Below are 55,814 nucleotides of genomic sequence, written 5' to 3' on the forward strand. Positions count from 1 at the left end.
CGTCAGGCCCTGTTTCACAAGATCGATCTTGCCGGAGGCGCCGCGTTCGTCGGTGTTGCCGGTGGTGAGGGTCGCGCCGAGCGCGGCTTCGCCCTCCCAGCCGTTGGTGAAACCCTGGGTCGCGAGCAGGCGCCTCCGCTGCTTTTCGGCTTCCTGCGCGGCGCGGATTTCCGAAACCATCGCGTCGATTTCAGCCATCGCCTGCGGCTGCGTGCGGCGTGCGAGCGCCGCGATCGTATCGAGCTGGCCGGGCTCCGCGGCGCGGATCATCTCCGCGACGGGCGCAGGCAGGACGCCTTCAGCTGGTTTTTCTTCTGCCGGCGCCTCGGCGGGCACGGGCGTCTGCGCGGCTGCTGCGGCCGCGGCAATGGATAAGGGAGCGGCGAGCGCGATACGCCACACGTGTCGATCTCCTTGTCTTTCGCCCCCCGGCGGAGAGCGCCTAACAAAAGTCGCCGCGTCAGGCAAAGCCGAGCTGATGCTTTATCGCCTGTGGAGAGACGCCGCGTGCGCGAAGCTCGGCGAGTGTCTCGGCGCGGTCGCGTTTGGCGAGGCGTTTGCCGTCCGGCCCCATGAGCAGCGCGTGGTGGTGGTAGTGCGGGGTCGGCAGGCCGAGCAGCGCCTGCAGCAGCCTGTGGACGTGTGTCGCAGAAAACAGGTCCTCGCCGCGCACGACGTCGGTTACGCCTTGCAGCGCATCGTCGACCGTGACCGAGAGGTGATAGCTTGTGCCTGCGTCCTTGCGCGCAAGCACGACATCGCCCTCGGCCTCGGGCGTCGCCGCGATCTCGCCCTGCGTCGCGTCATGCCACGAAAGCGGGCCGGCGAGGGCGGTGGCGCGGATGACGTCAATGCGCCAGGCGTGCGGCTCCGCCATGCGCCGCGCGCGGGTTTCCACATCCAGCGCGCGGCAGGTGCCGGGATAAAGCGGCTGCACGCCGTGCGGGGCGGTGGCCGCCGCGGCGATGTCGGCGCGCGTGCAGAAGCAGGGGTACACGACCTCCAACGCCTGCAAGCGCGCGAGCGCTGCGGCATAGTCGGCCATGTGTTCGGACTGGCGGCGCACCGGCGTTTCCCATGCGAGGCCGAGCCAGGCGAGATCCTCGAAGATGCCGTCGGTGAATTCCGCGCGGCAGCGGCCGGTGTCGATATCTTCGATGCGCAGCAGGAAGCGTCCGCCGTGCGCCTCCGCGAAACGGAACGCCGTCAGCGCCGAGAAGGCGTGGCCCAGATGCAGCCGCCCCGTGGGGCTCGGCGCGAAGCGCGTGACGACCGTTATGATGGACTCCCCGAATTTCTTGGCGCAGTCTGCACAAAGCGCATTGACCTCACCCCAGATCAAGTGGTGTCATAGCGGCGACACACAATACGCTGTATGGTGCGTACAGTAAGGTTACGGACGGCCGGTGCGGCCGCCTTGCGTGCGACAGGGTACGGGTAGCGCCCCGGCAGTCCGCGAAAAAGCGGACTGGGGCTCAATGTATACGACCGAACTTCTCGATACGCGTGCGGTTTCGCCGGAAAGCTGCCCGGCGCTCGTTCTCAACGCGGATTACACGCCGCTCTCTTATTATCCGCTCAGCCTGTGGTCGTGGCAGACCGCGATCAAGGCGGCGTTCCTCGACCGGGTATCGGTGGTCGCCGAATACGATCGCGTCGTGCACAGCCCGCGCTTCGCGATGCGGCTGCCCTCGGTGATCGCGCTTCGGGACTATGTGAAGCCGTCGTCGCACCCGGCGTTCACGCGCTTCAACCTGTTCCTGCGCGATCGGTTCAGCTGCCAGTATTGCGGCGGGCGGCACGATCTCACATTCGATCATGTCGTGCCGCGCGCATACGGCGGGCGCACGACGTGGGCGAACGTCACCACCGCCTGCGCACCCTGCAACCTGCGCAAGGGCGGGCGCACGCCGGCGGAGGCGCACATGGCGCTGCGCACCGCGCCGCGACAGCCGACCGCGCACGAGCTGCAGGTGAACGGCCGGGCCTTCCCGCCGCACCATCTCCACGAAACGTGGCGCGATTATCTCTATTGGGACAGCGAGCTCGAGGCATAGAATCTCTCCTTCTCCTCGCCGGGGAGAGGGGAAAACAAACATCACGAACGCCTGTTGCAGCGCAGCATGGGTGGGCCTAGCTTGGCGGACATGAGTGCCGCACCCCTCCGTCAGTCCCGCGCGTCCAGCCTCTCCGATCGCGACGAGGTGCGCTACCTCGGCCGCCTGCTGGGTGACGTCATTCGCGATTTCGATGGCAAGGCGGCCTTCGACACGATCGAGGAACTGAGGCAGGCTTCGGTCGCGGTGCACCGCGACGACGCGCCGGAGCGGCGTGCGGAATTGGCGCGGCTGCTTGCGGGGCTGAGCCTTGATGATGCGGTGCGCTTCATCCGCGGCTTCCTCAATTTCTCGCTGCTCGCCAACATCGCCGAGGACCGCCAGGCGGGCATCGTGCCGAGTGGATCGGAAACCCGGCCGGAGCGGCTGGAAGGCGCGCTCGCGGAGCTTGCACGCCACGGCGTCGCGCCCGAAGACGTCGCCGCGACGCTTGCCGGCGCGCTGATCTCGCCGGTGCTCACCGCGCACCCCACGGAGGTGCGTCGCAAGAGCGTCATCGACCGCGAAAGCGCCATCGCCGCGCTCGTCGCCGGCCGCGCCGACACGTCCGATCCTGCCGATCCCGATGCCGTCGATGCCGCGCTCTACCGGCAGATCGCGCTGCTCTGGCAAACCCGCCCGCTGCGCGCCGTGCGTCTGCTCGTCGTCGACGAGATCGCGAATGCGCTCAGCGTCATGCGCGAAAGCCTGATGCCGGTGCTACCGGCGCTGCACCGGCGCGTGGAAACGCTGCTTGGCGGCGCGTCCGTCGGCAGCTTCCTGAAGCCGGGGAGCTGGATCGGCGGCGATCGCGACGGCAATCCGTTCGTCACCGCCGAAACGCTGCGCATGGCGCTTGCCGGGCAGGCCCGCGTCGCGCTTCAGCATTATCTGGACGAGGTGCACGCGCTCGGCGCAGAGCTGTCGATCAGTGCCTCGATCGCGTCGGTCACCCCCGCGCTCGCCGCGCTCGCCGAGGCGAGCGGCGACGAATCCCCGCACCGGCAGGACGAGCCCTACCGCCGCGCGCTGTCCGGCATCTACGCGCGGCTCGCCGAAACCCATGTCGAGCTCACCGGCGTCCGTCCGCCGCGCGCCGCGAAGCTTCTCGCCGACGCCTATGCGGCGCCGGAGGCGCTGATCGCGGACCTCAGCGTGGTGCGCGACAGCCTCATCACGCACGGGGGCATCCGTTTCGCCGGCACCCGCCTCGACGATCTCATCCGCGCCGCCTCGATCTTCGGCTTCCATCTCGCCGCGCTCGACATGCGCCAGAACAGCGGCATCCACCGCGCCGTCGTCGCGGAGCTGCTGCGCGAAGCGGGCGTCTGCGCCGACTATGAGGCGCTTTCCGTGCCGGAGCGCACGGCACTTCTCCGCCGCGAACTCGCGCACCGCCGCCTGCTCGTCAGCCCTTTCGCCTCTTATTCGGAAGAGACGCGCGGCGAACTCGACATCCTGCGCGCGGCGGCGGAAGCGCACCGGCGCTACGGCCCGGCGTCGATCCGCAACTATCTCATCTCGCATTCCACCTGCGTCGCCGATCTGTTCGAGGTCTATCTGCTGCTCAAGGAGGCTGGCCTCTACCACCCGGGTGACGTGCCCGCCTGCGCGGTGATGGTGTCGCCGCTGTTCGAAACCATCGAGGATCTTGAAGCCGCGCCCGCTGTCATGCGCGAATTCCTCACGCTCCCCGAAGCCCGCGCGCTCGCCGAGGCGCGCGGCGGCGTTCAGGAAGTCATGATCGGCTATTCGGACAGCAACAAGGACGGCGGCTACCTCACCTCGAACTGGGCACTGTTCGAAGCCTCGCTGGCGCTCGCCGATGTGTTCGCGGACAGCGGCATCCGGCTCCAGCTCTTCCACGGCCGCGGCGGCACCGTCGGGCGCGGCGGCGGCTCCGCCTTTGCCGGCATCCGCGCGCAGCCGCCGGGCACGGTGGGCGGCCGCATCCGCATCACCGAACAAGGCGAAGTCATCGCCTCCAAATACGGCACGCCCGCGCTCGCCGCGCTCAATCTTGAAACCATGACGTCAGCGACACTGCTCGCGACGCTCGCCCCGCCCGAAACCGATCCCGCCGATCTCGCGCGCTTCAGTACGGCGATGGAGACTTTGAGCGCCGCCGCGCGCGCCGCCTATCGCGGGCTCGTTTACGAGACGCCCGGCTTCAACACCTATTTCCGCGCAGCAACGCCCGTCGGCGAGATCGCCGAGCTCAAGATCGGCTCGCGCCCCTCGTCGCGTACCAAGTCCGACCGCATCGAGGACCTGCGCGCGATACCGTGGGTGTTCAGCTGGTCGCAGTCGCGCGTCATGCTGCCCGGCTGGTTCGGCGTCGGCGCCGCGCTTTCCGCCTTCCCGGACAAGGCGCTGTTGAAGGCGATGAACGCCGAATGGCCGTTCTTCGCCGCCACCCTCTCGAACATGTCGATGGTGCTCGCGAAGTCCGACATCGACATCGCCGCGCTCTACAGCGACCTCGTCGAGGACGAGGGACTGCGCGGCACGGTGTTCGGCGAGATCAGCGCCGGCTGGCACCGCACCCGCGATCAGCTTCTCGAAATCACCGGCCACACCGAATTTCTCGGCGACGACCCGGCGCTCGCGCGCCGTGTCCGTATGCGTCTGCCTTATATCGAGCCGCTGAACGCGCTGCAGGTGGAACTCATCCGACGCTACCGGCGCGGCGAGACGGATGCCCGTGTGCGCGAAGGCATCCACCTCACGATCAACGGCATCGCGGCGGGTCTCAGGAACAGCGGTTAGGCGAAATACGTGCGGAGAATGCGCCCGTAGATGCGGGTGAGCGTGTGGAGATCGTCCACCGCGACATGCTCGTCGGTCTTGTGCATCGATTGGCCGGGCAGGCCGAACTCGACAACCGGGCACAGCCGCCGGATGAAGCGCGCGTCGGAGGTACCGCCGCTTGTCGAGAATTCGGTTTCAGCGCCTGTCTCAGCGCGGATCGCATCGGCGAGAAGCGCGCTGAAATCGCCGGGTTCGGTGAGGAACGCCTCGCCCGAAATCTTCGCCTCGACGCTGGCACCCGCCGTTTCCCGCGCGGCGACCTTTTCGATCCACTGGACCAGCTCCGCGCCGGTGTGCTCGTCGTTGAAACGGATGTTGAGCCGCGCTTCCGCCATCGCGGGGATCACGTTCGTCGCCGGGTTGCCGACGGTCATGTCGGTGATTTCGAGGTTCGACGGATCGAACCACGCATTGCCGGTATCGAGTTCGCGCGCCTGCAGGGCGTGGAGGATGTTGACGAGGTGGCGGACGGGATTGTCGGCCATGTGCGGATAGGCGACGTGCCCCTGCGCGCCAGCCACACGAATCCACACGTTCACTGAACCGCGCCGCCCGATCTTCACCATGTCGCCGAGCCGGTGGCGGCTGGTGGGTTCGCCAACGAGGCAGTGATCGGGGACGTTGCCGGTCGCCTCCATCCAGTCGAGCAGCGGCTTGGTGCCGAACGTCGCCGGGCCTTCCTCGTCGCCGGTGATGATGAAGCTGAGCGAGCCCTGCGCGGGAATATTCTCGGCCGCCGCCGAGACGAACGCAGCGATGGCGCCCTTCATGTCGGCAGCGCCACGCCCGACAAGCTGGCCGTTTCGCACCTCGGCGGCGAACGGCTCCACGGACCAGCCGTCGCGATTGCCCACCGGCACGACATCGGTGTGCCCGGCGAAGGCGAAATGCGGGCCGCCGCCGCCGATGCGCGCGAAGAGATTGTGCACGGGGCCGTCGGGCGCCTCGCCCCACACGTGACGCCACACCTTGAAGCCGATCGCCTCCAGCGCTTCGGCGAGCACGGCCTGCGCGCCCTCGTCGCGCGGCGTGATGCTGGGGCAGTGGATGAGCGCGCGGGCAAGCGCGAGCGGATCGATGGCAGCAGACATGAGAGGTGCTTATAGTGGCGCCGCTGGGTTAAGGAAGCGCCATGCCGAAACTCGATCTTGAAGCCATCCCCGAAGTCTGCCGCACCGGCTATCCCGCGCCCCATAGTGCCGCTGTCGCAGGCCGGCATTATCGGCGCCTTGCGGGGCCGGGCGGTCTTACCGATTTCGGCGTCAACATGTGCAGGCTCGAACCCGGCGCGTGGTCCAGCCAGCGCCATTGGCACAGCAAGGAAGACGAATTCGCCATGCTGATTTCGGGTGAGGCCGTGCTCGTGACGAACGCGGGCGAAACGGTGATGCGCCCCGGCGACTGCGCGGCCTTTCCCAAGGACGACGGCGACGCGCATCATTTCGTGAATCGATCGAACGCGGACGCGGTGCTGCTCGTCGTCGGCAGCAATTTCGCCGACGATACCTGCACCTATCCCGATATCGACATGCACCTGCCGCGCAGCGACGGTCCGTTCACGCGCAAGGACGGCAGCGCATTTTGATCACGGACGCACGCGATGCCGAAGCGGCAGGTGGGATCATCGCGCGTGCGTTTCACGACGATCCGGTCAACCGCTGGGTGTTTGGCGCGCGGCCCATGGCGCCGACATTCACGGCGCTGGCCCGCCATCTCTATCTGACACGGGGCTTCGGGCACGTGGCGGACGCCGACGGCGCGGCGCTCTGGCTGATGGATGCGCGCGACAAGGATGCGGGACTCGTCGCCACACTCAAGGTCGCGGCCGCGCTCGGCTTTAGTGCGGGCATCGGTGCGATGCGGCGCGGGCTCGCGCTCGATGCCGTGTTCAGCAAGGCGCATCCGCCGGAGCCGCACGCCTTCCTGTTCGCGGTCGGCGTCGTGCCGGAGGCGCAGGGCAAGGGGCTCGGCGGCGCGCTGATCCGTGCGGGCCTTGAGCGCGTCGATGCCGCGCGTCTGCCGTGCTATCTCGAAAGCACGAAGGAACAGAACCTGCCGCTCTACCGCCACTTCGGCTTCCAGGAATTGCCGCTGCTTGCTGCGCCGCGTGGGTGCCCGCCGGTCTGGCCGATGTGGCGGTCTGCTAAAGCTGTCTGAGAAAGCCGTCCATTTCCGTCGCGACCTTTTCGCGGACGGGATCATGGAACAGCCAATGCCCGGCGCCCATGATCTCGCGATAGTCGGTGTGGCCGGTGAGCGCGCGTGCCGTCGCACGGGCGACGGCGATGGGGGTGATGCGGTCGCGGTCTCCGACGACCACCAGCGCGGGCATTGAAAGCCTGCCGTAATCGACCCGGGTCGCGCGCGACTTGTCCGCCCACGGCATCGACATCTGGAAGAGCACGCGGCCCGAATCCCAAACCAGATTCGCGATTTCCGCGCTGGCGACATCGTAGGGCACTTCGTTGAAGATGCCCCAGCGCGCACGCTCTGCATCGATCTTCGTCGGCTGCTTCCACCACTGCCGCTTCACGGCGATGCCGAACACGGTGCGCAGGGGGGCGAGCGAAATGCTCTGCGTTTCCGCTGTCGGCCCAGGCGACAGCAGGACGAGGCCGCGCGCGCCGGTGGCCTCCGCGACCTTCTGTGCAAGCATGCCGCCCATCGAATGGCCGATGATCACCGGGCTTTCGGGCAGCGTGCGCACCACGGCAGCGACGGCATCGACATAGTCCTGCACGCCGATGGTGGCGAGGATGGCCGGCGGCGGCTCGGCGGGATCGAGGTCGTGATAGGGCAGCGCAGGCACATGCACGTCATGCCCGGCGGCGCGATAGCGATCCGCGAACCAGTCCCACACATGCGGCGTCGACCACATGCCGTGGATGAAGAGAAGCGGCGGCTTGCTCATGGACGGGCCCTCCGGTTCGCCAAACAGGGGCAGGTTAGTCGACAACGCCGCTTGCCGCCAGCACCGACATTGTCACGAGATCGCTCGTCGTCGAGGTCATCGGCACGATCTGCACCGGCTTCGACATGCCCATCAGCAGTGGCCCGAACACGCGGCCGCCGCCCAGTTCCTTCAGAAGCTTCGCCGAAATGTTCGCCGAATGCAGCCCCGGCATGATGAGCACATTGGCGGGGCCGGTGAGGCGGCTGAACGGATAGAGCTTGGCCATGTCGCGGTTGAGTGCCACGTCCGCCGACATCTCGCCTTCATATTCGAAACCGACGCGGCGGTCGTCGAGCACCGCGACGGCTTCGCGCAGTACGTTGGTGATGTCGCCCGGCGGATTGCCGAAGTTCGAATAGGATAGGAAGGCGACGCGCGGGGTCTTGCCCATGCGGCGGGCGACGCTCGCGGTCTGTTCGGCGATGTCGGCAAGCTGCTCGGCGGTCGGGCGTTCGTTCACCGTGGTGTCGGCGATGAGGAAGCTGTCGGAGCGGCCGACGATGAGGTGGATGCCGAAGGGCACGTGGCGCGGGGCGGGATCGATCACCTGCTGCACCTGGCTCAGCGTCTGGCTGAAATGGCGCGTCACGCCGGTGACGAGCACATCGCCGTGGCCGAGCGCGACGAGGAGCGCGCCGAAGATGTTGCGATCCTGGTTCACCATGCGCTGCGCGTCGCGGTAGAGCACGCCCTTGCGCTGCAGCCGGCGATAGAGATGCTCGGCCATGCCGGGCACCAGCGGGCTGATGCGGCTGTTGTGGATCTCGAAGGTGGCGGCGTCCTCGATGCCGAGTTTGCGCAGCCCCTCCTTCACGCGGTCATCGCGGCCGACGAGCACGGGGATGCCGTAGCCGGCGTTCTTGATGGTGATCGCGGCGCGCAGAACGGTCTCTTCCTCGCCCTCGGCGAAGACGATGCGCTTCGGATTCGCCTTGGCGGCGTCATAGCTGTTCGAAAGCACGGCGGTCGTCGGGTTCAGCCGGGCGCGAAGCTCGGTGCGGTAGGCCTCCTCGTCGATGATCGGGCGCTGCGCGACGCCCGTGCGCATTGCCGCGCGGGCGACGGCGAGCGGGATCGCCTCGATAAGGCGCGGATCGAACGGGGCGGGGATGATGTATTCGGGGCCGAACACCGGCTGCTTGCCGTAGGCGACGGCGACCTCGTCGGGCACCGTTTCGCGCGCGAGATCGGCGAGCGCCTCAGCGGCGGCGATCTTCATCTCCTCGTTGATCGTCGTCGCGCGCACGTCGAGCGCACCGCGGAAGATGTAGGGGAAGCCGAGGACGTTGTTGACCTGGTTCGGATAGTCGGAGCGGCCCGTGGCGATGATCGCGTCCGAACGCACGGCGTGCGCGTCTTCGGGCAGGATTTCGGGCACCGGGTTCGCCATCGCGAAGATGATCGGATTGGGCGCCATCGCCTTCACCATCTCGGGGGAGAGCGCGCCCGCCGCAGAGAGGCCGAGGAACACGTCGGCGCCCTGCATGGCATCCATCAGCGTGCGCTCGTCGGTCTCGATCGCGTAGGCGGACTTCCACTGGTTGAGATTGGTGCGATCCTTGTGGATCACGCCTTCGCGGTCGCACATGCGGACATGGTTGCGCGGCATCCCCATCGCGATGATGAGCTCGGCGCAGGCGATGGCGGCGGCGCCGGCGCCGTTCACGACCATCTTCACGTCCTTGATCGACTTGCCGGTGATCCGAAGCGCGTTGATGAGACCCGCGGCGGAAATGATCGCGGTGCCGTGCTGGTCGTCGTGGAACACGGGGATGTTCATCATCTCGCGCAGGCGACTTTCGATGATGAAGCAGTCGGGGGAGGCGATGTCCTCCAGGTTGATGCCGCCGAAGCTCGGCTCCATCAGCGATATGGCGCTCACCAGCCGGTCGACGTCCTCGCTCGCAAGCTCGATATCGATCGCGTCGACGTCGGCGAAGCGCTTGAAGAGGACGGCCTTGCCTTCCATCACCGGCTTCGAGGCAAGCGCGCCGAGGTTGCCGAGGCCGAGAATGGCGGTACCGTTGGAGATGACGGCGACGAGATTGCCCTTGGCGGTGTAATCATAGGCGAGCACGGGGTCGGCGGCGATCGCCTCGACGGGCACGGCGACGCCGGGGGAATAAGCGAGGCTGAGGTCGCGCTGCGTGGCCATCGGCTTCGACGAGATGATCTCGATCTTGCCCGGGCGGCCTTGCGAATGGAATTGCAGGGCCTCCTGATCGCTGAACTTGATCGAACTGCCTTTTGACAAATGTTTTCTCCACCAAGGCGCCTGAGATCGCTATTAGCGTCCGCATGTGCGCCGACGCCAGTCCTCAATCCGTGAAATCTGTAAAAGCGGGTTCCCCCTCGCCCATGATGGAGCAATACCTCGCGCTGAAAGCAGAGGCCGGGGACAGCCTGCTGTTCTTCCGCATGGGCGATTTCTACGAGATGTTCTTTCAGGATGCTGTCGCGGCGGCCGGTGCGCTCGATATCGCGCTCACCAAGCGCGGCCAGCACCTGGGCGAGGACATCCCGATGTGCGGCGTCCCCGCACACAGCCACGAGACGTATCTTTCGCGACTCATTTCCAAGGGCTTCCGAGTCGCCATCGCCGAGCAGGTGGAAGACCCGGCTGAGGCGAAGAAGCGCGGTTCGAAATCGGTGGTGCGCCGCGCGGTGATCCGCGTCGTGACGCCCGGTACTCTCACCGAGGAAAACCTGCTCGACGCGCGAAGCGCGAACCGGCTCGCGGCGGTGGGCGAAGCGGAGGGGCGCATGGGCCTCGCGTGGTGCGACCTGTCGTCGGGCGAGTTCATGACCGCGCCGGTCGATGCCGCGCTCGTCGGCGCGGAGCTGGCGCGGCTGCGCCCGGCCGAGCTTCTGGTCGCGGACGGCAAAGAGGCGCCCGCCGGGCACCTCGTTGCCGTGCGGCCGCGCAGCGACTTCGACAGCACGGCGGGCGAGCGCAAGCTGTGCCGTCGCTTCGACGTCGGCACACTCGACGGGTTTGGTGCGTTCACGCGCGCCGAGCTGGCGGCGGCGGGTGCGCTTATGGCGTTCGTCGAGGCGACGCAGAAAGACGCTGCCGTGCGGCTGCGCCCACCCGCGCGGCACCTTCCCGAGAGCGCCATGCTGATCGACGCGGCGACGCGCGCCAGCCTGGAGCTTGCCGAAACCATGGCGGGCAGCCGCAAGGGCTCGCTCCTCGATTGCATCGACCTCACCGTCACCGGCGCGGGCGCGCGGCGCCTCTCCGCCGATCTCGCCGCGCCGCTTACCGATCCGGACGCCATCGCGCAGCGCCTCGATCTCGTCGGCTGGTTCGTCGGCGCGCCGACCATCCGTGAACGCGTCCGCGCCGCGCTGAAACGCATTGCCGACATCGAGCGCGCGCTTGGCCGGCTTTCCGCCGGGCGCGGCAGTCCGCGCGACCTCGGCTTGCTCCGCGATGCGCTGCAGGGCGCGCTCGATCTCAAACGCCTGCTCTCGGAAAGCCAGCTCGGCGTACCGGCGATGCTCGCGGATTGTCTGGAACGCATCGGGCCGCACGGCGCGCTTGTCGAAGGCCTTGCCGCCGCGCTGGTGCCTGAGCCGGGCTTTTCAGTGTCCGACGGCGGCTTCGTCGCCGAAGGCTTCGACCCGGCGCTCGACGAGCTGCGCGGGCTCGCGCAGGACGGGCGCCGCCACATCGCCGCGCTGGAGGCGCGCTACCGCGATGCGACCGGGATCGCCGCGCTCAAGATCCGCCACAACAACGTGCTCGGCTATCATGTCGAGGTTTCGGCGCGCCATGCCGACCCGCTGATGGCAGCGGACAGCGGCTTCACGCACCGGCAGACGCTTGCGGGCGTGGTGCGCTTCAACAGCGTCGATCTCGCCGATCTCGCCGCGCGCATCGCCGAGGCGTCGACGAAGGCACTGGCGGTTGAAACCGCGCACTTCGCTGCGCTCCGCGAAACCGTGCTCGAAGAGGCGGAAGCTGCCGGCGAAACCGCCGGGGCGCTCGCGCGCATCGATGTTGCGGCGGCGCTCGCCGAGCTTGCCGCACGCGGTGGCTGGGCGCGCCCTGAGGTCGATGCGAGCACCGCTTTCGATATTCGCGGCGGTCGGCATCCGGTCGTCGAGGCAGCACTCGGCACGAAGCGCGAGGCGTTCGTCGCGAACGATTGCGACCTCGGGCCGGAACGCCGCCTGTGGCTGCTGACCGGCCCAAACATGGCGGGCAAATCGACCTTCCTGCGCCAGAACGCGCTGCTCGCCGTGCTCGCGCAGACGGGCAGTTTCGTGCCCGCGCAGTCGGCGCACATCGGCGTTGTCGACCGGCTGTTCAGCCGTGTCGGCGCATCGGACAATCTCGCCGAGGGCCGCTCCACCTTCATGGTCGAGATGGTCGAGACGGCGGCGATCCTGCGGCAGGCGACGGTGCGCTCGCTCGTGATCCTCGACGAGGTCGGGCGCGGAACCTCCACCTACGACGGGCTCGCGATCGCGTGGGCCGTGGTGGAGGCCGTGCACGACAGCCTTGCCAGCCGATGCCTGTTCGCGACGCACTATCACGAGCTGACCGTGCTCGCCGATCGCCTCTCCGCCGTGCATCTCGCTACGGTGAAGGTGCGCGAATGGAAGGGCGATCTCGTGTTCCTGCACGAGGTGATTGCAGGCGCGGCCGATCGCAGCTACGGCCTCGCCGTCGCGCGCCTCGCGGGGCTGCCCGAACTCGTGACGCACCGCGCGTCCGAAGTGCTGGCGCGACTGGAGCAGGGCAAGGCGAAGACCGGCGGCATCGCCGCGGGCCTCGGCGATTTGCCGCTGTTCAGCGCCGCGGCGCCGGCCACACCCGCCCGCGATGCGCTGCGCGATGCACTCGCCGCGCTCCGGCCGGACGAGATGAGCCCGCGCGCCGCGCTCGATGCGCTCTACGACCTCAAGCGCTTGGCAGACGGCGGTGGAGGGGCGATATCATGAGCATGACCGACCGTTTCCACCGCGTCACCGACCGCCGCGCGATTATCGATCGCCGTGAGATTGCCGAGGCTTTGGCCGCGATTCCCGCCGATCGCGCCGCCGCCGTCGACGTGCTGCGCGTCGCGCTGACGGACGGGCGGGGCGAACTCAAACGGCGGTTGGAAGCGGCGCCCTACAAGGGGCTGGAGCTTGCGAACGGCTACGCGTTCCTCACCGACCAGCTCGTGCGGCTCGTCTTCGATTTCGCGACGCAGCGCCTCTATCCCGCAAGCAACCCCAGCGCCGCAGAACGCATCGCCGTGTGCGCCGTCGGCGGTTACGGCCGCGCCGAGATGGCGCCGTTCTCGGACGTCGACATCCTGTTCCTCACCGCGCAGAAATCCACGGGCTGGATCGAGCAGGTGGTCGAGACGATGCTCTACACGCTGTGGGATCTCGGCCTGAAGGTCGGTCATGCCACGCGCTCGATCGCCGATGTCGTGCGCCTGTCTCGCGAGGATGTGACGATCCGCACCGCGATGCTGGAGGCGCGCTACGTGTGGGGCGACGAGGCGCTTTACGACGAGTCGAACGCGCGGTTCCTGAAGGATGTCGTCTCCGGCACGGAGCGCGACTTCACGCAGGCCAAGCTCGCCGAGCGCGAAGCGCGCCACACGCGCATGGGCGACAGCCGCTACGTCGTCGAGCCCAATATCAAGGAGGGCAAGGGCGGGCTTCGCGATCTCCACACCTTGTTCTGGATCGGCAAATACGTGTTTCGCGTCGAACGCGCGGCGGAGCTTGTCGACAAGGGGCTGCTGACCCCGCGCGAATACCGCCAGTTCAACAAGGCCGAGAATTTCCTGTGGGCGGTGCGTATCAACCTGCACGACATCGCGAAGCGCGGAGAGGAACGGCTGACGTTCGACATGCAGCGCGAGCTTGCCGCACGGCTTCATTATCAGGACCGCGCGGGCATGTCGGCGGTCGAGCGCTTCATGCGCCATTATTTCCTGATCGCGCGGCAGGTGGGCGATCTCACCGGGCTGTTTCTCTCGCATCTCGAAGAGACGTATGCGGAGAGCCGCATCCGCCTGCCGAGTATGCGGCGCGCGCCCCGCAAGCTGAATGGCTTCACCGTGCAGCGCGGCCGCCTCGGCGTGCCGACCGACGATTTCTTCGCAAAGGATCCGGTGCGGCTCCTCGAGATGTTCGCGCTCGCCGAGAAGCACGAACTTGAAATCCACCCGCAGGCGATGCGGCAGGCGGGGCGCGATGCGAAGCTGATAGACGCGCGGATCCGCCGCGATCCGCGCGCGAACGCGCTGTTCATGGATGTGCTGACCAGCCGGCGTGCGCCCGACACGGTGCTGCGCTGGATGAACGAGGCGGGCGTATTCGGCCGTTTCGTGCCCGATTTCGGCCGCGTCGTCGCGCGGATGCAATACGACATGTACCACCATTATACGGTGGACGAGCACACGATCCGCGCCATCGGCCTGCTCGCGCGTATCGAGAGCGGCGAATTGACGGCGGAGCATCCGACAAGCGCGGTCGTCATCCACCAGATCGCCTCGCGACGGGTGATCTACATGGCGGTGCTGCTGCACGATATCGCCAAGGGACGCGGCGGGGACCACAGCATACTCGGTGCCGATGTCGCGCTCGCGCTCTGCCCGCGTCTCGGCCTGACGCCTGCCGAGACGGAAACCGTCTCGTGGCTGGTGCGCTATCACCTGCTGATGTCGGAAACCGCGACGCGCCGCGACCTTTCGGATTTCAAGACGATCCAGGATTTCGTCGCGGTCGTGCAGGACGTGGAGCGGCTGCGGCTGCTGATGATCCTCACCGTCGTCGATATCCGCGCGGTCGGCCCCGGCCGCTGGACGGAATGGAAGGCGCAGCTTCTGCGCGACCTTTATGTCGCCGCCGAGGAGATGCTGCGCCTTGGCCACCAGCAGCGCGGACGCGCCGAGCGCATCGCAGCGAAGAAGGATGAGCTGAAGGCCGCGCTCGGCTGGAGCGACCGGGTCTTCAATGCTCATGCGAAGCGGTTTTTCGACAGCTATTGGGTCGCCGAGCCCGCCGGCTCGCTGCTCGCGAACGCGCGGCAGATCGCGGAGGCGAAGGACGAGATTTCGGTTTCGATGACCAGCGACGACGCGCTCGGCGCCACCCAGGTTTCGGTTTTTGCGCCCGATCATCCGGGCCTCTTCTACCGGATCGCGGGCGGCATCACGCTTTGCGGCGCGAATATCGTCGACGCGCGCATCCATACGACGCGCGACGGCATGGCGATCGACAACCTCGTCGTGCAGACGCCCGCGGGTCGCGCGCTCGAGGACGCGCACGCGCTTGAACGGCTGAAGACGACGATCATCGAAGCAGCGTCGGGGCAGGTGAAGCTCGCAGAGCGGCTGGCTGCGCGGCCGCTTGCCCGGCATCGCGCCGACGTGTTCAAGGTGGAGCCGAATGTGCTCGCCGACAACAAGGCATCGAACCGATACACCGTGATCGAGGTGCACGCGCTTGATCGGCCGGCGCTGCTCTATGGAATTACGCGCAGGTTGTTCGACGCGCGGCTTTCGATCAGCTCGGCGCATATCGCGACCTATGGCGAGCGCGCGGTCGACGTTTTCTATGTGACCGATCTTACCGGCGACAAGATCGAGAATGCGCAGCGCCTGAAAGGCATCACCCGCAAGCTGCTCGCGGTGGCTTCGGGCGAAATCGAAGCGAAGGTCGCAGCTTGAAAAAGGACCCGCGCCCCTCGGGGCACGGGTCCAACTCCCCGGGTCAGCGTGGAGTGTCTCCGAATATCCCCGTCCAGACTGCGATAATCGGAACTGCAGCCGGACGCACAAGTGGAACCTGCCGACAGCTTCCCCTCGCGTAAAGGCCTAAGTTGGGGCGAACCGAGCAAACCTGCAACAACTACGCATGGTGAGACAGTGTTGTTGCCATGCATCGCTGTCGGGTGTTGCCGGAACGCCACGGTTTTTTATCACGCCGCCCGCTGGAACCTGCAGGCCGGCCCGTCGCTTGAACCTTCGGGGGCACCCGAAAGGAGCGCTCTGTGCTGGAAATCGTAAAGTGGACCGCGTCGATCAGCGGCATGGTTGCGGCGCTCGCGGTCGCAGCCGATCTTGGCCGGCGTATCACCGGCTGGGGTTTCGTGCTGTTTCTCCTGTCGAGCGCGGCCTGGATCACGGCAGGGCTGCTGGACGAGGAGGCGGCGCTCTCCACGCAGAACGCCGTGCTCTTCGTCATCAATGCTGTCGGTGTCTACCGCTACCTGATCCGTAAGGTCAGTGTGACAGCACCAGCGGCAACGACGCGTCCGCCAGCAGCGAGCGCGTGACGCCGCCCAAGATGAACTCGGCGAACCGCGAACGGCCGTATGCGCCCATCACCAGATATCCGGCGCTCACTTCGGCGGCGATGCTGCTCAGCGTGTCCGCCACCGTGCCGCTCTTCGCGCGGGCATGAACCTCGACCTTGATGCCGTAGCGGGAGAGGTACGAGGCCGCCTCGCGCGCCGGAATGTGGGTGTCGAAATCTTCTTCGATACAGGCGATGTGAACGCCTTTCGAGGTGGTCAGCAGGCTCATCGTGTTGCGCACGGCCTGCGCGGCTTCGGGTGATCCGTTCCACGCGATGAGCGCCGCGCCCGACGGGTCGAACCCCACGTGGTCGTCACGGACGGCGAGCACAGGGGCGCGCACCTTGGTGGCGATCTCGCCAACGATCGGGAGTGCCGCATCGGGATCGGTGAGCTTGCCGGTGGGGCTCAGCACGATGAGGTCGGTGAGCTGGCTGTGCATCATCACCGCGACCGAACCGCTGCCGCGCGAATCGATCCAGTCCCACGGCACGCCTTCGTTCTGAAGCTGCGCTTCGATCCGCGTGCGCGTCGCTTCCATCGTTTCGGCGTAGGCCTCGTAGGCGATCATCGCGCCCGTGAAGGGTTCGCCCGCATAGGCCGCGAACGGCATCGCCTGAAGGCAGGTCAGATGCCCGCTGTAATAGCGCGCCGTGTCGAGCGCCGCCTGAAGGCGCGCGTTCTGTCCCGCATCCTCATGGATATGGACGAGAATCGATTTCATCTTCCGCTCTCCCGCTGTTCACCCGAATGAGTGATACCACTGCCGAAGCAAGCAAACTTGCGGCAGATCAAGAAGGAGCGCGCGCCGCCTAAACGTCCAGATTCGCGACGTTGAGCGCGTTCTCCTGAATGAATTCGCGGCGGGGTTCCACCACGTCGCCCATCAGCCGCGTGAAAATGTCGTCGGCAAGGTCGGCCTGCGCGATCTCCACCTTCAACATTGATCGCACGGAAGGATCAAGCGTCGTTTCCCAGAGCTGCTCGGCGTTCATCTCGCCAAGGCCCTTGTAGCGCTGGATGGCAAGCCCCTTGCGGCCGATCTCGAAAATCGCCTCCAGCAGCGCCGAGGGGCGCGTGATCTGCCGGTCGCCGAGCAGGATCGGCGTGCGGTAGGCGGCAGCTTCGCCGGCGAGCAGCTGGTTGATCTTGCGCGCCTCCGCCGAAACGATGAACGCACGGTCGATCGCGTAGTGATCGGTCACGCCGCGGTAGGTGCGGGCGAGTTTGTAGCCGTCGTCGACATGCTCTGCGCTCCAATGGGCATCGTCGTGGCCATTCAGCCACGCGGCGACGTCTGCCGCGGCATCGCGTTCCGGATTGAGCCCGCCGGAGATCGCCAGTGCCTCGACGATGCGGGAATCGTAGCGTCCCGGCACATAGGCCATCAGCGCGCGGAGCTTGCGCGCCTGCTCGACGAGGCCGCGAAGGTCCTCGCCCGTGCGCGGGCCGTCGGCCGTCTCGGCGACGAGCCCGTCGAGGCCGGTGCGGATCAGATAGTCGTCCAGCGCCGCCTGGTCCTTCAGGTACACCTCGGAGCGGCCGCGGCTCACCTTGTAGAGCGGCGGCTGCGCGATATAGACGTGGCCGGCCTCGATGAGCTCGCGCATCTGCCGATAGAGGAAGGTGAGGAGCAGCGTACGGATGTGCGCGCCGTCCACGTCGGCGTCGGTCATGATGACGATCTTGTGGTAGCGTAGCTTCGAAATATCGAAGTCGTCCCGTCCGATGCCGGTGCCGAACGCCTGGATGAGCGTGCCGATCTCGCGCGATGCGAGCATCCGGTCGAAGCGCGCGCGCTCGACGTTCAGGATTTTGCCCCGAAGCGGCAGGATCGCCTGGAAATGCCGGTCGCGGCCCTGCTTGGCGGAGCCGCCGGCCGAATCGCCCTCGACGAGGAACAGCTCCGACTTCGCGGGGTCCTTCTCCTGGCAGTCGGCGAGCTTGCCGGGCAGCGAGGAGATCTGCAGCACGTTCTTGCGGCTCGCTTCGCGTGCCTTGCGGGCAGCCTCGCGTGCCACGGCGGCGGAAACGATCTTCTCGACGACGACGCGCGCCGGGCCGGGGTTTTCCTCCAGCCACTCGGCGAGCTTCTCGCCCATCAGCGATTCGATCGGCTGCCGCACCTCGGAGGAGACGAGCTTGTCCTTGGTCTGCGACGAGAACTTGGGGTCGGGCACCTTCACCGAAACGATCGCCGTCAATCCCTCGCGCATGTCCTCGCCCGTCGGCGAGACCTTCTCCTTTTTCAGGATGCCCGAGCTTTCGGCGTAGTTGTTGAGCGTGCGCGTGAGCGCGCTGCGGAATGCGGCAAGATGCGTGCCGCCGTCGCGCTGCGGGATGTTGTTGGTGAAGGGCAGGACCTGTTCGTAATAGCTGTCGTTCCATTCGAGCGCGACATCGATGGAGATGCCGTCGCGTTCGCCCTGCATGAGGATCGGGTCGGGGATCAGCGGCGTCTTGGTGCGGTCGAGGTACTTCACGAAGGCCGCGACGCCGCCTTCGTAGAACATCTCGATCGTTTTCGGCTCGGTGTGGCGGGCGTCGGTCAGCACCACCTTCACGCCGGAATTGAGGAACGCCAGCTCGCGGTAGCGGTGCTCCAGCTTCTCGAAATCGAATTCGATGACCTTGAACGTCTCTTCCGAGGCGAAGAACGTGACGTGCGTACCCTTGCGGCCGTTCGCATCGCCGACGACCTTCAATGGCGCGACGGCATCGCCGCGCTCGAAGCGCATGTAGTGCTCCTTGCCGTCGCGGAAGATGCGGAGGTCGAGCCAGTCCGAAAGCGCGTTCACGACCGAAACGCCGACGCCGTGGAGGCCGCCTGAAACCTTGTAGCTGTTCTGGTCGAACTTTCCGCCCGCGTGCAGCTGGGTCATGATGACCTCGGCGGCGGAAACGCCTTCACCCTCGTGGATGCCGGTCGGGATGCCGCGCCCATTGTCCGTCACCGTCACGGAGCCGTCGGCATTGAGCGTGACCGTCACCGTGTCGCAGTAGCCCGCGAGCGCCTCGTCGATCGCGTTGTCGGAGACCTCGAACACCATGTGGTGCAGGCCCGAACCGTCCTCGGTGTCGCCGATGTACATGCCCGGCCGCTTGCGCACGGCGTCGAGCCCCTTCAGGACCTTGATCGAATCGGCGCCGTATTCGCCGGAAGACGCGTTGCTGCTCATGTTTTCCTTAAAGTCTGCTCAGGCGACCGTTTGACACGTCTATATAGATAGCGTCGGCGCCGATTGCACGGAAAAGTGACACGTCCGTGCCCGTCATCCACACCTGCATCGCGTCCGCCTCCAGCATCGCGAAAAGCGCCGCGCGCCGCGTTTCATCGAGGTGCGCGGCGACCTCGTCGAGCAGCAGCACGGGGCGCCGCCCGGTGCGCGCGGCGACGACGCGGGCGTGGGCGAGGACGAGGCCCAGGAGAAGCGCCTTCTGCTCGCCCGTGGAGGCGCGCGCGGCGGGCTGATCCTTGGCGAGGTGCGTGACGGCAAGGTCGCTGCGGTGCGGCCCCACGGTGGTGCGTCCCGCCGCCGTGTCGGCGCGGCGCGAGGCCGCGAGCGCTTCCGCCAGCGCCCCGGCCTGCCACGCCTCGCCTTCCAGCAGCAATGCGCCCTTGGGAAACGGCCCCGTATCCGATGCCGCGATTTCCTCGCCGAGCGCATCGATCGCCATGCGCCGCGCGGCATCCACGGCGGCCCCATGCTCGGCCATCTGCTTTTCGAGTGAGGCCAGCCAGTCCGTATCGGGCGCGCGCTCGCCGCCGAGCAGCTTGTTGCGCGATTGCATGGCGGCATCGTAGCGCTGCGTGTGCCCGGCGTGCTGCGGCACCAGCGCCAGCGTCAACCGGTCGAGGAAACGCCGCCGCCCGCCCGCGCTTTCCAGGAACAGCCGGTCCATCGCCGGGGTCAGCCACAGCACGGAAAGCCATTCGGACAGCGCGTTCGCCGCCGCGCCCGCGCCGTTCACGCGCACCAGCCGCCGCCCCGGCGTCTCGGCCTGCGTGCCCGTGCCGATCTCGACGGGCGCCTCGGCGCCGCAGCCGAGCGTCGCGGAGACGGCGAAGCCGCCGCTGCCGCCGATGCGCGCCATTTCAGGAAGCCCCGCGCGCCGGAGGCCGCGCCCGGGTGCGAGCAGCGAGATGGCTTCGAGAAGATTGGTTTTCCCCGCCCCATTGTCGCCGGTCAGCACGACCGCGCCTGGCCCGGCGGTGATGTCCGCGAGCGCATAGCTGCGGAAATCCGTCAGGCGCAGCCGGTCTATGGTGCGGGGCTGTGTCGGCATGGCGGCCCCGTCTATCGCGTGCTAGTCTTGGGCGAAAGGGAGACGTCCATGATCCGTGCCGCTGTGTTTGCCGTCACCATGTTGTTTTCGTCCACCGCGCTTGCCGACCAGACGGTCGTCTACAAGGGGCAGGATGGGAAAAATCTGACATTGGAGATTGCCGATAGCGGCATCGTGCATATCACCGGGCCGGTGCCGGGGCAGACCGGGCTGGTTCAGGATGGCGAGCTTTTCCTGATTGATACGGCGCAGGAAAAGCCTCGCGTCACGCGGCTTACCGATGTCGCCGCCGTGTTTGGGGAGGTTATCGGGCCGATGTTCGGCGCGCTCTTCGATGCCGCGGCGAAGGCCGATCCGAAGCCCGCGCAGCCGCTCGTTATCGAGGCGGCGGGCACGACGACCGTCGCGGGCTTCACGGGCGATGCCTATCGCATCAAGGGCATCGACAAGATGAATCCGGACACCGCCATCGAATGGGTGGCGACGCGCGATCCGGCACTCGCGCCTGCGGGCAAGGCGATGCTGCAGTTCATGGAAGCGACAATGGTGATGGCTGCACCGATGATCGGCGAAGTCGCCGCGAGCATGATCGGTGACATGCGTCAGGCCTTCACGCTCGGCACGCCGCTGAAGGCCGGCACGCGGTTCGAGCTTGCGAGCGTGAAGGACGGGGCGATCGACCCTGCGCGTTTCCGGCTTCCGGCGGAGCCGATGAGCCGTGCCGATCTTCTGAAGGACGTGAAGGCGAGCGCACCCGCGAAATAGAGGTCAGCCGCGGGCTTTGCAGGCCGGTATCGCGGTCACCGCTCCCTTTGCCGCGAGCGGACGCACCTCCAGCAGCGCGCCGAGCACGCGCCCTGGCTGTTCCGTCACCATAAAGTGCGCGGAATTCTCGATGAACATTATGCGCGTCTGCGGCGAACAAAGCTCCGCGGCGAGCCGGGCCGCTGCGGCCGCGGGTGTCTGCAGGTCGTGACGGCCGGAGACGAAAATCATCGGCACATCGAAATCGCGGCCCAGCGCCTCGCGGAAATCCCAGTCCGCCACAGAGGCCATCAGCGGATCGAGGGCAAGTTCCGCGTCGGTGTTCAACATGCGCCACATGCCGCGGAGCGACAGCGTGGGCGAAGCAAACGCCGTCGTGAGCATCCGGCTGGCGATGTCTTCCGGCCCGGCGCTGTTGTACCAGGACCCGCGTGCGGCGGAGAGATGCCCCTGTATCTTCGCAACCCACGCCGAAAAGGCTTCGGTGTCATGGGCGTCTGGCGCCGGACCCGCATCGACCATGGCTTTTACAAGCGCTGCATTGCCCGTGGTGCGGCCGATCTCGGCAAGCGCCGCCCGCGTTTCCTCCATATTGCGTTTCCAGCCGGTCAGCTGCCCGAAGCCGACATACGCGTAGAGCAGATCGGGCCGGCGTTTTGCGACCTCGGCGCCCAGCACCGTGCCCCAGCTATGGCCAAGAAGGATCACCTTCTGCTGGCCGGTGCGTCGGCGCAGATGCTCGATAAGCGCGATGGCGTCGTCGACGAGTTGGGTCTTGGTTATGGTGCCGCGCAGAGCCTCGCCATCGATGGCAGATCGACCAAAGCCCCTTTGGTCCCACTGCACGACGGTGAAATAATCCTCCCACGGCCGCTGGAAGCTATAGGCAAGATCACTTGTCGTTCCGCCCGGGCCGCCGTGAAGATAGACGAGGATCGGCTGCCGGCGATCCTGTCCGCGGATCGTCACCCACTGGCGCGCGCCGCCCAGCTGCACGTACCCCGCCTCGTCGATACCGCGGGGCGAAACAATACGGGCGTCGGCAGAATTGGCGCTTTGCAGGAACGCCCGTACGCCGAGCACCGCGCCGACAGCGACTGCAAGAAGCAGCACGGGCAGCAAGACAATGTAACGCAGCACAAACCGCAGCACTTTCCGCTTCCGCGAGACGGAAGTTTGCGGGGCTACGGTCACGTCCGGCGGGGATGGCATTTGCGCGTCAGACGCGCATCGGCATCAGCACGTAGAGCGCGGGCGAGGACTGACCTTCGCGGATCAGCGTCGGCGCGGCCGCGTCGGCGAGGTGGATCTCGATCTCGTCGGTTTCGATCTCGCTGAGGATATCCAGCAGATAGCGCGCATTGAAGCCCACATCGAGGCTCTCGGACGCATAATCGGCCGGCACTTCCTCGGCGGCGGTGCCGGTTTCCGGGCTCGTCACCGACAGCACGATGCGGTCGCGGTCGATGCTCATCTTCACCGCGCGCGTCTTCTCGGTGGCAATCGCAGCCACGCGGTCCACACCCTCGGCGAGCGCCTTCGTGTCCACCTTCAGCAGCCGGTCGTTCTTCGTGGGGATCACCCGCGAATAATCGGGGAAGGTGCCGTCGATCAGCTTCGAGGTGAGCACGGCAGTGCCCGCGCGGAAGCGGATCTTGGTGGAGGAGAGCGAAACTTCGATCTCGCCCGTCACCTCGTCGAGAAGCTTGCGCACTTCTGCGACGCACTTCCGGGGCACGATGATGTCGGGCATCCCGTCAGAGCCCGCCGGCGCATCGAGCGCGACGCGCGCCAGGCGGTGGCCGTCGGTCGCGACCGCGAGCAGCTTGCCGTCGACGACGTGCATGAAGATGCCGTTCAGGTAATAGCGCGTCTCTTCGGTGGAGATGGCGAAGCGCGTCTTGTCTATGATCTGCTTCAGCGTCTCGGCCGGAAGCTGGAACTTCGTCGGCAGGTCGCTTTCGGCGATCATCGGGAAGTCGTCGCGCGGCAGCGTCGCGAGGTTGAAGCGCGCGCGGCCCGCCGCGATCGACATCTTGTCGCCCGAAACCGCGAGCTCGACCTGGCTACCTTCGGGCAGCTTGCGCACGATGTCGAACAGCGTGTGCGCCGAAACCGTCGTCGCGCCCGATGTTTCCACCTGCGCGGCGATCGAATCGACCACCTGCAGATCAAGGTCGGTCGCCATCAGCTTGAGGCCGCCGTTCTCGACCTCGATGAGGACGTTCGACAGGATCGGGATCGTGTTGCGACGCTCCACCACCGACTGGACGTGACCAAGGCATTTGAGCAGCGTCGCCCGCTCGACCGTCGCCTTCATGCGTTTCCCTTCAAACCCCCGATTGTGAGCGCGAGACTATAGCGCCTGCGCCAGCCTTCGGTAGGGTGAATCCGGCCTCCAATGCAAGCCCTTCCGCGCCTTCAATCGATGCGTTCCACGCGCCCGTCGAGCATGTGGATGCGCCGGTGTGCCGACGCGGCAACGTCGGGGTCGTGCGTCACGCAGACGATGGTGCGGCCTTCCTTCGCGACGAGGTCGTGGAAGATCTCGATCACGCGCGCCGAATTGACGCTGTCGAGGTTGCCGGTGGGCTCGTCGCCGAGGATGAGCGCCGGGTCGTTTGCAAGCGCGCGGGCGATGGCGACGCGTTGGCGCTGGCCGCCGGACATCTTGTCGGGGGTTTTGTGCTCCTGCCCGTCAAGCCCCATCGCGCCGAGCAGTTCGCGCCCGCGCACGGCGGCCGCACGGTCGCTGATGTGCCCCAGCCGTCGCATCGGCAGCGTGACGTTTTCAAGCGCGGTGAACTCGGGCAGCAGGAAGTGGAACTGGAACACGAAGCCGAAGCGCGCGAGGCGCAGGTTCGCGCGTTCGTTGCCGTCGGTATCGGTTGTGTCCTCCCCGTCGAGGAACAGTCGGCCTTCGGTGGGCCGGTCGAGCAGGCCGAGCAGGTAGAGCAGCGAGGACTTGCCGCACCCCGAAGGCCCGATCACCGCGACGAACTCGCCGCGTTTGATCTCAAACGACACGTCCCGGATCAGCGTGACCGGCGGCTCGACCGCGAGCACGCGCGTCAGCCCATCGGCGCGGATCAGCGGCGCGACCGTCATACCGCACCCCGCAGGATGTCGACCGGATCGACCTGCGCGGCCTTCCGCGCGGGCAGCCACGCCGCGATGATCGCGGAAAACAGGCTGGCGCCGGCCGAAATCGCGTACTGGAAGAACGAGCGGTCGAGCGGCATTGTTTCGGTCGCGCCCTGGATGTTGAACTCGACGCTGCCGAGGATCTGCATCAGCGCGAAGCCGAGGGCCCAGCCTGCAAGCACGCCGACGCACGCGAGCGTGAAGCCCTCCATCACGAACACGGCCTGCAGATCGCCCGAGGAAAAGCCCATCGAGCGCATGATCGCGATGTCGCGGCGCTTGTCGGCGACGCTCGTCGAGACGACGGTGTAGATGCCGAACGAGGCGACGAGCAGGATCGCGGAAATCACCGTGTACATGATGACGTTGCGCGTCACGAGGAGGCTGAGGAAATCGGCCGAACGCTCCTGCCAGCTTTCCGCCTTGTAGCCGTAGCGCGCCTCCAGCCGCTTCGCGATGTCCTCGGCCGCGTAGGGGTCGTCGAGCCTGATGCCGATGCGGTTGATGACGAACGGCTGGCTCGTCAGCGACTGCGCCTCGCGTAGCAGCACATAGCCGGATGAACCGCCGAACTGGCCGCGCCCGCGCTCGAACAGGCCGACGATCTTCAGCGTCCGCGTCACCCCGCGCGCCGAGGTCGCGGCCATGATGTCCCCCATGCGCACCCCGAGGCGGCTCGCCATCTCCTCGCCGATGATGACGCCGCCCAGCGTGGTTTCGAGGTTCCGGAGGCGGCCTTCCTTCAGATACTGCTCGACGTCCGAGACCTGCGCCTCGATGCCCGGCTCGACGCCGACGATGGCAAGCGCTTCCTCGCGGCCGCCGACGCGCAGGGTAACCGCGCCCGAAAGCGAGGGTGACGCCACGGCGTCGGAGCGTGCGCCGATCATGCGCATCAGGCCCTGCCAGTCCTTGATGCCGCGCACTTCGTTGCGCGTCTTGTAGTGGCGCACCTCGACCGCGGCATCCGGGAAGGCGCGCACGGCGGGCTGCGGCGTGGGGCTGCGGATCTCATCGGAAATGATGATGTGCGGCGCCGAGTCGATCAGTGTTTCCACGAAGTCGTTCTGGCTACCAATCATCAGCGCCGAGACGGCGAGGAAGAAGCCGACGCCGATGCCGACGCCCGCGATGGCGACCAGCGTCTGCCGCTTGCGCTTGGAAATGTGGCGGAGCGCGATCCCGAGCAGCAGGGAAAAGCGGCGTAACACCGGCTCAGCGTGTCTCTGCGCTCACGGTGCTGCGCACGCGCGTTCCGTCCGCAAGGCCTTCCGGCGGGCTCGCGAGAATCGTGTCTCCGGCCGAGAGGCCCTCCGTCACCTCGGTGCGGTCGGTGCCGACGATGCCTGTTTTCACCGGCGTGCGCTTCGCCCGCCCGTCCGCCACGCGCCAGACGTGGCCGTCTTCGACCGCGCCGTCGGGCACGAGCAGCGCGCCGTCCTTCTCGCGGGTGACGATGTTGACCTCCAGCGTCATCCCCACGGGCAGCGGATCGTTCGAAAGCGGCTCCAGCCGCACGCGGAACGAACGCTGGTCGGGGTCGCCGCCCGGCGTGATCTCGCGCACGCGCGCCGGGAAGATGCGCCCCGCATACGCATCGCTCGACATCAACGCCTGCTGGCCAACGCGGACGCGCGGAATATCGCGCTCGTCGACGGTTGCGGTGATCTTGATGCGCGCCGGGTCGCCGATCACGAAGAGCGTGCGGCTGGGGCTCGCGAGATCGCCGGGCTCGGCATCGCGGCGCAGAACGACGCCGTTCACGCCGGCACGCAGCGCATAATTCTCCAGCCGGTCGCGCGCGGCCCTCTCGGCGGCCCGCGCGGCGTCGCGCGCTGCGATGACATTGTCGCGCGCGGCTTTCGACGCGAAGCCGCGTTCGACGAGCACGAGCGTCCGCCGCGCCTCGGCCTCCGCGCCGCGTGTCTGCGCGGCGAGCCGGGCGATTTCGGCATTGAGATCGGCGATGTCGAGCGTCGCGAGCAGTGTGCCGCGCGTCACCCGGTCGCCTTCCTTCACGCGGATATCGACGATGGGCGCGGTGACGCGCGCGGCGACCTCGACGGGCTCCTCAACCTCGACGAAGCCGGTCGCGTAGACGACCTCCACGGCCTTGCCGCGCGTCACGTCGGCGGTTTCCACCGGCGTCGGCCGCAGGGTGCGATAGGCGAGGGCGACGACGACGAGCGCCACCAGAAGCCCGAGAAAGATCCAGCGCGCGCGCATGTGCGATTGCTAGGCCGAAAGGCCTTGCCTCGCAACGACCTGGATCAAAATGCCGCTGGCCTTACAGCGCGATCTCGTAGTGCGCCTGGGTCTTCGCCGCGACCTCCTCGAGCGTCACGTCGGGCGCCAGTTCGATCAGGCGGAACGGCTGGCCCTTCGCCGGGCGTTCGAACACGCCGAGGTCGGAGATCACCACGTCAACGACGCCCTGGCCGGTCAGCGGCAGTGTGCACGCCTTCAGGAACTTCGATTCGCCCGCCTTGTTGGTGTGGTCCATGAGCACGATGATGCGCTTCACGCCCGCGACGAGGTCCATCGCGCCGCCCATCCCCTTCACCATCTTGCCGGGGATCATCCAGTTGGCGAGATCGCCGTTCTCCGCGACTTCCATCGCGCCGAGGATGGAAAGGTCGATGTGACCGCCGCGGATCATCGCGAAGCTGTCAGCGGAGCTGAAATAGCTCGTGCGGCGCAGCTCGGTGATCGTCTGCTTGCCCGCGTTGATGAGATCGGCGTCGACCTCGTCTTCGGTCGGGAACGGTCCCATGCCGAGCATTCCGTTCTCGCTCTGCAGCGTGATGTCGATGCCGGGCTCCACATGGTTCGCGACCAATGTGGGCATGCCGATGCCGAGGTTCACGTAGAAGCCGTCTTTCAGTTCCTTCGCGGCGCGCGCCGCCATGCCGTCGCGGTTCCAGGGCATCAGTGGTTTCCTTTGTACGTCCAGCGTTGGTCGGGCGCGACGACGTCGTCGCGGTTCATCGGCGGGTTGTTCCAGCCGCCGTAAAGGGGATTGGGGAACACGAACCAGTCCGCGCCCCAGTGCGCGCCATGCCGCGCGGCGGCGATGTCGCGCCGCTCCGCCATCGGGCGTTTGCCGGCAGGACCGTGGTCGATGTCGTCGGCGAAGTCGCCGTTCTGATCGCCCGCGAGCGCGAGCACGCAGAAGCGCTTGGCGATCTCGGCGCGGCGACCGTCCTTGCCGGATTTACCGTCGACGTCGCCCTTCAGGAACAGCGTTTCCCCGTGGACGGCCGGGCCCAGGCCCGTGTGCGTGAGCGCGGCTTCGGTATGCTTGGCGTTTTCGGCGTTGCGGTTGGTGTTGAACACCGGCGTCACACCCATCGCGCGCAGCGCATCAAGCGCGGCCTTCGCGCCGGGGACCGCCACGGCCTTTTCGGCGCCTTCGCGTTCCCACGCGCCCCAGGCTTTCTCGTCGAACGGCGCATCGCCGCGCGCTTCATAATACGCGTGGCCGACATTCCAGATCAGCGTTTCGTCCACGTCGAACACGGCGGCCGGGCGCTGCACTGTTTCCGCCGTGCAGGGCAGCGGTGTTCCGTCCACACCGAGGATCGCGGAAGGCGTACCCGCCGCGACCGGCAGCCGCGCCTGCACCGAGCGCACCAGCGCGCGGTACGTCTGCGTTGTGATCGCGCTCGCTTCCGCCGAGCCCAGCGTCCACGCGAGCGGCTGCGTCGTGCGCGGCACGCCCGTTGCCGCGCAGCCATGCAGCGCCGCCATCAGGCAGACCGCTGCGAGGCGGTTCACGCCGCCTGCCTCACGGTGCGCTGTTCGATGCGCTTTTCGTAGGTCTTGCCGACGAACAGCCGCTGCACGAAAATGCCCGGCGTGTGGATGTGGTCGGGGTCGAGCTCGCCGGGGCCGACAAGCTCTTCCACCTCGGCAACCGTCACCTTGCCTGCGGTCGCCATCATCGGGTTGAAGTTGCGCGCGGTCTTGCGGAACACGAGGTTGCCGTAAGGGTCCGCCTTCCACGCCTTCACGATGGAAACGTCCGCGACGAGGCCGGTTTCGAGAATATAGGTCTCGCCGCCGAACTCCTTGTGCTCCTTGCCCTCCGCAACGAGCGTGCCGACGCCCGTCTTGGTGTAAAAGCCCGGGATGCCCGCCCCGCCCGCGCGAATGCGCTCGGCAAGCGTCCCCTGCGGGTTGAATTCGAGCTGAAGCTCGCCCGAAAGATACTGGCGCTCGAACTCCTTGTTCTCACCCACGTAGGAGGAGATCATCTTGGCGACCTGGTGTGTCTTCAGCAGCAGGCCGAGCCCGAAATCGTCGACGCCGGCGTTGTTGGAGATGAATGTGAGGCCCTTCGTGCCCGAATCGCGCAGCGCCGCGATCAGGTTTTCCGGAATGCCGCACAGGCCGAAGCCGCCGGACATCACCGTCATTCCGTCGAAAAGCAGGCCATCAAGGGCGCTCACCGCGTCGTCGTAAAGCTTGTTCGCCAAGGGGCATCTCCCGCGCTGCAGCAAAGAATGTCGCCCTGCTAGCGCACGCGCTTCGCTTAGGAAAGAGTAGGTTTTCTGTAAAAATCTTTGCATAAGCGCGGCGCCATGACCCTCGCGACACCCACGCTCTATCTCGCCCGCCACGCGGAAACCGTGTTCAACGCCGCCGCCCGGATGCAGGGGCACATGGGCCACACCCCGCTCACCCGCAACGGCATCCGGCAGGCGGAGGACATGGGCCGCGCGCTTCGCGACATCCTCGGCCCGAAGCCCGATATCGATCTCTGGGCCTCGCGATCGGGCCGCACGATGCAGACCGCGGCGATCATCGCCGAGCATCTGGAGCGCGATTTCTTCGATATCCGTGCCGACGACCGGCTGCTCGAGATCGACGTCGGCGACTGGGAAGGGCGCAGCTATCAGGAGATCGTCGCCGAATCCGGGCCGATCGTTTGCCCGGACCGCCGCGTGTTCCTCAGGAAGCCGCCGAACGGCGAATGGTATCCCGATATCGCGCGGCGCCTTGCAAGCTGGATCGCGGACCTTGACCCTGCACGCCCCGCGCTCGTCATCAGCCACGGCGTCACCGCCCGCGTCCTGCGCGGCGCGCTTGTCGGCGGCACGCCGTTCGATCCCGGCTGCGTGCCGCTCGCACAGGACGCGCCGCAAGGCACGGTGTTCCGTATCGAAGCCGGTCGTGAGGAGCCGATCCATGTCGGTCACGGCAGCGTCGACGGGAAATCGAAGGGCTTCTAGGCAAAACGCCCGAAAAGCCTTACATGGCGCGCCATGCCGACTGCAGCCATGACGATTCCCGGCGGGGCCGATCCCGTCCCCGTGCCGCGCGCACCCACTGCGCGTGAGGACGGACGTGTCGATCTCGTCGGCCTGAACAAGGCCGAAATGGCAGCGGCGCTGGTCGCGGCGGGCGTTCCCGAAAAGCAGGCCAAGCTGCGCGCCAAGCAGGTGTGGCACTGGATCTACCACCGCGGCCTGACCGATTTTGCGGGCATGACTGACATCGCGAAGGAGACGCGCGCGCTTCTCGCCGAGCGCTTCGTCGTCGGCCGCCCCGAAGTGACGCTGCAGCAGGTCTCGACCGACGGCACGCGCAAATGGCTGCTGAAGACTGACGACGGCAACGAATACGAGATGGTGTTCATCCCGGATGCGGATCGCGGCACGCTCTGCGTGTCGAGCCAGGTCGGCTGCACGCTCAACTGCCGTTTCTGCCACACCGGCACGATGAAGCTCGTCCGCAATCTCACGGCCGGCGAGATCGTCGGGCAGGTGATGCTCGCGCGCGACGCGCTCGGCGAATGGCCGCAGCCGGGCGAGGATCTGACCGGCGAAGCGCGGATGCTTTCCAACATCGTGATGATGGGGATGGGCGAGCCTCTTTATAATTTCGATAATGTTTCCAAGGGCCTCGGCATCGTCATGGACGAAACGGGCCTCGCGCTCAGCCGCCGCCGCATCACGCTTTCGACAAGCGGCGTCGTGCCCATGATGGCGCGCGCGGGCGCCGAGATCGGTGTCAACCTCGCCGTCTCGCTTCATGCCGTGACGAAGGACGTGCGCGACGAGATCGTGCCGATCAACCGCAAGTACGGCATCGAGGAGCTTTTGAGGGCGTGCGCCGCGTATCCCGGTGCCAACAACGCCCGTCGCATCACGTTCGAGTACGTGATGTTGAAGGACAAGAACGATTCGGACGAGGATGCGCACGAACTCGTGCGCCTCATCCGCAAGTACAAGCTGCCAGCGAAGGTGAACCTCATCCCGTTCAACCCGTGGCCGGGCGTGGCTTACGAATGCAGCGACGACGATCGTATCGCGCGCTTTTCAGACATCATCTTCAAGGCGGGCATTTCGGCGCCGGTTCGCACGCCGCGCGGGCGCGACATCATGGCTGCCTGCGGCCAGCTGAAAAGCGAAAGCGAGAAGTTGTCCCGCGCGGAGCTTGATCGGATCGCAGCGGAAAAGCAGGCCGCGCTGGCCTGAGCGTCAGGCGGTGGGAAGCAGTTCCAGCGTCACGTCGGTGAGCCCGGCGTTCAGCATACCGAGTTCGCGGGCCGCCGCTTTCGAGACGTCGATCACGCGGCTGCCGGTGAAGGGGCCGCGGTCGTTGACACGTACGGTCACGCTGCGGCCGGTCTTTTCGCAGGTCACCTTCACCAGGCTGCCCATCGGCAGGGTGCGGTGCGCGGCGGTCAATGCGTCCTGGTCGAAGATTTCGCCGCTCGCGGTGCGGCGGCCGTCGAACTTGTCTGCGTAATAGCTGGCGCGGCCGGAGCCGAGCAGCTGCAGTTCCGCTTCGCTCGCGAAAACCGCGTCTTCGGCGTCAAGGGTCGCGGAAAGTTCGTCGGAGAGCGGGGCGGGCGCCGAAGCTTCGGCAAAGGCGCACAGCGCAAGCGCCGTGGCTGCCGCAGCCGCTGCGCGGATCCAGCGTCCGCGAATCTGAATGAGATCGGCCCCAATCACGAGTGTGTCCCTGACGACTTCGCTTCGTCGCATCCACTCGCCTGCGACGAAGCGTTTCAAACCCGCGTTCCGGCGAGAGGGTTAACGGGGATTTGCATGGCCCAAGTTCTTGATTAGGGTCGCGCCATGCTGCTGCTGGATCGTATGCTGAAGCGTCTTGTTCGCGACGGCGAGCTCACAGTCACCACCTCGGATCGGCGTGTCCGCCGCTACGGCAGGCCGCATCCCGCGTTGGCGCCGGTATCCCTGCATTTCACGGATGCGCGCACGCCGCTGCGCATCGCGATGAACCCGGCGATCGGCGCTGGCGAAGCCTTCATGGACGGGCGGCTTCAGTTTACCGAAGGCGGCATTTCAGAGCTTCTCGAGCTCGTGGCGATGAACGCGCGCTGGTCGGATGACAATAATATCCGCAGCGAAACCCGCCGCGCGCAGAGCATCGGCGCCTATCTCTATCAGCTGAACTACCGCCGCGCCGCGAAGCGGAACGTCGCGCACCACTACGACCTTTCGGACCGTCTCTACGACCTCTTCCTCGATGCGGACCGGCAATACAGCTGCGCCTACTACCGCTCGGACGACACGACGCTCGAACAGGCACAGGTCGACAAGAAGGCGCACATCGCTGCGAAACTGGCGCTGAAGCCGGGGCAGAAGGTGCTCGACATCGGCTGCGGCTGGGGCGGCATGGCGCTCTATCTGAACCGGGTCGCCGATGTGGATGTGCTCGGCGTCACGCTGTCGGAAGAGCAGCTCAAGGTTGCCCGCCGCCGCGCTGAGGAGGCCGGCGTAGCAGACCGCGTGTGTTTCGAACTGATCGATTACCGCGATGTGGAGGGCCCGTTCGATCGGATCGTGTCCGTCGGCATGTTCGAACACGTGGGCCTACCGAACTATCGCACGTTCTTCCGCCGCGTTCGTGAATTGCTTGCCGAGGACGGTGTGGCGCTGCTCCACACGATCGGACGGGCGGACGGTCCGGGCGCGACCGACGCGTTCACGGCGAAATACATCTTCCCCGGCGGCTATTCGCCCGCGCTGTCGGAAATCGTGCCCGTCATCGAGCGCGAAATGCTGTGGATCACCGATATCGAAGTGCTGCGGCTCCACTACGCGAAGACGCTGGACGAATGGCTGCGCCGCACGGCAGCCGCGAAGGCGGAGATCGTGGCGCTCTATGATGAGCGTTTCTACCGCATGTGGACCTTCTATCTTGCGGCCGCGCGCGGTGCCTTCCGCCACGACGGGCATGCCAACTTCCAGATTCAGCTCACCCGGTGCCGCGATGCGCTGCCGATCACCCGCGACTACATGGCCGAGGCCGAAGCGCGATACACCGGGATGATATGAGCCACCGCTTCTTCGGGCGCTCGCGCGCCGCGCTCGGTCTTGCGAGTGCTGCCATGCTCGTCCCGCCCTGGCTCCTGATGCCGCCCGCGAGCCTTCCCGCAAAGGCGCTCGAACGCCGCTTCCACCGCACGATCGCGGCGGGCTTTGGCCTTCGCCCGCAGGTGCTCGGAACCCCGGGTGCGGCGGGCACGATGTTCGTCGCCAACCACATCAGCTGGGCGGATATCATCAGCGTCGGGGCGGTGGTGGATACGGATTTCGTCGCGAAGGCGGATGTCGCGGCCTATCCCGGCATCGGCGCGCTCGCCGGGCGCACCGGCACGATCTTCGTCGAGCGCGAGCGGCGTTCGCAGGCGGGCAGCCAGATGGAGGCGATCCGGCAGCGGCTCATCGCCGGGCGGCGCGTGCTGATGTTCCCGGAAGGCACGACGTCCGACGGGCGCGGGCTGCTGCCGTTCCGCAGCAGCCTATTCGCGGCGGCGGACGCGGCCGTTGCCGTGCAGCCCGTCACCATCCGCTACACCGCACCCGGCGGCGCGCCGCTCGATCCGGCGGCGCTTGATGCGATCGCGTGGATCGGTGACGAGGACATGCTGCCCAATGCGCTCGCGCTTGCCCGCCAGCGCGCCAGTGTCGTTCTCCATTTCCACGAGCCGGTCGCGCCTTCCGCTTTCGAAACGCGCAAGGCGCTCGCCGAGCATTGCCGAGACGTAATGCTTCGCCACTACCTGCCGTGAAACGGGGCGGCCGCCTTTTCGGAAATTTCTTCAATATATTCATGTGGGCTGCAGGGAATACGCTGTACGTCGCACGTATGGCGTTTGTGGCGATGCTCCGTTGCCGCTGAATATCGAAAAGGTGCGCGTGAAGAAGCTGTTTCCCTTGCTTTCCGGGCTGGCGCTCGCCGCGTGTGCGGCCGGGCCGGACTATCGGGCGCCTGTCCCCACCGCGCTCGGCGTGCCTGTGGCATGGAGCGACGGCAGTGCCGCGCCCGAGGGCGATGCCGCGCTTGCCGAATGGTGGCGCGTCTACAATGATCCGGTGCTCGACGGACTCGTCGCGCGCGCCGTGGAAAGCAATCTCGATATCGCGCAGGCGGTGTCGCGGCTTCGTCAGGCGCGCGAATCGCTTCGGCAGTCGCAGGCGGGTTTCCTGCCGTCGGTCAGCGCTTCGGGCAGCGGCGGGCGCAACTTCCGTGAAGGTTCGCCCGACAGCAGCAGCTACTCGCTCGGCGCCGACGCGTCGTGGGAGATCGATCTGTTCGGCGGCACCCGCCGTTCGGTGGAAGCCTCGCGCGCGGATCTTCAATCCGCAGGCTACAGCCTTGCGAACGTGCGCGCGGCGATCGTCGCGGAAACCGTCAGCAACTATGTCACCGCGCGCCTCGCGCAGGAGCGGCTGCGTATCGCACGCGACACGCTGAAAACGGTCGAGGACAATTATGATATCGCGCGGTGGCGCGTGCAGGCGGGTCTTGTCTCGTCGCTCGACGAGGAACAGGCGCGTGCGCAGCTTGCGCAGAACCGCGCCTCGATCCCCTCGATCGAACAGAGCCTCGCAGGCTCGCTCAACCGCATCGCGGTGCTCACCGGTGATGCGCCAGGCGAGGCGACGCGCGCGCTGGAGACCGCCGCGCCGATCCCGGATGCGCCTGATGCGATCACCGTGGGCATTCCTGCCGATACGCTGCGCCAGCGGCCCGATGTGCGGCAGGCCGAACGCGTGCTCGCGGCCGCCACTGCGCGCATCGGCGTCGCGGAGTCCGCGCTTTACCCGTCGCTCCGCATCAGCGGCGACGTCGGCACCAGCGCGCTTTCGCTTGGCGGTCTCGGTGACGTCATCACGGGCGGCCTGTTCGCTTCGATCGGCCAGCTGATTTTCGATGGCGGCGCGACGGCATCGCGTGTCCGCGCGCAGGAAGCGGCGGCGGAAGGCGCGTTCGCGGCTTACAAGTCATCGGTGCTCGGTGCGCTTGAAGATGTGGAAAACGCGCTCGTCGCGCTCCGCGCTGCGCGCGAACGGCAGGTGCAGTTCACCGACGCTTATGATGCGGCGAACAACAGCGCCATTCTGGCGCGCAGCCAGTATCAGGCAGGCCTCACCGATTTCCGGACGCTGCTCAGCGCCGAACAGTCGCTGCTGTCGGCGCGGCAGGGCCTCGCCGACGCGGACGCCGACGAAGTGTTCGCGGCGGCGCAGCTTTACAGCGCGCTCGGCGGCGGATGGCAGACAATGAACCCGATTGACGGATGGCAGCCCGAATGAACGACACCAACACCCAGACGCTCGATGATTTCCTCGGCGCGCAGCCGGAAAAGCCGTGGCGCAAGTGGGCGATCTATGCGGCCGTCGCCGCGGCGCTGATCCTGTTCGTCATTGTCGTGCGCAGCTTCCTCTCCGACGATGCGCCGCAATACGACACGCGCCCCGTTGAGCGCGGCGACCTTACCGTCACCGTCTCGGCGACGGGCAATCTGAAGCCGATCAATCAGGTCGATGTCGGTTCCGAACAGTCGGGTCTCATCACCAAGGTGTTCGTCGACGTAAACGACCGGGTCACGCGCGGCCAGCAGCTTGCCGAGCTTGATCCTTCGCGGCTCCAGGATACGGTCACCCAGTCGCGCGCGCAGGTTGCATCAGCCGAAGCGAGCGTCGCGCAGGCGAAGGCGAGCGCTGCGCTCGCTAAGGCGACGCTCGATCGGCAGGAGGAGGTCTTCCGCCTTTCGGGTGGCCGCGTCCCGTCGAAGACCGAGCTCGACACGGCGCGCGCGAGCCACAGTCAGGCCGTCGCCAGCCTGCGCGCGGCAGAGGCGCAGGTGCTGGTCGCGAAGGCTCAGCTCTCGTCGTCGCAGACCAATCTTTCGAAGGCGCGCATCGTTTCCCCGGTCACGGGCGTCGTGCTCTCGCGCGATATCGAGCCCGGTCAGACGGTGGCCGCCTCGTTCAACGCGCCGGTGCTGTTCACCATCGCCGAGGATCTGAAGCAGATGGAGGTCGAGGTCTCGGTGGACGAGGCGGACGTCGGCCAGGTGAAAGACGGCCAGAGCGCGAACTTCAGCGTCGATGCCTTCCCCGGCCGCAGCTTTCCCGCGAAGGTCACGCGGGTCAACGTCGGCTCGAACGCCAGTTCGAGCAGCAGCAGCAGTTCGTCCGCATCGTCGAGCAGCACGGCCGCCGTCGTCGCCTACACGGCGGTCTTGAACGTCGACAACCGCGACGAGACGCTTCGCCCGGGCATGACCGCGACAGCGGATATCGTCGCGAGCCGCGTGGAAAACGTGCTGCTGGTGCCGAACGCTGCGCTGCGCTTCAACCCGTCGACGCAGTCGGGGGCGTCGCAGGGCGGCGGCTTTACCAGCCAGCTCGTCATGCGCCCGCGGCGCGGCGGCAATGCACAGAAGTCGGTGGGCTTCGGCGCGGGCAGCACGCAGACGGTGTATGTCGTTGATGCTGACGGCCAGCCCAAGATGGTCGAGGTCGTCGTCGGCGACAGCGACGGCACCAACACCGCGATCCTGAGCGGCGACGTCAAGCAAGGCATGAAGGTCATCGTCGGCCAACTCGTCGCCGGGCAGGAAGCGCCGCCTGCGCGCGGCAACCGGCGTTCGGCGGAAAAGGCCGGCAATGGCCGATGATCCGATCATCCGCCTGCGCGGGATCAGCAAGACCTACGGCACCGGCGCGACCGCCTTTCAGGCGCTGAAAAGCATCGATCTCGATATCACGCGCGGTGATTTCGTCGCGGTGATGGGTCCGTCGGGGTCGGGCAAGTCGACCGCGATGAACATCCTCGGCTGCCTCGATGTGCCGACGAGCGGCGAGTACTTGTTTCGGGGGCACCACGTCGAAATGCTGGACCGCGATCAGCGCGCGCTGCTCCGCCGCCGCTATTTCGGCTTCGTGTTCCAGGGCTTCAACCTGCTGTCGCGCACCACCGCGCTCGAAAACGTCGAGCTGCCGCTGCTTTATCGCGGCGAGGACCGGCGGACACGCTACGAACGCGGCATGGAGGCGCTCGACAAGGTGGGCCTCAAGCCGTGGTGGGATCACACGCCCGCCGAGCTTTCGGGCGGCCAGCAGCAGCGCGTCGCGATCGCCCGCGCAATCGTCACGAGCCCCGACGTGTTGCTCGCCGACGAACCGACCGGCAACCTCGATACGGAGCGGTCGTTCGAGATCATGGAGCTGCTCACCGATTTGAACCGCAGCGGCATCACCGTGCTGATGGTGACGCACGAGCCCGACATGGCGGCGTATGCGCGCACGATCGTGCATTTCCGCGACGGCCTCGTCGAGCGCGTCGAGAACACCGGAAAGGCGGGGGTGTAACCGATGCTCGGCACCACGATCACGCTCGCCTTCCGCGCCATCATGCGCCACAAATTGCGCTCGTTCCTCACCACGCTCGGCATCATCATCGGCGTCGCCGCCGTCGTCACCATGACGACGCTCGGCAACGGGGCGACCGCCGCTGTGCGCGAGCAGATCGCCAGTCTCGGCGCGAACATCCTGCAGCTTCGCCCCGGTCAGGGCTTCGGCCGCGGTGGCGGCGGGCCGCGCCCGCCCGATTTCAAGCCCGAGGATGTCACGGCGATCGCAAGCCAGCTCACCGGCGTGCGTGCCGTCGCGCCGATGGCGCAAAGCTCGGGCACCGCGATCTACGAAGGCAACAACTGGAACACGACCGTGAACGGCACCTCCGCCTCCTATTTCGAGGCGCAGCAGTGGCCGCTCGCGGGTGGCCGCCTGTTCATGCCGGAGGAGGAGCAGGCGGGTAAGCCCGTCTGCATCATCGGTAACACACTGAAGAACAACCTGTTCCGGCAGACCGATCCGCTGGGCAAGCGCTTCCGGATCAAGGGCGTGTCGTGTCAGGTGATCGGCGTGCTCGGCACGCGCGGGCAGGGCGGCTTCGGCCAGGATCAGGACGATGTCGTCGTCATGCCGATCAAGTTCGTGCAGCGGCGGTTCACGGGCAACCGCGACATCGGCCAGATCATGGTCGCGGTCGACGACGCCTATGATACCCAGACCGTGCAGGCCTCGCTCGAAGACCTGATGCGGGAACGGCGCAAGATCAAGCCGGGGGATGCCGATAACTTCAACGTTTTCGACACCAAGCAGATTTCGGACACGCTGACCGGCACCACCACGATCCTCACGCAGATCGTCGGCGCGGTCGCCGCGATCTCGCTGCTCGTCGGCGGCATCGGCATCATGAACATCATGCTGGTGTCGGTCACGGAGCGCACGCGCGAGATCGGCATCCGTCTCGCCATCGGCGCGGTGGCGCGCGAGGTGCTGCTGCAGTTCCTCGTCGAAGCCGTGGTGCTGTCGTGCCTCGGCGGGCTCATCGGCCTCGTCATCGCGCTGCTCGCGTCGCTCGCGATCGCGCCCTTGATGCAGGTGCCCTTCATCTTCGACCTGAAGATCAATATGCTGGCCTTCATGTTCTCGGCGGCAATCGGCGTGGTCTTCGGTTATTTCCCGGCACGGCGCGCGGCGTCGCTCAACCCCATCGACGCGCTCCGCCACGAATGACGCCGGCCCGTAGCGCCGAGCTTCGGGCTTACGCGATGCTTGTGCTTGTCATGCTGTTCTGGTCGGGGAACGCCATTGTCGGGCGCGCAGTGCGGGGCGATGTCCTGCCGTTCACGCTGGCCTTCGGGCGTTGGCTCGGCGCGTTTCTTGTGCTTGCGCCGTTTGCGCTGCGCCATGTCGCGGCGGATAGAGAGGTGCTGCTGCGGCACTGGCGCCCGGTGCTGTTCCTCGGGCTCGTCGGGGTCAGCGCGTTCAACGCGTTCATGTATTCGGGGCTGCGATACACGACCGCGACCAACGGCCTCCTTTTGCAGGCCGCGATCCCGGCGCTCGTGCTGATCATCGATGCGCTTGCCTTCCGGGTGCGCGCGCCGGCGTGGCAGGTCGTGGGCGTCGTGCTTTCGATCCTCGGCGTCGGCGTCGTGCTGTTCCCGGATTTCGCCTCGGTGCTCCGCCTTCACTTCGGGCGCGGCGATGCGCTCGTTCTCGCGGGGGTGGTCGCGTGGGCGATCTACACCAGCCTTTTGCGGCTTCGCCCCGATGTGCACGCCCTGTCGTTTCTCGCCGTCACCTTCGCCATCGGGGTCGCTGCGATGCTGCCGCTCGCGATGCTCGAATGGCGGCACGCGCCGGCCATCGATTGGCGGCCCGAGATCGTCGGCGCGTTCATTTATGTCGCGCTGTTCCCTTCGCTCGCCGCCTATTTCCTGTTCAACGCGGCGGTGGGCATGATCGGGGCCGCGAAGGCAGGGCAGTCGATCACGCTGATGCCTGTGTTCGGGGCACTGCTTGCGGCGGCCCTCCTCGGCGAACCCCTCGGCACGCGTTATTTCGCGGGCATGGCGCTCATCCTCTGCGGCATCGGCGTTTCGGTGTTCCTGGCGCGCGGGCCGAAACGCGGCCTGCGCTGAAGATCATTCGCGGCGGCGGCGATACTCCGCAAGGCCGGTGGCAATCGGGTGCGTTAACCAGCCGCGCAGCTTGCCGAGCTTGTAGGCATGGACGCCGGGGTGGGAGAGCGGTAGCGGCCGTTCGAGCAGGCCGCGCAGCGACGCCTCGCCGAAGCGTTGCACGGCCTCCGGGATCTCGCGGAAATAGCCGATCAGATTCTGCCGGTACCAGGGCGCGATGCGCGCGTCAGTCCACAGCGCGTAGCGCAGGAAATCGAACGGCCGGTAGCCGCGCGCGCGGAATTTTTCCGCCCAGTAATCGGGCCAGCGCTCGTTGACATGCCCGGTGCCGCCCTGATGCGGCGCGGCGGCGGAGATCAGCAGCGTGTCCGAAAGCGAAGCCATCAGGTCCGCGAAGGCGTCGGCGCGCGTTTCGTCGAGATGCTCGGCGACCTCGAACGACATGGCGAGGTCGAAGCGCGCTTGCGGCAGCGGTGGCCGAAACGGCAGCGGTGCATTGCCGAGGTCGAAACGCACGAACGATGCCTCGTCGATGCGCAGGCTTTGCGCGGGCACCCATGGACCGTCAAGGCCGATCGCCGTCTCCACGCCCTCGGCGCGGAAACCGTTCAGCCAGATGCCGTCGCCGCAGCCGATGTCGACCACCGACGAGGGGCCGATCAGGTCGACGACGAGCGGCACCAGTGCCTGCGCGGAGCGCGCGGCGCGATCGGCACGCCGCGTGTAGAACTGCTTCGAATATTCGGGCTTCATTGCGCCCGCTCCAGAACCGCAGCGTGCAGATATTCGGCGTATCCATCCATCATCGTGCGCAGGCTGAAATCGGCGGCACGCGCCCGGCACGCCGCAGTGCCGCGCGGCATGGAGAGCCGGGCCAGCATGGCCCGCGCCATCGCGGCGTCATCGCCCACTGGAACCAGGCTGCCGCAGGGTTCGGTGAGCACCTCGCGCACACCGGTGGGGCAGGCGGTGGCGACAACCGGTGTGCCGCAGGCAAGCGCTTCGATCAGCACGTTGCTCGCGCCTTCCCAGCGCGACGAGAGCACCGAAAGCGCTGCGCGCGCAACGAAGGCGTGCGGGTTCGCCTGATAGCCGCCGAGCCAGAGATCGCCGCCGACGCCGAGCGTTCCGGCAAGTGCCGTCAGCCGGGCACGCTCTGCGGCGGGGCCGTCGCCGAGGATGACGAGCCGCATCGGGCGCACCTGCCGCGCGGCGGCGAAGGCACGGATCAGTGTCGCGAAATCCTTTTGCGGGCTCAGCCGGCCGACCGCAATCACCACTGGCGGCACGTCATCTGCGAACCACGGATGGTCGATAGGCGCCTCTGCGGCGCGTCCGATCGCATCGACATCGACTCCGTTCGGGATCACGGCAAGCCGCGCGGGTGACACGCCGTGCCGCTGCAGGTCGTCTCCCAGCTCGTGCGACACCGCGATCACCCGGTCCATCATGCTGAACTGCGCGCGTTCGAGCGCGGCGGCGCTTCGCCGGATCAGCCGCGCAGCTGGCCCCGTGCGCTTCGGCGGCGTGGCGGCGGCGAGTGCATTGCTCGCCCGGCCGATAAGCTGCGTCTCAGATGTGCCGGAAAACCGATGCGCCGCGCAGGCGAAGGCGTGCATGTGGTTACCCGCAGAGAGCAGCACCGCGGGCCGCAGCCGGCGAATTGTCGCTGCGAGCGCGGGAAGCGTGACGATGCTGTCGACGGCGCGCGATAGACGCGGCCTGCCGTTTGCGATCACGCGCACGGGGATGCCCCCGGTATCCTGCGCGAAGGCGCCGGTGCTGCGCACGACCCACAATTCGGCGGCAAGTCCCGCGGCCGCCGCGGCACGTGCGATCCGAAGCGCGTTGCGAACCACGCCGCTCGCGCGAAGATCATAAACCAGGATCGCCACGTGAACCGCAGCCTTGCCCGGCGCACTGCTGTGTCGCACGGGCACGGAAGCGCGCAGCGGCAGCCACGTGTCGGTTTCCACGCGGCGAAGGGCGCTTGCACTCTGCATGTCGGTCTCCGAAAACTACGGAGACCCCCTGCGCGGCAGAGATTGCGGCCGTGTCGGCCGAACATTTGGATATGTCCATGTTCAGATTGCGCGCGCCGCGCGCAGGCTCAGTTGGCGAGCGGCAGACGCAATGTCGCGGTGAGACCGGGGTTCTGGTTCCTGAATCCAAGCTCGGCACGATGGCAACGCGCCACGGCTTCCACGAGCGCGAGACCAAGACCCTGCCCGGCGGCGGCGGCCTGCGCGGGCGCGCGGAAGAAGCGCTCGGTGATACGCGGCAGGTCAGCGGCATCGACGCCCGGACCGGTGTCCGCCACGCTGATCTGTGCGCCGGCTCCGTCGCGAGTGAGCGCGACACGCACGCTACCTCCGGCCGGCGTGTATTTCGCGGCATTGTCGATCAGATTGGTCACGGCCTGGAACAGCAGGTCGCGGTCTCCCCAAACCCGGATTCCGGGCTCCACGGCGCTATCGAGTTGCAGGCGCCCGGCTTCGGCGGCGGGGGCATAGAGTTCGGCGGCGTCGCTGACGAGCGCCGAAAGATTGACACTGTCCGCCGCAAGCGTGTGACGCCCGGCCTCGATGCGCGCGATGCGCAGCAGCGCGTCGAATGTCGATTGCAGGCGCGCGGCGCTTTCGTTCGCCTGCGCGATCAGCGCTTTCCGGGTCGCCGCATCGTCTGCGCTGTCCAGCTCCTCCAGATCCGCGCGAATCCGGGCGAGCGGCGTGCGGAGTTCGTGCGCGATGCTGTCCGAAACCCGCGCGACGGACTGGATCAGGTTCTCGATCCGGTCCAGCATCGCGTTCAGCGTTTCGGCGAGGTGATCGAAGTCGTCGCCCGTGCCGCGAAGCGCCACGCGTCCGGTGAGGTCGCCCGCCATCACGCGCTCCGCCGTTCCCGCGATGGCATCGATGCGGCGGCCGACCGCGCGGCTCGTCAGCACGCCGCCGATCAGTCCCAGCGCCAGCGCCACGGCGGTGCCCCAGCCGATCGCCTGCCCGATCAGCTCCTCGCGTTCGTCGACATCCTCAGTGTCGCGGGCGATCAGCAGGCGGGTGCCGTCGGCGAAGCGCCGTTCATAGGTGTAGGCCTCGTTTTCCCTGGCGATGCCGCCGTCGAAAGTTTCGAACTCGAAGCGGAACCAAGGGCTTTGAACGAGCGGTGGCGGCGCGGGCATGTTGGCCGTGATCCAATCGCCATCGGGCGCGACAAGGGCGTGAAACGCTCGCCGTCTGGAGGGTCCCTCTCGGCGGACGTCGAGCGCATCGACCAGCGCGTCGACGCCATGCTTTTCGTGGAGAGCGGAGAGCGTGCGCACCTCGGCAAGAACGGTTGCCCGCACCTCGGCAAGCGGCGCGGTCACGAACATCCACCACGCGATCGCCCCCATCGCCGCGTACGACACCACGAACCACGCGCTGTACGCGAGCGCGAGGCGGAACGTCATGCCGCGCGTGAAGTGGAAGGTTGGGCGCTGCATAGCTTAAGGCCGCCGCAGGCTGTAACCCGCCCCGCGCACGGTTTCGATCAGCGGCGGGTCGAAACCCTTGTCGATCTTCTGGCGCAGGTGGCTGACATGCTGGTCGACGATGTTGGTTTGGGGATCGAAATTATAGTCCCAAACCGCCTCCAGGATCATCGTGCGGGTGAGCACATGCCCGGCGTGCCGCGCCATGTATTCGAGCAGCCGGAACTCGAGCGTGCTCATTGGGATGCGCTTGCCGCCCCGCGCCACGGTGCGCGAGAGGAGGTCGATTTCAAGGTCGGCGACGACGAGCGTCGATTTTGAAGGCGTTGCCGTGGGCCGCCGCCCCAGCGCATCGATCCGCGCGAGCAGTTCCGACATCGCGAACGGTTTCGTCAGATAATCGTCCGATCCGGCGCGAAGCCCCCGCACACGCTCGTCCACCTCGCCGAGTGCGGAGAGGATGATCACCGGCGTGCGGTTTCCCGAGGCGCGCATCGTCTGCAGGATGGTGAGCCCGTCGACGCCGGGCAGCATCCGGTCGAGGATCACGACGTCATAGGCCTCGCCCGCCACGCGGTAGAGGCCCTCGCGCCCGTCGGCGATATGTTCGGCGATGTGGCCCGCCTCACAGAGGCCTTTCATCACAAAGGCGGCGACCCGCGCGTCGTCCTCGATCAGCAAGATCCGCATGGCGGGAGACAAGACGCAGGCGGCGCGAGCATGTCAATTGCCCTCTGCCACGGCATTGCCTTATTGCGGCATCATAGGGGGAACCATGCTTTCTCAACGGACGCGGTATACAATTCGCGCGCTCCAGCACCTCGCCGATCATTATGGCGAGGGGCCGATCCGGCTCGTCGACATTGCAGACGCGCAGAACATCCCGAAAAAGTTCCTCACCGTGATCCTGTCGGAGCTCAGCCGGCTCGGGATCGTCGGCACCAAGCGCGGCCCGGATGGCGGCTACTGGCTCGCGGTGCCACCGGTTGACGTGCGCTACGGCGATATCGTTCGCCTGACGCGCGGTTCGGTGGCGCTCGTACCCTGCGCCAGCCGTTTCGACTACAAGCCCTGCGAGAACTGCGTCACGCAGGAGGAATGCCGCCTGCACCGCCTGATGGTGATGGTGCGCGACGAAACCGCGCGCGTCCTCGATACCGTTACCCTCGCCGATCCGATCCCGCTGCCGGAGTCGGAGCTGGCTCTCTAGCCGCCGCGATCGCGTCCTTCACCAGCGCGTCATTGCCGATCTGGTTGATGAGCAGCAGGATGAGCCGCGCCGAGAAGTGCAGGCTTTCCGCCTCGTTCATGCCCGCCTGCGCGGCGATCAGCGCCTCGTAGATATCGTCGGGCCGCGCGACGTTCGGCTTCGTTTCAAGGCTCATGCGGCGGCTCCTTCGGCGCGTGCGATCGCGGCGCTGATCTTCTGCGGCGTGGGCGTGCGCCAGCGCGCGGCGACATACTGGTCGGGCCGGATCAGGCAGGCGCTTCCCGGTGCAAGATCGTAGCGGTCCACGATCAGCGCCTCGCCCTCAACATCGATCACCGGCACGGGCGCCTCGCCCTTCCAGCCGTTCGCGATCAGGCGGAAGCCGCCGCCGAGCTTGCCGAGCAGCCAGTCCTCTCCGTGCGGCGCATCGAGCGCGGGGGAGCCGGGCGCCACGCCGTCCCAATTTCCATCCTCATCGGGCGTCGAAAGCGGGCTCGCGGGATACGACACCGCCGTCGAAAGCCGCCCGCTGTTCACGAACGGCCGCGCGAACGGATGTTCGCCCGCGAGGCTCAGCACCGCGTCGCGGTAGGCCGCGCTCGCGGTGGATTTCGGCGTCAGGAAATCGGTCGAGCGCGTCGAATTCAGGATATTCTCGTCCGCGGTCGTGATCGCCTCATGGTTGTAGCTTTCAAGGAAGCTTTCGGGCGCCGTGCCCTCCAACACGCGTTCCAGCTTCCAGCCGAGGTTGTCGACGTCGGCTAGACCCCCGTTCGCGCCGCGCGCCCCGAATGGGGACACGAGGTGCGCGCTGTCCCCCGCGAAGAGCACGCGCCCATGCACGAAGCGCTGCATCCGGCGGCACTGGAAGGTGTAAACGCTGTACCATTCCCGCTCGAATTCGATCGTGTCGCCCAGCATCGCGCGCACCAGCGGCTCGACATTCTCGGGCCGCATCGCCGCCTCGCGGTCGATGTTCCAGCCGAGCTGGAAATCGAGCCGCCACACGTCGTCGGGCTGCTTGTGCATCAGCGCGGATTGGCCGGGGTTGAACGGCGGGTCGAACCAGAACCAGCGCTCGGCCGGGTGCTCGCCCTTCATTTTGATGTCGGCGATCAGGAAATTGTCCTCGAACACGCGCCCTTCGAAATCGAGGCCCATGAGCCCGCGCACGGTGGACTTGTTGCCGTCGCACGCGATCAGCCAATCCGTGTTGAGAGTATAGCGCCCGCCCGGCGCCTCCACGGTGACGCTCACGCCGTCAGCGCGCGCATCGAGCGCGGTCACCTCGTGCCCCCAGCGGATGTCGACGTTGGGGTACGCACGAAGCGCATCCACCAGGATCGCTTCCACATGATATTGCTGCAGGTTGATGAACGCAGGCCGCCGCTGGTCCTTCACCGGCAGCAGGTCGAATTCATAGATCGGTGTCGTGCTCTCGCCCCAGAACACCTTGCCGAGGTTCCACACGACGCCCCGGTCCACCATCGCCTGGCCCACGCCCAGCCGGTCCCAGATGTCGAGGCTGCGCTTCGAATAGCAGATGCCTTTGGAGCCCGCCGCGATGAAGTCCAGCCGGCTCAGCACCGTTACCTTGCGCCCGCGCCGCGCGAGGTCGAGCGCCATGGAAAGCCCCACCGGGCCTGCGCCGACGATGAGTGTTTCAAGGTGTTCGCCGTCCGTCCCCACCGGCGATGTGCCGATGGGGCGGTGGACCGGAATTGCTGTCGTCATGGTGTCAGTCCTGAAGCTGCGCCCAAACCTCGCGGTCGCGCTCCATCGTCCAGATGCGCGGCCAGTCGATGCCCTCGAATTCGTCCCACAGCCGCTGCACGTCGAAGGGCAGGCAGTGCTCGAAGATCGGCCAGCGTCCGAATTTCGGGAACAGCGCCTCGTGCGTCGCCTCGAATGCTTGCTTCAGCGTGCCGCCCGCGCGGTGCACGGTGCCGACCTTGTCGATCATGGTCTTCAGGAATTCGCGCGTCTGCTCGATCGCGGCGTCGGTCTCGGCAAGGCCGCGCGGAACACGCCCGCGCCCGCCGATCAGGTTCTCGGCGCGATAGGCCTTCACCTTGTCGAGCGTCCCCGCCGCCCAGTCCATGTGGAAGGCATCGCCCGTGTAGAGCGCGGCTTCCGCCTCCACGAGGTCGCCTGCGAACAATGTCTTCGATTTGTCGTGCCACACCACGATGTCGCCCGCCGTGTGCCCGCGCCCGCAGAAGGCGAGGTCGAGCTTGCCGCGTGTTCCCCCGAGTTCGATTTCGAACGTGTCGGTGAAGGTCTGCGTCGGCCACGTCAGCCCCGGCACCGAATCCGGCTCCTTGAACAGGCGCGGCATCCGGCCGAATTCGCTCGCCCAGTCTTCCTTGCCGCGCTCCTCGATCAGCTTGCGCGTCATCTCGCTCGCAACGATATGCTCGGCCTCGAAGGCGCTTGCGCCGAGCACGCGCACCGCGTGATAGTGCGTCAGGATCAGGTATTTCACCGGCTTGTCGGTGTGCTGCCGCAGCTTCGCCAGCCATTCGCGCGCTGCGACCGGCGTCGCGCGCGCCTCGATGGCGACAACGAAATCCTCACCCTCGATCGCGCCCACATTGGGGTCGCCCTCGGCGGTTAGCGCGTAAACGCCGTCCGCCAGGATTTCGAGCGTTTCAACCTTCTCGGCGGTGTCCGCCGAAGATGCGAAAGGTTTTGCCACGGGTAAGCCTCCTCATGTGCCGCGCTGTGTTCGCGGGCCTTGAGGCGCAGTGTAAACGAGGTGGGCGCCGGCGTCTGTCATCAGCTCTGATGACAAGGGGGCCTCGCGGTTAGCGCAACCCGCCCAGCATCTGGTCGATCACCGTCTCGGCGAGTGCGTCCACGGTAAAGCGGCCCGTGGGGCGGAACCATGTGTGAGACCAGTTGATCATGCCGAAATAGAGCATGGCGCGCACGCGGGCGTCCTTTTCGGAAAGCGCGGGCGCGATCTCGCCGAAGGTGTGCGCGACAAGGTCCACAAGCATCCGCTCGGTATCCACGATGTGGCGCCGCCGCTCCTCGGGAAGCTTGTCGAGATCGTTCACCAGCACGCGGTGCCGCGCCGATGCGTCGGCATAAAGCTCAAGGAACCCGTGCGTCAGCTTGCCGAACCGAGCGACGGGATCGGCCTCGCCCCGATACGCGTCCGCCACCTCGGCAAGCGCGCCGATGTGCCCGTCCATGATCTCGAACAGGATGTCCTCTTTGGACGCGAAATAATGATACAGCAGCGACTTCGACATGCCGCACGCGGCGGCAAGGTCGGCGATCGAGCAGCCGTGAAAGCCCGAATGCGCGTAAAGCTCGGCAGCCTTGTCGAGCACGGCCATCCGCCGCTCGTCATAATCCGCCGCCTGTGTCCGGGCCACGCGTACGCCTTTCGTCTCGTTGTTCCGAAGCCCTCGTGTCTAGGCGGTAGGCGCAGGCCTCGCAACGGGTTCTCAAGAGCAAATGTGTAAAGGCGCGCTTACGGCCGTATAGCCGCAAACCCCATTAATCGTTACTCAACGAGTATTGATCGGCGCAATCTTACGTCATATGTTTTTTAGGGATATGCGGGCATGTAAATTTGGAGTGGGCATAATAAATTGCGATATCCAGATTATCGCCCATCTTCACGGCGTCCGTCACTTTATTATGAAACTCAACGCGTTTGCATATACTGCAAGACGCTTACCTATTCGCGTGATCGTGTGCGATTAGGTGACGAGCACATTATTCCCGAGGCACTCGGGGGGAATTTGGTTTTACCGGAAGCAAGTTGCGGCCAATGTGAAGCGCTCATCAACAGGTTTGAGCAACCTCTTTTGAGGAGTGTGTTTGGACCAATACGTGCACGTTATGGCTTTCCCAGCAAAAGACCTAAGCTGCGTCCGAAAACTGTAGGAGTTGAATTTGTTGTTGGGGAAAATATCGTAAATGAAGAGGTTCCAGTAGGTCATAATCCGACACTTCTGGTTATGCGCGCGTTCAAACCGGCAGGAATATTCACCGGAGAAGATGCCGTAGAACGCCCTTTAGCGGCTAGGAAAATGCACGTCCACTGCGCCGACACTGAGATGGGTCAGGAAATTGTAAAAAGGCTGGGAGCGAGAGGGATGCAAATAGGGTGGCCGGATAACTCTGACCACCAGATTGCACTAATGGTAGCCAAAATTGCTCATAGTTTTGCGGTCGCGCAGCTAGGCATTAATCTTGACGGGTTTCAGGCTCTTCTTCCAAATACTATCAGACAAGTTCCAGGACACTTGCCGGTGAGCTATTTGGTTGGATGTATGGGCGAGCCCGATCCCCGTGCTCCGCGATCTAGCAACGAAGCCTCGCATATATTGAGGTGGTTCGAATACCCTCTGCGCGACATGTACTTGCTTGTCGTTCAAGTTCGACTTTTTGAATCCTTCAATATGCCATCGTACGCGGCGGTCGTGGGTTCCACATCCATAGAAAACATGAAAGTTATGATGATGCGCGAGCGCATCAAAAGGTTGCCCACTAAGTCACGGCAGAACAAAGCGGCTCGGTTGCAGAACTAGCCCCTCGGCCGCTTGTCGATGACCCTCGCAGCCTTGCCCTGGGATCGCGGGAGTGCCCCGGCGGGTTGAATGTCGATCTTCACGCTGATGCCGACCATGGTCTTGATGCGGTGAGCGAGCGTGTAGGCGTGTTCGGCGTGAGTGCTCTGGTCGGTGTCCTCGCGCGCCTCGACCGAGAGGCGCACCATGTCCATCCGGTCCGGGCGGGTCAGCTCGATCATGAAGTGCGGCGCGAGTGCGGGCACCGACAGGATGTGCTCCTCGATCTGGCTCGGGAACACGTTCACGCCCCGGATGATCATCATGTCGTCGCTGCGGCCCGTGATCTTCGCCATGCGCCGCATGCTGCGCGCCGTGCCGGGGAGAAGCCGCGTCAGGTCGCGCGTGCGGTAGCGGATGATCGGCATCGCCTCCTTGGTGAGCGAGGTGAACACAAGCTCGCCCTCCTCGCCATCCGGAAGCACGTCGCCCGTCTCCGGGTCGATCACCTCGGGGTAGAAATGATCCTCCCAGATCGTAAGCCCGTCCTTCGTCTCCACGCACTCCTGCGCCACGCCCGGGCCCATCACCTCGGAGAGGCCGTAGATGTCGACGGCATCGATCGCGAACGCGCTCTCGATCTCGGCGCGCATCGCCTCGGTCCACGGCTCGGCGCCGAAGATGCCCGTCTTCAGCGAGCTTCTCGCCGGGTCGATGCCCTGCCGCCGGAACTCGTCGAGGATCGCCAGCATGTAGCTTGGCGTCACCATGATGATCTCAGGCGCGAAGTCGGTGATCAGCTGCACCTGCTTCTCGGTCTGCCCGCCCGACATCGGGATCACCGTGCAGCCCAGCGCCTCAGCCCCGTAGTGCGCGCCAAGCCCGCCGGTGAAGAGGCCATAGCCGTAAGCGACATGCACCTTCATCCCCGGCCGCCCACCCGCCGCATGGATCGAGCGCGCGACGAGGCCCGACCATGTCGCGATGTCCGCCTTGGTGTAGCCGACCACCGTCGCCTTTCCCGTCGTCCCCGACGAGGCGTGGATGCGCGAGAGCTTCTCCTGCGGCACCGCGAAGAAGCCGAACGGATACGCGTCGCGCAAATCCGCCTTCGTCGTGAACGGGAACTTCGCAAGGTCGCCGAGCGACTTCAGGTCGTCAGGATGCACACCCGCCGCATCGAACTTCGCCCGGTATGCAGGGTTCCCCGCATACGCATGGGCAAGGCTCGCGCGCAGGCGCTCCAACTGCAACGCCGATATCTCGTCCCGGCTCGCCGTCTCAATGGCGTCGAGACCAACCTTGTCTGTCATGGGTTCAATGTGCCCTTATTCGGCCGGGGGCTGCAACACGCGGATCGGGTCGCTGCCGTCCCAGTTTTCCGACGCCGTCTTCATCATCGTGAAGAAGGCTTCGGTCTGGTCGGTCATCTCGATGAGTTCGATCATGCCGGGCAGCACGTCCGACGTATCCATATAGGCCGCGCGCGCGCCGACGCCCGCCACGCCGTACAGCGCCATCTCGTGGCCGAGCGCCTTATATTTCGCGACGTCCGCGTCGAAGTCCGCGCACGAGACGGCAAAGTGGTGAAAGCCCCAGCCGCGCTTCTGCTGGACCTCGGTGTAGACCGAAGGCGTCTCCCAATTGTTCTGCTGGATGAGCTCGAAGCTCATCGAACCCGAAAAGCCGATCGCGAGCGTGATGTCGAGTTCGGTCGGCTCGCCGCGATACTGCGCGTCGAGCAGCGGGAAATGTTCGATCACAAACCAGGGCCCGCAGGCGAGGCGCGGCATGTAGTGTTTCATCGCGGCGGTGATGTCGGGCACGATGTAGGCGATCTGCATGATGCCGCCCATCGGCTGGCCGAAGTTGAGAGTGCGCACGGAGGTTCTCCTAATTGGTCAGGCTCATGCCGCCGTCGACGATGACGGCGGTGCCGGTGATGAAGCGCGCCTCGTCAGACACCAGGAACAGCACCGCGTTCGCGATATCCACGGCCTCCTGCCACGTCTTCATCGGCACCTTGGTGAGAAAGGCCTGCGCGGCATCCTCCGCGCTGATGCCGTGCTCGGCGGCGGTGCGGGCGATCAGCACGTCGTGCATCGGCGTGCGCACCTGCCCCGGGTGAACGCTGTTGCAGCGGATCGCATAGTTCTTTTCGCAGCAATGGAGCGCGATCGAGCGCGTGAACTGCGCCACCGCGGCCTTCGATGCGCCGTAGGCCGCGATGAACGGCGTTGGCACCAGCGCGCCGATCGACGACATGTTCACAATGGCGCCGCCCCCGCCCTTGGCGATCGCGGGCATCGCGTATTTGCAGGCGAGGAAGACGCTTTCCACGTTCACCGTGTTGATGCGGCGCCAGTCTTCAAGCTCCGCGCCTTCCGGGTCCATCGGGCTCTTGCTTGAGGAGATGCCTGCGTTGTTCACGAGCCCGTCGATGCGGCCGTGTTTCGCCATCGTATCGGCGATCAGCGCCTTCCAGCCGGCCTCGTCGGCGACGTCCTGCCGGATGATGCCCTCTCCGTCCGCGATGTCGGTGCGGATCACCGCGGCGCCTTCTTCCGCCAGCCGGTCGGCGATTGCCGCGCCGAGGCCCGCCGCCGCGCCGGTGACGATGACGACCTTGTTTGAAACACGTCCCATGTTCAGCCTTTCGTGTGCGCGCTGGAGGGGCCTGCAAGCTGCGCCCCGTCGATGATCAGCGGCGATCCGCTCAGCATGGCGGCTTCGTCGGAAACCGCGAACAGGATCGCGTTCGCGATGTCCTCGGGCTTCGCGATGCGGCCCATCGGCACAAGGCTCGCCATCGCCGCCACCATCGCCGCGCGGTCTCCGATTGCTTCGGCGACAGGATCCAGCATCTCGCTATCCACATACGTCGGATGCACCGACACGCACCGTATCGGCAGTCTGCGTTCCGCGCAGTAAAGCGCGACCGATTTCGACAACGTCGTCACCCCGCCCTTCGAAGCGCAGTATCCCGCGACGTCCGAAATGCCGACCAGTCCCGCGAGTGACGAGACGTTCACGATCGCGCCGGAACCGCCCGTCTCCGAGATCGCGCGGATCGCGGCCTGGCAGCCGAGCATCACGCCGGTCAGGTTCACCGCGATCATCTTGTTCCAGTGGTCGATGGTCAGGTCCATGATCGTGCCCGGGAAACCGATGCCCGCCACGTTCGCGAGGCTGTCGAGCTTGCCGAAGCGCCTGACCGTGGCGGCGGTCGCCTCGGCCCAAGCCGCTTCGCTCGTCACATCGAGCGGGAGGGCGATCGCCGCTTCGCCGATCGCGGTGGCGGTCGCCTCCGCGCCCGCAAGGTTGATGTCGCTGACGCCGACGCGTGCGCCTTCGCGTGCGAAGGCGATGGCGGTTGCACGGCCGATGCCGGAGGCCGCCCCGGTCACGATGGCGACTTTGCCCTGAAGGCGCATGATGTTTGAACCTCTCCCCAATGCCCTCAAGGGCAGTCCTCGCAGTGTCGCACGAAGGCTAGAGGGGTGGCCGGTCATTCCAATAGCGGGAAACACCTAAGCACCTAGGTGTTTCCCGCCATTTCGGGACGCGGATCGCCGCGTCACAATGCACGCCTGAAAATCCGATAATGAGGGAGGTTTGATCATGGTCCTGCTGACGCGCGAGGATGCGCCCGATATCGAAGAGACGAAGCGCCACAGCCCGGCGTTCTACAATCTGAAGGACCTGCCCTGGCATGATTGGGTGATGCCGGAAACCTGGTTCAAACTCCTCAACGTCAATCCCTTCACCGGCGGTTTCACGATGCTGCTGAAGGTCGGGCCGAACAACACCGCGCCCGTTCACGGTCACATCGGTTCGGTCGAGGGCATCCTCATCGAAGGCGGCTTCGGCTACGGCGACGATCGCGGTCGCGCCGGGGATTACGTGCGGGAAATGGGCGGCATCAACCACATCCCCGATACCGATGGCGACGGCATGGTGATGTTCGCGGTCGTGAACGGTCCGCTGGTGGGCTACAATGCCGATGGCAGCATCGCCGCTGTTGTCGATGCGAAGTTCATGTATGGTCTGGCTGCGGCACAGGGCGCTGCCGATCACATCGAAAAGCCGGCCGACTGGTAAGGGGGACAATGCTGGGTTTGATGCAGGCGAGCCCGCTGCTCATCAGCGGGCTGCTCAGCCACGCCGCCGCCGCGCACGGCAAGCGGCCGATCGTGTCGCGACTGGTCGATGAACCGGTGTGGCGCTACGATTATGCCGGTCTCGCCGCGCGTACGGCGCGCGGCGCGCATTTGCTGCGCGGCATGGGCGTGGCGCCCGGCGACCGGATCAGCTCGCTCGGCTGGAACACGCATCGCCATATGGAGCTGATGTTCGCCGCGCCCGGCATCGGCGCCGTGCTGCACACAGCGAACCCACGTCTCACCGACGAGCAGATCGCCTACACGATCGAGCACGCTGGCAGTTCGATCCTGTTCTATGAACGCAGCTTCGCCGATCTCGCCGAACGACTGGCGCCGCTGTTGCCGCAGCTCACCCGCTTCGTAATGCTGAGCGACGCAGAGCATACGATTCCCGGCAGCGTTGGTGCGGAATCGTGGGAAACGCTGATCGCCGATCAGCCCGATACGATCGACTGGCCGCGCCTCGACGAGAACGCGGCGGCGTTCCTTTGCTACACCTCGGGCACCACGGGCCATCCAAAGGGTGTCGTCTATAGCCACCGCTCGACCGTGCTTCACGCGATGGCGGCGAGTCTGCCCTCGGCGTTCGGGCTCGATGTGTTCGATTGCATCATGCCCTGCAGCAGCTTCTACCACGCGACCGGCTGGGGGCTGCCCTTCGCGGGTGCGCTGAGCGGCTGCGCGTTCGCGCTGCCCTGCGACCGCATGGACCCGGCGAGCCTGCATGAACTCGTCCTCAATGAAGGCGTCACCTTCTCGGGCGGCGTGCCGACGATCTGGACGATGTATCTCGATTATCTCCAGCGCACCGGCGGCACTGCCGGCAAGCTGCAGCGGCTGGTGATCGGCGGCTCCGCCGTGCCGCGTGCGATGGCGGAGGCCTATTCGCGCACCTACGGCGTCAAGGTGCTGCAGCTCTGGGGCATGACCGAACTCAATCCGCTCGGCGTCGTCGCGACGCCGACGCCCGCGCTTGCCGAAGGCGGCGCGGATCATGTCGACGATATCATCTGGACGCGGCAGGGCCGGATGCAGTTCGGTGTCGAGCTGCGCATCACCGACGAGGAAAACCGCGTCCTCCCGCACGACGGCGAGACCTCCGGCGCGCTCAAGGTGCGCGGCCCGTGGACCATTGAACGCTACTACCGCGCGGATGGAAGCGCGCTCGACGAAGACGGCTGGTTCGACACCGGCGATATCGCGACGATCGACGATTACGGTTTCATGCGCATCACCGACCGCGCGAAGGACGTCATCAAGTCAGGCGGCGAGTGGGTCAGCTCGATCGACATCGAGAATATCGCCGTCGGCTTCCCGGGCGTGAAGGTCGCGGCGGTCATCGGCGTGCATCACCCGAAGTGGGAAGAACGCCCCGTCCTCGTCCTCGATCTCTACGAGGACGCCGATGTGACCGAGGAAGCGATGCGCGCACACCTTGCCCCGGCCATCGCGAAATGGTGGATGCCGGATCGTGTCTACTTCGATGCCGTGCCGCTCACGGCGACGGGGAAGATCGACAAGAAAACGCTGCGCGCGCGCTACGTGGACTGTCTGGAAAAGCCGGCGGCCTGAACGGGCCTCAGACCCTGCTGCGGCGTCTCAACGCAAACCCTGTCAGCCCAAGGCCGAAAAGCGCGAGGGTGGCGGGCTCCGGGACGGTCTCAATCACGATGCGCATATCCGAAAGCCCGATGATCGTGTCGGCATAATTGTCGGTCGCAAACTGTATCCCGAGAAAGTCCGTTTTCTCCTTCAACATCGTATTCAGCAACGCTGTGATGTCGAAGACGCCGTCGAGCCCGTAGGAACCATCGTCGTCATTCCATTCCATTCCAAAGGAGTAGATTTCCGACTTTCCTGCTGGTGTATAATCGCCGAGCGTTGTGACGCCGTCTCCCGTGTAGGCGAAAATGCAGTTTTGAGAATTGCCATCGCCGTATTGGTCATATGCGCTGAATCTCAGCGTGGCGTTCTTCACCTTCTTTTTGAAGGTGGAAATATCAAACTCGAAGCTAGCGCGTTTATCATCGACGTAGAAGTAACCGCCCATGTTGCCGATCTCGCCGGAATTCGACGTACCAGCGCTCCATACCACCGGGCCCGGCCGCACCGTGTTACAGTTGTCACCATTTTCAGGATCGTAGCCCTCTTCGGGCACGTCTCCGACAAACCATCCGGAAACGGCGGGGCTCAATGTGACTGACTTTGCAATCGCTGGTGAAGCAGCACACACGACAATCCCAGCGCAGAACAGTAAACGCATAGAAAGTCCTCCCTGTTGCGAGGGAGGCTATGGTTAACGTGCCGTTGCGGCAACGATTCGATTTAGGCGTTACCCTGATGCAGCCCGCGAGGACGCTTACCCATCACGCGTCGTAGTCGACCGCCACGTTGTCGGTCAGCGGTACGGCCTGGCAGGTGAGGATGTAGCCCTGCGCGACCTCTTCGGGGGAGAGACCGTAGTTCGCCTTCATGTGCACCTTGCCGTCGATCAGCTTGGCGCGGCAGGTGGCGCAGACGCCCGCCTTGCAGGCGAACGGGGTTTGTAGCCCGGCGGCGCGCGCGTTTTCGAGGATGCTGCCCTGCGCGCTGTCGAAGGTGATGCGGCGGCGGCGCCCTTCCAGCGTCACCTCGACCTTGCGGCCTTCGGCTTCGCGCTCAAGCTCGCGCTCGACGGCGGCCTGTTCGGCGGTCGGGCGGTCGATCGTGAAGCGCTCGACCTTGATGCGGTCAGCGGGAACGCCTGCGGCGGTGAGCGCGGTTTCCACGGCGTCCATCATTGGCCCCGGACCGCAGATGAACGCTGCATCGACGTCGTCGGCGTCGATGAGGCCGCCGAGAAGTTCGGTGAGCTTCGCCGAATCGAGGCGGCCATTGAAAAGCGCGATGTCCTCGTCGTCTTCGTCTTCAAGGAAGTGGTAGGCTTCGAGCCGGTCGAGGAAGCGGTCCTTGAGCGCGGCGATCTCTTCCAGGAACATGATCTCGTTGCTGGCGCGGTTGCCGTAGAACAGGGTGAAACGGCTCTTCGGCTCTTCGAGAAGCGTGGTTTTGAGGAGCGAGAGCACGGGCGTGATGCCTGATCCGCCTGCGAAGCCCACGTAATGCTTCTGCGCGTTCGCATCGAAATCCCACGAGAAGCTGCCATGCGGCGGCATCACCTCGATCGTGTCGCCCGCGGCGAGCGCGGTGTTCGCCCAGCGTGAGAAGCGGCCGTCGGAGATCGCCTTGATCGCGACGCGAAGCTGGCCCTCGTGCGGCGCGACGCAGAGCGAATAGTTGCGGCGCAGATCCTCGCCATTGATGTCG

52 protein-coding genes (2 of these 52 running past the window's edge) are annotated in these 55,814 nt (G+C 66.2%); 21 read left to right on the forward strand and 31 right to left on the reverse strand.

Annotation, left to right across the window (positions count from 1 at the left end):
• Together AAC014_RS02010 and gluQRS are read right to left on the reverse strand one after the other, a co-directional pair.
• On the reverse strand, positions 1-402 hold the start of the coding sequence (locus AAC014_RS02010) for a DUF481 domain-containing protein (RefSeq protein ID WP_339703579.1). The gene continues 555 nt to the left of window position 1, outside the view; 402 of the gene's 957 nt are visible here — the first part of the coding sequence; its start codon is at positions 400-402; its stop codon lies beyond the left edge, outside the window.
• A gap of 58 nt (positions 403-460) precedes the next feature.
• Positions 461-1,282, reverse strand: a complete 822-nt coding sequence (gene gluQRS, locus AAC014_RS02015) for a tRNA glutamyl-Q(34) synthetase GluQRS (RefSeq protein ID WP_339703969.1) — start codon at positions 1,280-1,282, stop codon at positions 461-463.
• A gap of 196 nt (positions 1,283-1,478) precedes the next feature.
• On the opposite strand from gluQRS, the gene AAC014_RS02020 reads away from it, so the two are divergent.
• The gene (locus AAC014_RS02020; protein ID WP_339703581.1) at positions 1,479-2,057 is read left to right on the forward strand and encodes an HNH endonuclease; all 579 of its coding nucleotides are present in this window, start codon (positions 1,479-1,481) and stop codon (positions 2,055-2,057) included.
• Between the two features lie 90 nt (positions 2,058-2,147).
• Positions 2,148-4,865, forward strand: coding sequence for a phosphoenolpyruvate carboxylase (ppc, locus tag AAC014_RS02025; RefSeq protein ID WP_339703583.1), 2,718 nt, complete (start codon positions 2,148-2,150; stop codon positions 4,863-4,865).
• Here the strand turns inward: ppc and dapE are convergent.
• Positions 4,862-5,998, reverse strand: coding sequence for a succinyl-diaminopimelate desuccinylase (gene dapE, locus AAC014_RS02030; protein ID WP_339703586.1), 1,137 nt, complete (start codon positions 5,996-5,998; stop codon positions 4,862-4,864). The genes ppc and dapE overlap by 4 nt on opposite strands.
• 41 nt (positions 5,999-6,039) lie before the next feature.
• Here dapE and AAC014_RS02035 point away from each other — a divergent pair, with 41 nt between their 5' ends.
• Both AAC014_RS02035 and AAC014_RS02040 read left to right on the forward strand, forming a co-directional pair.
• Positions 6,040-6,492, forward strand: a complete 453-nt coding sequence (locus tag AAC014_RS02035) for a cupin domain-containing protein (RefSeq protein ID WP_339703589.1) — start codon at positions 6,040-6,042, stop codon at positions 6,490-6,492.
• Positions 6,489-7,064 (forward strand): GNAT family N-acetyltransferase, encoded by a 576-nt coding sequence (locus AAC014_RS02040; protein WP_339703592.1) that lies wholly within the window; start codon positions 6,489-6,491, stop codon positions 7,062-7,064. Before AAC014_RS02035 ends, AAC014_RS02040 begins: the two co-directional genes overlap by 4 nt.
• Here the strand turns inward: AAC014_RS02040 and AAC014_RS02045 are convergent.
• Positions 7,051-7,818, reverse strand: coding sequence for an alpha/beta hydrolase (locus AAC014_RS02045; protein WP_339703594.1), 768 nt, complete (start codon positions 7,816-7,818; stop codon positions 7,051-7,053). The two genes, AAC014_RS02040 and AAC014_RS02045, sit on opposite strands and share 14 nt — an antisense overlap.
• Before the next feature lie 34 nt (positions 7,819-7,852).
• Positions 7,853-10,114, reverse strand: a complete 2,262-nt coding sequence (locus AAC014_RS02050) for an NADP-dependent malic enzyme (RefSeq protein WP_339703597.1) — start codon at positions 10,112-10,114, stop codon at positions 7,853-7,855.
• A 104-nt stretch (positions 10,115-10,218) separates the two neighbouring features.
• On the opposite strand from AAC014_RS02050, the gene mutS reads away from it, so the two are divergent.
• The 3 genes from mutS (at position 10,219) to AAC014_RS02065 (ending at position 16,153) form a co-directional block, all read left to right on the forward strand.
• A complete protein-coding gene (gene mutS / locus AAC014_RS02055) occupies positions 10,219-12,813 on the forward strand; it encodes a DNA mismatch repair protein MutS (protein ID WP_339703599.1) in 2,595 nt (864 codons plus the stop codon).
• 2 nt (positions 12,814-12,815) lie between these two features.
• Positions 12,816-15,545 (forward strand): [protein-PII] uridylyltransferase, encoded by a 2,730-nt coding sequence (locus AAC014_RS02060; protein ID WP_339703971.1) that lies wholly within the window; start codon positions 12,816-12,818, stop codon positions 15,543-15,545.
• 323 nt (positions 15,546-15,868) lie between these two features.
• Positions 15,869-16,153: a hypothetical protein gene (locus AAC014_RS02065; RefSeq protein WP_339703602.1), complete on the forward strand. Its 285-nt coding sequence runs from the start codon at positions 15,869-15,871 to the stop codon at positions 16,151-16,153.
• Here the strand turns inward: AAC014_RS02065 and AAC014_RS02070 are convergent.
• The 3 genes from AAC014_RS02070 to recF all read right to left on the reverse strand — a co-directional run bounded on the left by AAC014_RS02070 (position 16,101) and on the right by recF (position 20,461).
• Positions 16,101-16,898: a universal stress protein gene (locus AAC014_RS02070; protein WP_339703605.1), complete on the reverse strand. Its 798-nt coding sequence runs from the start codon at positions 16,896-16,898 to the stop codon at positions 16,101-16,103. The two genes, AAC014_RS02065 and AAC014_RS02070, sit on opposite strands and share 53 nt — an antisense overlap.
• An 88-nt stretch (positions 16,899-16,986) precedes the next feature.
• Positions 16,987-19,353, reverse strand: a complete 2,367-nt coding sequence (gyrB, locus tag AAC014_RS02075; RefSeq protein WP_339703608.1) for a DNA topoisomerase (ATP-hydrolyzing) subunit B — start codon at positions 19,351-19,353, stop codon at positions 16,987-16,989.
• A 7-nt stretch (positions 19,354-19,360) separates the two neighbouring features.
• Positions 19,361-20,461 carry a DNA replication/repair protein RecF gene (gene recF, locus AAC014_RS02080; RefSeq protein ID WP_339703611.1) on the reverse strand — a complete coding sequence of 367 codons (1,101 nt, stop codon included), beginning with the start codon at positions 20,459-20,461 and terminating at the stop codon, positions 19,361-19,363.
• Positions 20,462-20,509: 48 nt separating this feature from the next.
• Between recF and AAC014_RS02085 the strand changes: the two genes are divergently transcribed.
• Positions 20,510-21,226 (forward strand): hypothetical protein, encoded by a 717-nt coding sequence (locus AAC014_RS02085; RefSeq protein WP_339703614.1) that lies wholly within the window; start codon positions 20,510-20,512, stop codon positions 21,224-21,226.
• 3 nt (positions 21,227-21,229) lie between these two features.
• Here the strand turns inward: AAC014_RS02085 and AAC014_RS02090 are convergent, their stop codons facing one another.
• The 8 genes from AAC014_RS02090 to AAC014_RS02125 all read right to left on the reverse strand — a co-directional run bounded on the left by AAC014_RS02090 (position 21,230) and on the right by AAC014_RS02125 (position 28,848).
• Positions 21,230-22,366, reverse strand: coding sequence for an alpha/beta fold hydrolase (locus AAC014_RS02090; RefSeq protein ID WP_339703617.1), 1,137 nt, complete (start codon positions 22,364-22,366; stop codon positions 21,230-21,232).
• 79 nt (positions 22,367-22,445) lie between these two features.
• Positions 22,446-23,546 carry a DNA polymerase III subunit beta gene (dnaN, locus tag AAC014_RS02095; protein ID WP_339703620.1) on the reverse strand — a complete coding sequence of 367 codons (1,101 nt, stop codon included), beginning with the start codon at positions 23,544-23,546 and terminating at the stop codon, positions 22,446-22,448.
• A gap of 101 nt (positions 23,547-23,647) precedes the next feature.
• Positions 23,648-24,334 (reverse strand): ABC transporter ATP-binding protein, encoded by a 687-nt coding sequence (locus AAC014_RS02100; protein WP_339703623.1) that lies wholly within the window; start codon positions 24,332-24,334, stop codon positions 23,648-23,650.
• Positions 24,331-25,581: an ABC transporter permease gene (locus AAC014_RS02105; protein WP_339703626.1), complete on the reverse strand. Its 1,251-nt coding sequence runs from the start codon at positions 25,579-25,581 to the stop codon at positions 24,331-24,333. Before AAC014_RS02105 ends, AAC014_RS02100 begins: the two co-directional genes overlap by 4 nt.
• 4 nt (positions 25,582-25,585) lie before the next feature.
• Positions 25,586-26,596 carry an efflux RND transporter periplasmic adaptor subunit gene (locus tag AAC014_RS02110; RefSeq protein WP_339703629.1) on the reverse strand — a complete coding sequence of 337 codons (1,011 nt, stop codon included), beginning with the start codon at positions 26,594-26,596 and terminating at the stop codon, positions 25,586-25,588.
• A 61-nt stretch (positions 26,597-26,657) separates the two neighbouring features.
• Positions 26,658-27,299 (reverse strand): CoA transferase subunit B, encoded by a 642-nt coding sequence (locus AAC014_RS02115; RefSeq protein WP_339703632.1) that lies wholly within the window; start codon positions 27,297-27,299, stop codon positions 26,658-26,660.
• Complete coding sequence (locus AAC014_RS02120) at positions 27,299-28,147, reverse strand: HAD family acid phosphatase (RefSeq protein WP_339703635.1); 849 nt, start codon at positions 28,145-28,147, stop codon at positions 27,299-27,301. Before AAC014_RS02120 ends, AAC014_RS02115 begins: the two co-directional genes overlap by 1 nt.
• On the reverse strand, positions 28,144-28,848 hold the full coding sequence (locus AAC014_RS02125; protein ID WP_339703637.1) for a CoA transferase subunit A: 705 nt from the start codon (positions 28,846-28,848) through the stop codon (positions 28,144-28,146). Before AAC014_RS02125 ends, AAC014_RS02120 begins: the two co-directional genes overlap by 4 nt.
• A gap of 105 nt (positions 28,849-28,953) precedes the next feature.
• Between AAC014_RS02125 and AAC014_RS02130 the strand changes: the two genes are divergently transcribed.
• Together AAC014_RS02130 and rlmN are read left to right on the forward strand one after the other, a co-directional pair.
• Positions 28,954-29,604, forward strand: coding sequence for a histidine phosphatase family protein (locus AAC014_RS02130; protein ID WP_339703639.1), 651 nt, complete (start codon positions 28,954-28,956; stop codon positions 29,602-29,604).
• A gap of 33 nt (positions 29,605-29,637) precedes the next feature.
• Complete coding sequence (gene rlmN, locus AAC014_RS02135; protein ID WP_339703641.1) at positions 29,638-30,852, forward strand: 23S rRNA (adenine(2503)-C(2))-methyltransferase RlmN; 1,215 nt, start codon at positions 29,638-29,640, stop codon at positions 30,850-30,852.
• Between the two features lie 3 nt (positions 30,853-30,855).
• Here the strand turns inward: rlmN and AAC014_RS02140 are convergent, their stop codons facing one another.
• Entirely contained in the window at positions 30,856-31,365 is a 510-nt protein-coding gene (locus AAC014_RS02140) for a septal ring lytic transglycosylase RlpA family protein (RefSeq protein WP_121053431.1), read from the reverse strand.
• Positions 31,366-31,458: 93 nt separating this feature from the next.
• On the opposite strand from AAC014_RS02140, the gene AAC014_RS02145 reads away from it, so the two are divergent.
• The 7 genes from AAC014_RS02145 (at position 31,459) to AAC014_RS02175 (ending at position 39,134) form a co-directional block, all read left to right on the forward strand.
• Positions 31,459-32,682 (forward strand): cyclopropane-fatty-acyl-phospholipid synthase family protein, encoded by a 1,224-nt coding sequence (locus AAC014_RS02145; protein ID WP_339703644.1) that lies wholly within the window; start codon positions 31,459-31,461, stop codon positions 32,680-32,682.
• Positions 32,679-33,419, forward strand: coding sequence for a lysophospholipid acyltransferase family protein (locus AAC014_RS02150; protein WP_339703646.1), 741 nt, complete (start codon positions 32,679-32,681; stop codon positions 33,417-33,419). Before AAC014_RS02145 ends, AAC014_RS02150 begins: the two co-directional genes overlap by 4 nt.
• 106 nt (positions 33,420-33,525) lie before the next feature.
• On the forward strand, positions 33,526-34,947 hold the full coding sequence (locus AAC014_RS02155; protein WP_339703973.1) for an efflux transporter outer membrane subunit: 1,422 nt from the start codon (positions 33,526-33,528) through the stop codon (positions 34,945-34,947).
• Positions 34,944-36,317 carry an efflux RND transporter periplasmic adaptor subunit gene (locus AAC014_RS02160; RefSeq protein ID WP_339703648.1) on the forward strand — a complete coding sequence of 458 codons (1,374 nt, stop codon included), beginning with the start codon at positions 34,944-34,946 and terminating at the stop codon, positions 36,315-36,317. Before AAC014_RS02155 ends, AAC014_RS02160 begins: the two co-directional genes overlap by 4 nt.
• On the forward strand, positions 36,307-37,011 hold the full coding sequence (locus AAC014_RS02165; RefSeq protein WP_339703650.1) for an ABC transporter ATP-binding protein: 705 nt from the start codon (positions 36,307-36,309) through the stop codon (positions 37,009-37,011). The genes AAC014_RS02160 and AAC014_RS02165 overlap by 11 nt, the downstream gene beginning before the upstream one ends.
• A 3-nt stretch (positions 37,012-37,014) precedes the next feature.
• A complete protein-coding gene (locus AAC014_RS02170; RefSeq protein WP_339703652.1) occupies positions 37,015-38,223 on the forward strand; it encodes an ABC transporter permease in 1,209 nt (402 codons plus the stop codon).
• Positions 38,220-39,134, forward strand: a complete 915-nt coding sequence (locus tag AAC014_RS02175; RefSeq protein ID WP_339703654.1) for a DMT family transporter — start codon at positions 38,220-38,222, stop codon at positions 39,132-39,134. The genes AAC014_RS02170 and AAC014_RS02175 overlap by 4 nt, the downstream gene beginning before the upstream one ends.
• A gap of 3 nt (positions 39,135-39,137) precedes the next feature.
• On the opposite strand, the gene AAC014_RS02180 is transcribed toward AAC014_RS02175, so the two are convergent.
• From AAC014_RS02180 to AAC014_RS02195, 4 genes are all read right to left on the reverse strand, one after another.
• The gene (locus AAC014_RS02180) at positions 39,138-39,887 is read right to left on the reverse strand and encodes a methyltransferase domain-containing protein (RefSeq protein WP_339703656.1); all 750 of its coding nucleotides are present in this window, start codon (positions 39,885-39,887) and stop codon (positions 39,138-39,140) included.
• Positions 39,884-41,137, reverse strand: a complete 1,254-nt coding sequence (locus AAC014_RS02185; protein WP_339703658.1) for a glycosyltransferase — start codon at positions 41,135-41,137, stop codon at positions 39,884-39,886. The genes AAC014_RS02180 and AAC014_RS02185 overlap by 4 nt, the downstream gene beginning before the upstream one ends.
• Before the next feature lie 107 nt (positions 41,138-41,244).
• A complete protein-coding gene (locus AAC014_RS02190; RefSeq protein ID WP_339703659.1) occupies positions 41,245-42,618 on the reverse strand; it encodes an ATP-binding protein in 1,374 nt (457 codons plus the stop codon).
• A 3-nt stretch (positions 42,619-42,621) separates the two neighbouring features.
• A complete protein-coding gene (locus AAC014_RS02195) occupies positions 42,622-43,296 on the reverse strand; it encodes a response regulator transcription factor (protein WP_339703661.1) in 675 nt (224 codons plus the stop codon).
• Between the two features lie 85 nt (positions 43,297-43,381).
• Between AAC014_RS02195 and AAC014_RS02200 the strand changes: the two genes are divergently transcribed.
• Positions 43,382-43,816: an Rrf2 family transcriptional regulator gene (locus tag AAC014_RS02200; RefSeq protein ID WP_339703663.1), complete on the forward strand. Its 435-nt coding sequence runs from the start codon at positions 43,382-43,384 to the stop codon at positions 43,814-43,816.
• On the opposite strand, the gene AAC014_RS02205 is transcribed toward AAC014_RS02200, so the two are convergent.
• The 4 genes from AAC014_RS02205 to AAC014_RS02220 all read right to left on the reverse strand — a co-directional run bounded on the left by AAC014_RS02205 (position 43,767) and on the right by AAC014_RS02220 (position 47,202).
• Complete coding sequence (locus tag AAC014_RS02205) at positions 43,767-43,991, reverse strand: DUF2783 domain-containing protein (RefSeq protein WP_339703665.1); 225 nt, start codon at positions 43,989-43,991, stop codon at positions 43,767-43,769. The genes AAC014_RS02200 and AAC014_RS02205 overlap by 50 nt on opposite strands.
• Entirely contained in the window at positions 43,988-45,550 is a 1,563-nt protein-coding gene (locus AAC014_RS02210; RefSeq protein WP_339703667.1) for an FAD-dependent oxidoreductase, read from the reverse strand. Before AAC014_RS02210 ends, AAC014_RS02205 begins: the two co-directional genes overlap by 4 nt.
• A gap of 4 nt (positions 45,551-45,554) precedes the next feature.
• A complete protein-coding gene (locus AAC014_RS02215; protein ID WP_339703669.1) occupies positions 45,555-46,514 on the reverse strand; it encodes an MBL fold metallo-hydrolase in 960 nt (319 codons plus the stop codon).
• A gap of 109 nt (positions 46,515-46,623) precedes the next feature.
• Positions 46,624-47,202: a TetR/AcrR family transcriptional regulator gene (locus AAC014_RS02220; protein ID WP_339703671.1), complete on the reverse strand. Its 579-nt coding sequence runs from the start codon at positions 47,200-47,202 to the stop codon at positions 46,624-46,626.
• A gap of 372 nt (positions 47,203-47,574) precedes the next feature.
• On the opposite strand from AAC014_RS02220, the gene AAC014_RS02225 reads away from it, so the two are divergent.
• Positions 47,575-48,366, forward strand: coding sequence for a hypothetical protein (locus tag AAC014_RS02225; RefSeq protein WP_339703673.1), 792 nt, complete (start codon positions 47,575-47,577; stop codon positions 48,364-48,366).
• Here AAC014_RS02225 and paaK read toward each other — a convergent pair.
• Genes paaK through AAC014_RS02245 form a run of 4 tightly spaced genes read right to left on the reverse strand, consistent with a single transcriptional unit; the run spans position 48,363 to position 51,779 of the window.
• Positions 48,363-49,658, reverse strand: a complete 1,296-nt coding sequence (gene paaK / locus AAC014_RS02230) for a phenylacetate--CoA ligase PaaK (RefSeq protein WP_339703675.1) — start codon at positions 49,656-49,658, stop codon at positions 48,363-48,365. The two genes, AAC014_RS02225 and paaK, sit on opposite strands and share 4 nt — an antisense overlap.
• Before the next feature lie 15 nt (positions 49,659-49,673).
• Positions 49,674-50,228 carry a VOC family protein gene (locus tag AAC014_RS02235; RefSeq protein ID WP_339703677.1) on the reverse strand — a complete coding sequence of 185 codons (555 nt, stop codon included), beginning with the start codon at positions 50,226-50,228 and terminating at the stop codon, positions 49,674-49,676.
• Positions 50,229-50,238: 10 nt separating this feature from the next.
• Positions 50,239-50,991, reverse strand: coding sequence for an SDR family oxidoreductase (locus AAC014_RS02240; RefSeq protein WP_339703679.1), 753 nt, complete (start codon positions 50,989-50,991; stop codon positions 50,239-50,241).
• Positions 50,992-50,993: 2 nt separating this feature from the next.
• Positions 50,994-51,779 (reverse strand): SDR family oxidoreductase, encoded by a 786-nt coding sequence (locus AAC014_RS02245; protein ID WP_339703681.1) that lies wholly within the window; start codon positions 51,777-51,779, stop codon positions 50,994-50,996.
• A 187-nt stretch (positions 51,780-51,966) separates the two neighbouring features.
• Between AAC014_RS02245 and AAC014_RS02250 the strand changes: the two genes are divergently transcribed.
• Entirely contained in the window at positions 51,967-52,446 is a 480-nt protein-coding gene (locus tag AAC014_RS02250; protein ID WP_339703683.1) for a 2,4'-dihydroxyacetophenone dioxygenase family protein, read from the forward strand.
• An 8-nt stretch (positions 52,447-52,454) separates the two neighbouring features.
• The gene (locus AAC014_RS02255) at positions 52,455-54,080 is read left to right on the forward strand and encodes a long-chain fatty acid--CoA ligase (protein WP_339703685.1); all 1,626 of its coding nucleotides are present in this window, start codon (positions 52,455-52,457) and stop codon (positions 54,078-54,080) included.
• 7 nt (positions 54,081-54,087) lie between these two features.
• Here the strand turns inward: AAC014_RS02255 and AAC014_RS02260 are convergent, their stop codons facing one another.
• Entirely contained in the window at positions 54,088-54,771 is a 684-nt protein-coding gene (locus AAC014_RS02260; RefSeq protein ID WP_339703687.1) for a PEP-CTERM sorting domain-containing protein, read from the reverse strand.
• Between the two features lie 103 nt (positions 54,772-54,874).
• On the reverse strand, positions 54,875-55,814 hold the 3' portion of the coding sequence (gene paaE / locus AAC014_RS02265; RefSeq protein ID WP_121053322.1) for a 1,2-phenylacetyl-CoA epoxidase subunit PaaE. The gene runs 140 nt beyond the window's last position; the window shows 940 of its 1,080 coding nt (coding positions 141-1,080); the start codon falls outside the window, past its right edge — the gene reads right to left on this strand; it ends in the stop codon at positions 54,875-54,877.

Origin of the sequence: uncultured Sphingosinicella sp. (genome assembly GCF_963974575.1) — a bacterium.
Lineage (GTDB): Bacteria > Pseudomonadota > Alphaproteobacteria > Sphingomonadales > Sphingomonadaceae > Sphingosinicella.

What these genes read in the sequence shown, in the direction of transcription:
- AAC014_RS02180 (WP_339703656.1), bottom strand. Translation starts at nt 39,887, where the DNA reads ATGAAGCCCGAATATTCGAAGCAGTTCTACACGCGGCGTGCCGATCGC.
- AAC014_RS02020 (WP_339703581.1), top strand. Translation starts at nt 1,479, where the DNA reads ATGTATACGACCGAACTTCTCGATACGCGTGCGGTTTCGCCGGAAAGC.
- AAC014_RS02035 (WP_339703589.1), top strand. Translation starts at nt 6,040, where the DNA reads ATGCCGAAACTCGATCTTGAAGCCATCCCCGAAGTCTGCCGCACCGGC.
- AAC014_RS02255 (WP_339703685.1), top strand. Translation starts at nt 52,455, where the DNA reads ATGCTGGGTTTGATGCAGGCGAGCCCGCTGCTCATCAGCGGGCTGCTC.
- dnaN (WP_339703620.1), bottom strand. Translation starts at nt 23,546, where the DNA reads ATGAAGGCGACGGTCGAGCGGGCGACGCTGCTCAAATGCCTTGGTCAC.
- AAC014_RS02085 (WP_339703614.1), top strand. Translation starts at nt 20,510, where the DNA reads ATGATCCGTGCCGCTGTGTTTGCCGTCACCATGTTGTTTTCGTCCACC.
- AAC014_RS02045 (WP_339703594.1), bottom strand. Translation starts at nt 7,818, where the DNA reads ATGAGCAAGCCGCCGCTTCTCTTCATCCACGGCATGTGGTCGACGCCG.
- AAC014_RS02250 (WP_339703683.1), top strand. Translation starts at nt 51,967, where the DNA reads ATGGTCCTGCTGACGCGCGAGGATGCGCCCGATATCGAAGAGACGAAG.
- AAC014_RS02185 (WP_339703658.1), bottom strand. Translation starts at nt 41,137, where the DNA reads ATGCAGAGTGCAAGCGCCCTTCGCCGCGTGGAAACCGACACGTGGCTG.
- AAC014_RS02100 (WP_339703623.1), bottom strand. Translation starts at nt 24,334, where the DNA reads ATGACGGTCGCGCCGCTGATCCGCGCCGATGGGCTGACGCGCGTGCTC.
- gyrB (WP_339703608.1), bottom strand. Translation starts at nt 19,353, where the DNA reads ATGAGCAGCAACGCGTCTTCCGGCGAATACGGCGCCGATTCGATCAAG.
- AAC014_RS02160 (WP_339703648.1), top strand. Translation starts at nt 34,944, where the DNA reads ATGAACGACACCAACACCCAGACGCTCGATGATTTCCTCGGCGCGCAG.
- ppc (WP_339703583.1), top strand. Translation starts at nt 2,148, where the DNA reads ATGAGTGCCGCACCCCTCCGTCAGTCCCGCGCGTCCAGCCTCTCCGAT.
- AAC014_RS02145 (WP_339703644.1), top strand. Translation starts at nt 31,459, where the DNA reads ATGCTGCTGCTGGATCGTATGCTGAAGCGTCTTGTTCGCGACGGCGAG.
- AAC014_RS02170 (WP_339703652.1), top strand. Translation starts at nt 37,015, where the DNA reads ATGCTCGGCACCACGATCACGCTCGCCTTCCGCGCCATCATGCGCCAC.
- AAC014_RS02115 (WP_339703632.1), bottom strand. Translation starts at nt 27,299, where the DNA reads ATGCCCTGGAACCGCGACGGCATGGCGGCGCGCGCCGCGAAGGAACTG.
- rlmN (WP_339703641.1), top strand. Translation starts at nt 29,638, where the DNA reads ATGCCGACTGCAGCCATGACGATTCCCGGCGGGGCCGATCCCGTCCCC.
- AAC014_RS02240 (WP_339703679.1), bottom strand. Translation starts at nt 50,991, where the DNA reads ATGGGACGTGTTTCAAACAAGGTCGTCATCGTCACCGGCGCGGCGGCG.
- AAC014_RS02245 (WP_339703681.1), bottom strand. Translation starts at nt 51,779, where the DNA reads ATGCGCCTTCAGGGCAAAGTCGCCATCGTGACCGGGGCGGCCTCCGGC.
- AAC014_RS02205 (WP_339703665.1), bottom strand. Translation starts at nt 43,991, where the DNA reads ATGAGCCTTGAAACGAAGCCGAACGTCGCGCGGCCCGACGATATCTAC.
- AAC014_RS02195 (WP_339703661.1), bottom strand. Translation starts at nt 43,296, where the DNA reads ATGCGGATCTTGCTGATCGAGGACGACGCGCGGGTCGCCGCCTTTGTG.
- AAC014_RS02130 (WP_339703639.1), top strand. Translation starts at nt 28,954, where the DNA reads ATGACCCTCGCGACACCCACGCTCTATCTCGCCCGCCACGCGGAAACC.
- AAC014_RS02165 (WP_339703650.1), top strand. Translation starts at nt 36,307, where the DNA reads ATGGCCGATGATCCGATCATCCGCCTGCGCGGGATCAGCAAGACCTAC.
- AAC014_RS02150 (WP_339703646.1), top strand. Translation starts at nt 32,679, where the DNA reads ATGAGCCACCGCTTCTTCGGGCGCTCGCGCGCCGCGCTCGGTCTTGCG.
- dapE (WP_339703586.1), bottom strand. Translation starts at nt 5,998, where the DNA reads ATGTCTGCTGCCATCGATCCGCTCGCGCTTGCCCGCGCGCTCATCCAC.
- AAC014_RS02210 (WP_339703667.1), bottom strand. Translation starts at nt 45,550, where the DNA reads ATGACGACAGCAATTCCGGTCCACCGCCCCATCGGCACATCGCCGGTG.
- AAC014_RS02110 (WP_339703629.1), bottom strand. Translation starts at nt 26,596, where the DNA reads ATGCGCGCGCGCTGGATCTTTCTCGGGCTTCTGGTGGCGCTCGTCGTC.
- AAC014_RS02070 (WP_339703605.1), bottom strand. Translation starts at nt 16,898, where the DNA reads ATGAAATCGATTCTCGTCCATATCCATGAGGATGCGGGACAGAACGCG.
- mutS (WP_339703599.1), top strand. Translation starts at nt 10,219, where the DNA reads ATGATGGAGCAATACCTCGCGCTGAAAGCAGAGGCCGGGGACAGCCTG.
- paaK (WP_339703675.1), bottom strand. Translation starts at nt 49,658, where the DNA reads ATGACAGACAAGGTTGGTCTCGACGCCATTGAGACGGCGAGCCGGGAC.
- AAC014_RS02200 (WP_339703663.1), top strand. Translation starts at nt 43,382, where the DNA reads ATGCTTTCTCAACGGACGCGGTATACAATTCGCGCGCTCCAGCACCTC.
- AAC014_RS02140 (WP_121053431.1), bottom strand. Translation starts at nt 31,365, where the DNA reads ATGCGACGAAGCGAAGTCGTCAGGGACACACTCGTGATTGGGGCCGAT.
- AAC014_RS02175 (WP_339703654.1), top strand. Translation starts at nt 38,220, where the DNA reads ATGACGCCGGCCCGTAGCGCCGAGCTTCGGGCTTACGCGATGCTTGTG.
- AAC014_RS02190 (WP_339703659.1), bottom strand. Translation starts at nt 42,618, where the DNA reads ATGCAGCGCCCAACCTTCCACTTCACGCGCGGCATGACGTTCCGCCTC.
- recF (WP_339703611.1), bottom strand. Translation starts at nt 20,461, where the DNA reads ATGCCGACACAGCCCCGCACCATAGACCGGCTGCGCCTGACGGATTTC.
- AAC014_RS02260 (WP_339703687.1), bottom strand. Translation starts at nt 54,771, where the DNA reads ATGCGTTTACTGTTCTGCGCTGGGATTGTCGTGTGTGCTGCTTCACCA.
- AAC014_RS02060 (WP_339703971.1), top strand. Translation starts at nt 12,816, where the DNA reads ATGACCGACCGTTTCCACCGCGTCACCGACCGCCGCGCGATTATCGAT.